Raw genomic sequence first — 57,347 nt, forward strand, 5'->3', positions numbered from 1 at the left:
CCGCCCGCGCTCTGGGCTGCACTGGCGGTTGTGGTCGAGATCGGCGGCTCGCTGTGCGTGGTGTTTCGCCGCTTCACGTGGCTCGGCGCCGGCAGCCTCGGCATGCTGACGCTCGTCGCGATGGTCGTGGCGAACGATTTCTGGAACCGTTCGGGCACCGAACATTTCATGGCGCTCAACAGTTTTTTCGAACACCTGGGCTTGATCTCGGCGCTCGTGCTCGCGACCGTGCATCGACGATGCGCGGCAACCGGCCGGCGACGGCCGCGGGTGACCGGGATTGCCCGAACCGGTGCACCATCTGATGTAACAACAAGGATATCCGTTATGAAAGCCCTTCGTTCCGCGTTGCTGGCGCTGACGATTGCCGGCGGCCTCGTCGCCGTGCCTGCCGCATTCGCGAAACCCCCGGTGCCGCCCGCGGTCACGCCGACGCTGGCCGTCGGTCCGCAGTACGACACCACGCACGTGTGCGTAGCGCCCGACGACTTCGACCGCTTCACCGACAGTTTCGTCGCGACGTTCGGTGGCAGCAAGTCGAAGCAGGGCGTGTTCCAGGTCACGCCGACACCGAGCCAGACGATGTCGCAGCTCGTGCTCACGCCGGTCGGCACGATTTCGGTGTTCGGCTTCAAGACGCCGATCCCGTATCCGTTCTGCGCGGAGCGTACCGGCTATCTGGTTACGGACATGGACCTCGCGGTCAAGACGGCGCGCGAGCACGGCGCCGACGTGATCGTCGACACGTTCCCCGATCCGATCGGCCGCGATGCGGTCATTGCGTGGACGGGCGGCGTGAAGATGCAGCTCTACTGGCATACCCAGGCGCCGAGCTACGGCGCGCTGCAGACCATTCCCGAGAATCGCGTCTACGTGTCGCCGCAAAGCGTACGCAAGTTCGTGCACGATTTCGTCAAGTTCTCGAAGGGCAAGGTGGTGTCCGACAACCTGAAGGCGCCGGGCATCGAGATCGGCCGGCCGAACGACACCTACCGCCGGATCCGCATCGAATCGGGCTTCGGCAAGATGACCGTGCTCGTGACGGACCGCCATCTGCCGTATCCGTTCGGGCGCGAGATGACGGGCTACGAAGTGCCCGATCTTGCCGCGACGCTGAAGCAGGCCGAAGCCGCGGGCGTGACCGTGCTCGTGCCGCCGTTCGCAGCGGACGGGCGCGACGCGGCGCTCGTGCAGTTCCCGGGCGGCTACGTCGCCGAGATCCACGCGAGCGCGGCGCGATGAATTACGAGGACACGATCTTGGCCGCGGTGGCCGGTTTCGTCGACACACTGAGCTTCGTCGCGCTGTTCGGGTTGTTCACCGCACACGTGACGGGCAACTTCGTGCTGATCGGCGCGGGCATCGCGGGCTTCGGCCAGGGTGTCGTGCTGAAGCTCAGCGTGTTTCCCGCGTTCGTGTGCGGCGTGATCGCGGCGAGCCTGATCGCGCGGTCGATGTCCGGGCGGCCCGCGTGGCAGGGCACGCGCGTGCTGCACACGGTGCAGGCCGTGCTGCTGCTCGGCTTCTGCGCGGCCGGCGTGTGGGCGACGCCCGTCACGCAGCCCGACAGCCTGCCGGCGCTGGTGGCCGGCATCGTCGGCACGTTCGCGATGGGCGTGCAGAACGCGCATCCGCGCGTGATTCCGCGTGCGGGTGGCGTGCCGAACACGGTGATGACGGGCAACGTGACGCAGGCGATCCTCGATGTCGTCGACATGCTGTCGGCCGGCACGGCCGACAGCGTGCGTGCGGCGGCGCGGGCACGCTTCGGCAAGATGCTGCCCGCGATCGTCGCGTTCGCGCTCGGCGCGGCGTGCGGTGCGCTCGGGTTCCGCTACGTCGGATTCCTGGCGCTGCTCGTGCCGGTCGGCGCGCTCGCGACGCTTGCACTGTGTGCGGCGCAAGCGGCCGGACCCGCGATGCAGGAGCGCGCATGATCGGGCGGAGGCAGGGGAGACAAGTGAGACGCCACGGCCGCCGCTTCGAGCGGGCCGCGCGCCTGTCGATCGTCGCGGGGCTGTTTTTCGCGGGCGCCGACGCGGCGTTCGCGGAAACGGCGGCATCGACTTCGACACCCGGCGACGCTACCGCAGCGACATGCTCGGCCAAGCGGCCGGCGGTGCTGTTCAACCGCTGGCAGGAAGACTGGTCGGTGCTCGCGAATCCGTGCGTGCCGCGTGCGCCGCTCGACGGGCTGAAATACATGCCGCTCGGCAACGATCCGTCATCCTATCTGTCGCTCGGCGTGAACCTGCGCGAGCGGCTGGAGGCCAACGACGCGCCGCGGTTCGGGATCGGCTCCACGCAATCGGATACGTACCTGATCCAGCGCGTCGAAGTGCATGCCGATGCGCATCTCGGCCGGCACTGGCAGTTCTTCGTGCAGTTGCAGGACGCGCGCGCGTTCGGCAAGAACACGGTGTCGCCGGTGGACAAGAACCCGATCGATCTCGAGCAGGCGTTCGCGACCTATACGGGCGCGCTCGGCGGCGGCACGTTCAAGTTCCGCGTCGGCCGGCAGGAGATGGCATTCGACCTGCAGCGCTTCATCGCCGCGCGCGACGGCCCGAACGTGCGGCAGGCGTTCGATGCGGTCTGGGCCGATTACGAATACGGGAAGTGGCGCTTCATCGCCTATGCGACGCAACCGGTGCAGAACCGCAACGCGTCCGATTTCGATGACGTGTCGAATCGCGATCTCACGTTCAGCGGCGTGCGCGTCGAGCGGCAGTCGGTCGGGCCGGGCGATCTGTCCGGCTACTGGTCGCGCTACAACCGCGGCAACGCGCGCTTTCTCGATGCGAGCGGCCCCGAGCACCGCGACGTGTGGGACCTGCGCTACTCGGGCACGCAGGGCCGTTTCGACTGGGATCTCGAGACGATGCTGCAGACCGGGACGGTCGGCAACAACACGATCGGTGCATGGGCCGTCGGCTCGATCGCCGGCTACCGGCTCGATGCGCGTTGGTCGCCGCGTATCGCGCTGCAGGTCGATGCGGCATCGGGCGACCGGCATCCGCACGACGGCCGCGTCGGCACCTTCAACCCGCTGTTTCCGAACGGTTATTACTTCACGCTGGCCGGCTTCACGGGCTACTCGAACCTGATCCACGTGAAGCCGTCCGTGACGCTGAAGCCGTCGCCGAACCTGTCGCTGCTCGGCGCGCTCGGCTTCCAGTGGCGCGAGACGACCGGCGATGCCGTCTATCAGCAGGCGAACGTCGTGGTGCCGGGCACCGCGGGCAAGGGCGGCCTGTGGACGGGGATGTACGTGCAGCTGCGCGCGGACTGGACGATCGCCGCGAACCTGATCGGCGCGGTCGAGGCCGTGCACTTCCAGGTCGGCGACGCGATCCGGCAGGCGGGCGGGCACAACGCGGACTATGTCGGCGTCGAGCTGAAGTACGGCTGGTGAGGACGCGGCACGGCAACGTGCGAGCATGAAAAAGGGCGGCCCGCGGGCCACCCTCCGTTCGTCCGGGCCGGCAGCGCGGCCGGCCCGGTCGCGGTGATGCCGTTACAGGTTCGGCGACAGCACGAGCGCGTTCGTCAGGTCGCCCATCGGCTGCGCGCCATTCGTCTTCAGCGCGTCGTCGCGCTGCTGCAGGCCCGCGAGGCGCGGCAGCGAGAAGCGGCGCGTGATGAAGCGCAGGATCGAACCCGTGTCGTACTGCGTGTGGTCCACGAAGCCCTTCTTCGCGTACGGCGACACGATCAGCGCCGGAATGCGGGTGCCGGGGCCCCAGCGGTCGGCGGTCGGCGGCGCGGCATGATCCCAGAAGCCGCCGTTTTCGTCATACGTGACGACCACGATCATGTTCTTCCACTGCGGGCTCGCCTGCAGGTGCGCGATCACGTCGGCGATGTGCTGGTCGCCGGAGGTGACGTCCGTGTAGCCCGGGTGCTCGTTCAGGTTGCCCTGCGGCTTGTAGAACGCGACTTGCGGCAGCGTGCCCGCATCGATCGCCTTGATGAACTCGGCGCCGTTCGCGCCGCCGTCGAGCAGATGCTGCGCGCGGCTCGCGGTGCCCGGCGCCTGGTTCGCGTAGTAGTTGAACGGCTGGTGGTGCGGCTGGAAGTTCGGCGTCGACAGGTCGGCGCCGTAGATCACGTTCGACGTGCCGTTCTGGCTCGCCTGCAGCGCCTGGCCCCACGCGCCGCCATACCATGCCCACGATACGCCCGCGTTGGTCATCAGGTCGCCGATGTTGGTCGCCGTTTGCGGCGGCATCGTCGACGGACTGGCCGGGTCGGCGAGCAGCGGGTCGCCGCCCGTGGCCGCCTTGTTGCCGCTCGGCTGATACGCCGGCTGCATCGTGTTGACGCCGTAGAAGTCCGGCGTCAACGCACCGTCGTTGACGAATTTCGGCGCGCCACTCAGCGCCGAGGCCGGCGAGTTCGTGGCGACCTTCAGCGACTTGCCGTCGGCGTTCAGGACTGCGATCTTGCCCGCCGCCTGGCTCTTGTCGGCGTTCGCATAGAACGGCGCGCACGCGCAGATCAGGTACTGGTGGTTCAGGAACGAGCCGCCGAACGCGCCCATGAAGAAGTTGTCGGCGAGCACGTACTGCTGCGCGATCTTCCACAGCGGCAGCTTCGACGGGTCGGCGGTGTAGTGGCCCATCGTCAGGCCGCCCGCATCGGTCCATGCGGCGTACATGTCGTTCTTGCCGCCGTTGATCTGCATCTGGTCCTGGTAGAAGCGGTGCACGATGTCGCGCGTCGCGATGCTCATCGACTGGTTGAAGCCATTCGGATCGTCGATCGCGAACGGCGCGTTCGGCAGGTTCGCCGTCATCGCCTCGGTGACCGCCGGCGTGATGCCGGTCGCGGTCAGGCCGCCCCAGATCTTCGGCAGCGTCGCCATCGTCGAGCCGTCGCGATCCTTCTGCACCGAGTTCGCGGCGGTCGCGTTCTGCAGGCCGTTCGCGCCCGGGAAGTTGCCGTACAGGTTGTCGAAGCTGCGGTTTTCCGCGTAGATCACGACGACGTTCTTGACGGCCGACAGGCCTTGCTGCGTAACATCGTCGCCGCCGCATGCGGTCAGGCTGAGCGCGGCCGCGAGGGCGATCGGTGTATGGCGAATCCAGGCGTGCTTCTTCATGCGATGTTCTCTCTTTCGTCGTTTGTCGCGTGTGGGAACCGCGGTGGCGTCGGGCCGGCGCAGGCACTTCGGGCACCGACCGGATGCGCGCATTATCTGGAGCCGATTTGACAGGCGGGTGTAGGGGCGCTTTCAATTCACTGTCGGTGGAACGTCATGCAACGGTCATGGAACTGACATAAGCTCCGGCCGATTGCCCACCGCTACAAGAAGAACGACGATGCACAGCCTCCTGAAATCCTTCGCGTCCGCGCGATCGTTGGTCCCTGCCGCGGCGACGCTGGCGCTGGTCGGGGGACTCGCGGCACTCACCGGCTGCGATGCGCGGCCCGGCGCGAATGCGCCGGCCGCCTCCGTCGTGCCGGCGGCACAGGCAGCCCCGGCAGCCCCGGCCGCTCCGGCGGTCGCGCCGGCCAGCCAGCCGCAGACGCGCGCGCAGGTGTTCGAGGGCGTGAAGCAGATGACGGCGCTGGGCAAGCAGTTGTTCTTCGACCCGTCGCTGTCGGGGTCCGGCAAGCTCGCATGCGCGTCGTGCCATAGCGCCGAGCATGCGTTCGGGCCGCCGAACGCGCTGTCGGTGCAGCTCGGCGGCGACGACATGCATCGCACGGGTTTTCGCGCGGTGCCGTCGCTGAAGTACCTGCGCGGCATCCCCCCGTTCAGCGAGCACTTTCACGATTCGCCGGACGAAGGTGACGAAAGCATCGACGCCGGTCCGACCGGCGGGCTGACCTGGGACGGCCGCGTCGACACGCGCGACGCGCAGGCGCGCATTCCGCTCACGTCGCCATTCGAGATGAGCAGCTCGCCGGCGCGGGTGGCGAAGGCGGTTCGCGCCGCACCCTATGCCGACGCGTTCCGCAAGGCGTTCGGCGACCAGGTCCTCGGCGACGACCAGGCAACGTTCGGCGCGGTGCTGCGCGCGCTCGACGCATTCCAGCAGCAGCCGGCGCTGTTCGATCCGTACACGAGCAAGTACGACGCGTATCTGGCCGGCCACGCACGGCTCACGCCTGCGGAGCTGCGCGGGCTGCAACTGTTCAACGACGAGAAGAAGGGCAACTGCGCGAGCTGCCACGTGAGCCAGCGCACGCTCGAAGGCGGCCCGCCGCAATTCAGCGATTTCGGCCTGATCGCGATCGCGGTGCCGCGCAACCGCGCGCTGGCGGTCAATCGCGATCCGCACTTTTACGATCTCGGCGCGTGCGGCCCGCAGCGCACCGACCTGAAGGGCCGGGACGAATTCTGCGGATTGTTCCGCACGCCGTCGCTGCGCAACGTCGCGCTGCGCAAGACGTTCTTCCACAACGGCGTGTACCACTCGCTCGAGGACGTGATGCGCTTCTACGTCGAGCGCGACATCCATCCGGAGAAGTTCTATCCGGTCGTGCACGGCAAGGTGCAGGCGTACGACGATCTGCCGAAGCGCTACTGGCCGAACATCAACCGCGAGCCGCCGTTCGACCGCAAGCCGGGCGACCAGCCGGCCTTGAACGCGGCCGAGATCAAGGACGTGATCGCGTTCCTGAACACGCTGACTGACGGATATCAGCCAGCGGCCACGCAGGCGGCCCGCCAGTAGGGCCCGGTTGCAGCACGCATGCTATGCTCGCTCGCTGACGGGCGTGGCGCACGCCGGTTTCCGGTTCGCGCCGCGCCGTTCGATCGAACATCCAAGGAGAACAACATGTCGATGCGTGCATCCCTTTCCCTCGTCACGCGCGTGCTGGCCGGCGCTGCGTGTGCCGCCGCGATGCTGCCCGCCCATGCGCAGAACAACCTGAACTTCCTGAGCGACACGCCGCTCAGCTACTTCAGCAAGACCGACCGCGCATCGCTGTCGAAGGCCGTGGCGCAAGTGCGCGACGAAGGCAAGGACGGCGAGGTCACGACGTGGCAGAGCAGCGGCCGCGGCACGCAGATCGATGCGAAGCTCACGCCGAGCACGTCGGAGACCGACGGCAAGACCTGCCGCGAAATCGCCGCCGAGATTTCCGCGAAGGGCCAGACGATGACGCTCAAGCCCGTCTACTGCAAGACGTCCGCGGGCACGTGGCAGCTGCAGAAGCGCTGAGCACGCGGACGATGAAGCGGGGCGCCGCGCCGCGCACGGTCTCGTGCGGCGTCGTGATCCTCGACGGAGCCGGGCAAGTGTTCCTCGCGCACGCGACGGACACCACGCACTGGGACATCCCGAAGGGGCAGGGCGAGCCCGGCGAGTCGCCGGCCGAGGCGGCGCTGCGCGAACTGCGCGAGGAAACGGGCATCGTGTTCGCGCTCGAGCGGCTGCTCGATCTCGGCCGCTTCGCGTACCGGCACGACAAGGAGCTGCACCTGTTCGCGGTGCGCGTCGCAGACGACGAAGTCGATCTCGCGCACTGTACGTGCACGTCGCTGTTCCCGAGCCGTCGCGACGGCTCGCTGATTCCCGAAATGGACGCGTATCGCTGGACCGCGCCCGCCGACATCGACGCGTATGCGAGCCGCAGCCTCGCGCGGGTGTTTCGCACGACGCTGCCGCTGGCGGACCTGCATCGGCGGCTGCCGCCACCACGATCGTGACGCGATCCGCCCAATAAAAAACCGGCCCGATGGCCGGTTTTTTACGTCGCGTGAAGCCGATCGTCAGGCCGGCTTGCCCCAGCTGTCGCGCAGCCCGACGATCCGGTTGAACACGGGCTTGCCCGGTTTCGAATCGACGCGGTCGGCGACGAAATAGCCGTGACGCTCGAACTGCAGGCGCGTTTCCGGCGCGACGTCGCCGGCGCCCGGTTCGACGTAGGCCTGCGTGATCTTCTTCGAATCCGGGTTCAGCGCCTCGAGGAAGTTCGCGCCGCCCGCGTCCGGGTGCGGCGCCTTGAACAGCCGGTCGTAGATCCGCACTTCGGCCGCCTGCGCATGCTTCGCGCTGACCCAGTGGATGTTGCCCTTGACCTTGTAGGTGTTCGCGCCTTCGGTGCCCGACTTGCTGTCCGGGAAGTAGTTGCAGTGCACGGCCGTCACGTTGCCGTCGGCATCCTTGTCGAAGCCCGTGCACTCGATCACGTAGCCGTAGCGCAGGCGCACCTTGTTGCCCGGGAACAGGCGGAAATAGCCCTTCGGCGGGTTTTCGACGAAGTCCTCGCGTTCGATCCACAGCTCGCGCGAGATCGGGAACGTGCGCACGCCGCGCTCCGGATGATGCGGATGCACGGGAGCCGTGCATGCTTCCTCGAGGTCTGCCGGATAGTTGTCGATCACGAGCTTCAGCGGATCGAGCACGGCGACCGAGCGCGGCGCCTTGTCGTCGAGGTCGTCGCGCAGCGCGCCTTCGAACACGCTCATGTCGATCCACGAATCGACCTTGGTTACGCCGATCCGCTCGCAGAACAGGTGGATGCTCTCCGGCGTGAAGCCGCGGCGGCGGATCCCGACGATCGTCGGCATGCGCGGGTCGTCCCAGTCTTCGACGTGACCTTCGGTGACGAGCTGCAGCAGCTTGCGCTTGCTGGTGATCGCGTACGTGAGGTTCAGGCGCGAGAACTCGATCTGTTGCGGCAGCGGACGCGTGAACCTGCCGGCTTCCGCAAGTTCGTTCAGCACCCAGTCGTACAGTGGGCGGTGATCCTCGAACTCGAGCGTGCACAGCGAGTGCGTGATGCCCTCGAGCGCATCCGAGATGCAGTGCGTGTAGTCGTACATCGGATACACGCACCATGCGTCGCCGGTGCGGTAGTGGTGCGCGTAGCGGATCCGGTAGATCACCGGGTCGCGCATGTTCATGTTCGGCGAGGCCATGTCGATCTTCGCGCGCAGCACGTGCTCGCCTTCCTTGAACTCGCCGGCCTTCATCCGGCGGAACAGGTCGAGGTTTTCCTCGGGCGAACGGTCGCGATACGGCGACGGCTTGCCGCCTTCGGTCAGCGAGCCGCGGCTCGCGCGCATTTCCTCGGCGCTCTGGCTGTCGACGTACGCCTTGCCGCGCTGGATCAGCAGCTCGGCGAATTCGTACAGCTTGTCGTAGTAGTCGCTCGCGAAATACTGGTGGTCGACGGCATCCTTGCGCCAGTCGAAACCGAGCCAGCGCACCGCGTCGACGATCGAGTCGACGTACTCGACGCTTTCCTTTTCCGGGTTCGTGTCGTCGAAGCGCAGGTGGCACACGCCGCCGAAGTCGCGCGCGACGCTGAAGTTCAGGCAGATGCTCTTCGCGTGGCCGATGTGCAGATAGCCGTTCGGCTCGGGCGGGAAGCGCGTCTCGACACGGCCGCCCCATTTGCCGGTGCGGTTGTCGTCGTCGATGATGTTGCGGATGAAATTGGAAGCCGCGGGGGCGTCGTTACGTTCGGTGCTCATGCGGTTGGCGTCAGGTTGTGTCGGCGCGTCGCGCCGGTTTAATCCTGTAATTCTACCTGACCGGGGTCCGTCCCGCGCGGGTTGCGGGGCCGCACGCGCCGGTTCGCGATGCGGATCGCAATATCTCGACAGTGTGACCGCTGTAACACGACGTAAATCGGATTGCCCGGCGCGTTCGGCTTTTCCTATGATGGCTTTACCGATTCAATGCCGCCATTCGTATTTTTTGCCTGGCGGGAGGACACCAACAATCATGATGAAGACGACCACTTTTCTCGTTCGTACCGCGGTCATCGTCGCGGTCCTGTCGCAACTCGGCGCATGCGCGATGACGACGACGCAACGTAACGCCGGCATCGGCGCGGCCGCAGGCGGCGCGCTCGGCTACCTGATCACCGGCGGCCCGGTCGGCACGGTTGCCGGCGCGGCGGCAGGCGGCCTGGTCGGCGCCGGCGTGCGCTGATCGAAGCCGGCGCGCGTGAGCGCCGGCCGGTCGTGACGCGTCCGCAACGCGCCACGGCCGGCCCCGGCCGGCCCCCATACGCAGCACATCCATTCCGCGATTCGACAGGCAGCCTCAGGGAGGAGCGGGTGTGCGACACTTCGTCGACCTCACATAACGACTTCATTCGTCGACGAACCTTCCATGAGCGATTCTTCCGTTTTCGTGCTGCCAGGCTACGGCAACTCCGGCCCGTTGCACTGGCAAAGCCGCTGGGAGCGCGCCGACGCGCGTTTCGCGCGCGTCGCGATGCCCGACTGGGATCGGGCGTTCCGCAACGGCTGGTGTCTCGCGCTCGATCGCGCGGTCGAAGCCGCACCGGGCCCCGTGACGATCGCCGCGCATAGCCTCGGCACGTTGACCGCCGCGTGGTGGGCGACCCGCTACGCGCGGCCGGCCGCGCTCGCGAAGGTGCGCGGCGCGCTGCTCGTCGCGCTGCCCGATCCGGCCGGGCCCGCATTTCCGGCCGACGCGCACGGCTTCGGGCCGGTGCCGCACGAACGGCTGCCGTTTCCGACCTGCGTGGTCGCGAGCAGCGACGATCCGTACGGGTCGCTCGCGTTCGCGCGCGGCTGCGCACGCGCGTGGGGCAGCACGTTCCATGACCTCGGTCCGCGCGGCCACATCAACGCGGACAGCGGGCTCGGCGACTGGCCCGACGCACGCGGCTGGCTCGACGCGCTCGCGCGTTAGCCGCCAGCCATCGGTCCATTGACCGGCTCGTCGTCAGCCGTCATCCGCACCGGCCGCCGCGCGTGCCCGAAGGCACCGCGGCGTGCCCGTCCGGGCCCGCTCAGATCGCCTGCTTCGCCTTCAGCGCCGCGATGCGCGCGTCGTCGTAGCCGAGCATGTCGCGCAGCACGTCTTCGGTCTGCGCGCCGAGCAGCGGCGGGGCGGTGCGCGCGTCGGGCGGCGTCGCGCTCATCCGGATCGGATTGCGCACGAGCTTCACGTCCGCGCCGCACGGGTGCGGCAGCGACACCTGCATCCCGCGCGCGACCACCTGTTCGTCGTCGAACACCTCGTCGAGCGCGTTGATCGGCCCGCACGGCACGCCGGCCGCTTCCAGCGCGCCGATCCAGTCGGCCTTGCCGCGCGTCCTCACCATCTCCGCGAGGATCGGCACCAGCGTGTCGCGATGGCGCACGCGCGACGGGTTGGTCGCGAACCGTTCGTCGTCGGCCAGCTCGGGCCGGCCGCCGGTCTCGACGAACTTGCGGAACTGCCCGTCGTTGCCGACCGCGACGATGATCCAGCCGTCGCTCGTCTGGAACGTCTGGTACGGCACGATGTTCGGGTGCGCGTTGCCCCAGCGCACCGGCGGCTTGCCGCTCGCGAGGAAGTTGGTGTTCATGTTCGCGAGCAGCGCGACCTGCACGTCGAGCAGCGCCATGTCGATGTACTGGCCAACGCCGGTGCGGTCGCGGTGCGCGAGCGCGGCGAGCACGGCGATCGTCGCATAGAGGCCCGTCGCGAGATCGGCGATCGCGACGCCGGCCTTCTGCGGGCCGCCGCCCGGCTCGCTGTCGCGCTCGCCGGTGATGCTCATGAAGCCGCCGATGCCCTGGATGATGAAGTCGTAGCCCGCGCGATGCGCGTACGGGCCCGTCTGGCCGAAACCCGTGACCGAGCAGTAGACGAGATCGGGCTTCACCGCGCGCAGCGATTCATAGTCGAGCCCGTATTTCTTCAGCTGCCCGACCTTGTAGTTCTCGAGCACGACGTCGCTCTGCGCGGCGAGCTCGCGCACGATCTGCTGGCCTTCCGGCGTCGCGATGTCGACCGTCACCGAGCGCTTGTTGCGGTTCGCCGCGAGGTAGTACGCGGCCTCGGCCGTATCGGCGCCGGCCGCGTCCTTCAGGTATGGCGGCCCCCAGTGGCGCGTGTCGTCGCCGGCGCCGGGGCGCTCGATCTTGATCACGTCCGCACCGAAGTCGGCAAGCGTCTGCGCGCACCACGGGCCCGCGAGCACGCGGGTGAGGTCCAGCACGCGGATATGGCTCAGGGCACCCATCGTCGAATCGTCTCCTTTCGTGGCCCGCCCGGCCGGGGCAAGGCGGATTGGCATGCCGAGCATCTTAAGGCGAATCGGCCGCGCGGGTGGCCCAGGATCGTCCGGCGCGGCGGGCCGCTGCGGTCCGGGCCGCCGGTCTGTAGCCGGTCTCTATCGTATAATCGACCGTTTACGATATTTGCCCGCCGTGCGTCCGCGAGGACGGCCGGCGTTTGAAGCCGTCTCAGCCAGACATTCCCCGCACGCCATGAAAGCTGCCGAAATCCGCGAGAAATTCCTCAAATTCTTCGAATCGAAGGGCCACACGATTGTCCGCTCGTCGAGCCTCGTGCCCGGTAACGACCCCACGCTGATGTTCACGAACTCGGGCATGGTCCAGTTCAAGGACGTGTTCCTCGGCACGGACCCGCGTCCGTACTCGCGCGCCACCACGGCGCAGCGCAGCGTGCGCGCGGGCGGCAAGCACAACGACCTCGAGAACGTCGGCTACACGGCGCGCCACCACACGTTCTTCGAGATGCTCGGCAACTTCTCGTTCGGCGACTACTTCAAGCACGACGCGATCCGCTTCGCGTGGGAGCTGCTGACCACGGTCTACCAGTTGCCGAAGGACAAGCTGTGGGTCACCGTCTACCAGGAAGACGACGAAGCGTACGACATCTGGGCGAAGGAAGTCGGCGTGCCGGCCGAGCGGATCATCCGGATCGGCGACAACAAGGGCGCGCGCTACGCGTCGGACAACTTCTGGACGATGGGCGACACCGGCCCGTGCGGCCCGTGCACCGAGATCTTCTACGACCACGGCCCGGACGTGTGGGGCGGCCCGCCGGGGTCGCCCGAAGAAGACGGCGACCGCTACATCGAGATCTGGAACCTCGTGTTCATGCAGTTCAACCGCGACGCGCAGGGCAACATGACGCGCCTGCCGAAGCAGTCGGTCGACACGGGCATGGGCCTCGAGCGCCTCGCCGCGGTGCTGCAGCACGTGCACAGCAACTACGAGATCGACCTGTTCCAGAACCTGATCAAGGCCGCCGCGCGCGTGACCGAGATCAGCGACCTCGCCAACAACTCGCTGAAGGTGATCGCCGATCACATCCGCGCGTGCTCGTTCCTGATCGTCGACGGCGTGATTCCGGGCAACGAAGGCCGCGGCTACGTGCTGCGCCGCATCGTGCGCCGCGCGATCCGCCACGGCTACAAGCTCGGCCGCAAGGGTTCGTTCTTCCACAAGCTGGTGGCCGACCTCGTCGCCGAGATGGGCGCCGCCTATCCGGAGCTGAAGGAAGCCGAGCAGCGCGTGACCGACGTGCTGCGCCAGGAAGAAGAGCGCTTCTTCGAGACGATCGAGCACGGCATGTCGATCCTCGAGGCCGCGCTGGCCGACGTCGACGCGAAGGGCGGCAAGGTGCTCGACGGCGAACTCGCGTTCAAGCTGCACGACACCTACGGCTTCCCGCTGGACCTCACGGCCGACGTGTGCCGCGAGCGCGGGATGACGGTCGACGAGCCGGCGTTCGACGACGCGATGGCGCGCCAGCGCGAGCAGGCGCGCGCGGCCGGCAAGTTCAAGGCCGCGCAGGGCCTCGAATACACGGGCGCGAAGACCGCGTTCCACGGTTACGAGGAAATCGCGTTCGACGACGCGAAGGTCGTCGCGCTGTACGTCGACGGCTCGTCGGTCAATGAAGTGAAGGGCGGCCAGGATGCGGTCGTCGTGCTCGACCACACGCCGTTCTACGCGGAATCGGGCGGCCAGGTCGGCGACCAGGGCGTGCTCGCGAACGCCTCGACGCGCTTCGCGGTGGCCGACACGCTGAAGGTGCAGGCCGACGTGATCGGCCATCACGGCAAGCTCGAACAGGGCATGCTGAAGATCGGCGACGTGCTGCGCGCGGAAATCGACGCGCACCGCCGCGCGCGCACGCAGCGCAACCACTCGGCGACCCACCTGATGCACAAGGCGCTGCGTGAGGTGCTCGGCGCGCACGTGCAGCAGAAGGGTTCGCTGGTCGACGCGGAAAAGACCCGTTTCGACTTCGCGCACAACGCGCCGATGACCGACGACGAAATCCGTCGCGTCGAGCAGATCGTCAACGACGAAATCCTCGCGAACGCGCCGGGCATCGTGCGCGTGATGCCGTATGACGAAGCGGTGAAGGGCGGTGCGATGGCGCTGTTCGGCGAGAAGTACGGCGACGAAGTGCGCGTGCTCGACCTCGGTTTCTCGCGCGAACTGTGCGGCGGCACGCACGTGAGCCGCAGCGGCGACATCGGCTTCTTCAAGATCGTCGTCGAAGGCGGCGTCGCGGCCGGCATCCGCCGTGTCGAGGCGATCACCGGCGACAACGCGGTGCGCTACGTGCAGGAACTCGACGCCCGCGTGAACGAAGCCGCGGCCGCGCTGAAGGCGCAGCCGTCGGAGCTCACGCAGCGTATCGCGCAGGTGCAGGACCAGGTGAAGTCGCTCGAGAAGGAACTGGGCGCGCTGAAGTCGAAGCTCGCATCGAGCCAGGGCGACGAGCTTGCGCAGCAGGCCATCGAAATCGGCGGCGTATACGTGCTGGCCGCGACGCTCGACGGCGCGGACGCGAAGACGCTGCGCGAGACGGTCGACAAGCTGAAGGACAAGCTGAAGAGCGCGGCGATCGTGCTGGCGGCCGTCGAAGGCGGCAAGGTCAGCCTGATCGCGGGCGTCACGCCGGATGCGAGCAAGAAGGTCAAGGCCGGCGAGCTCGTGAACTTCGTCGCGCAGCAGGTCGGCGGCAAGGGCGGCGGCCGTCCGGACATGGCGCAGGCAGGCGGCACGGAACCGGCGAACCTGCCGGGCGCGCTCGCGGGTGTCAAGGGCTGGGTCGAAGCGCGTCTTTGATCGTCACGGCTGATGCGATGCGGTCTTGCTGACTTCGTCGCATCTCATGAAAAAACGACCCGATCGGCAAGTGTGCCGGTCGGGTCGTTTTGTTTTTTGCCGGTGCGCCGAATGCACGCGCACCGGCTGCCTGCGCCGCCGGTTCAGGCCGGCATCGCCACCGGCGACCTGGCCGCATCGCCCGGCGGCCGCCCGGCGTCGCCCAACGCCTCGCGCAGCGCGGCGAGCGCCGCCGACGCGTAACCCTGCCGCCACGCGAGCACCGTGTCGATGCCTTCGAGTTCGGCGATCGTGTGGGCCGTGACGTTGCCGGTCTCGGGCTGCAGGTCGAGCACCGAGCGCGGCGCGACCGCGACGCCCGCGCCGGCCGCGACGCATGCGACGATCGCGTGATACGAACCGAGTTCGAGCACGCGCGCGGGTTTCATTCCGTGCGCCGCATACCATTGCTCGACGTACTTCCGGTACGTGCAGCCGCGCTCGAACGCGATCAGCGTCGGCAGGATCACGTCGCGCGGCGTGCGCACCGGCGGATGGCCGCGCGGCGTCAGCAGCACCAGGTCCTCGCGGTAGATCGGCACCGTCTCGAACGTGTCGGGCAGCGTGTCCGGCGCGGGCGGACGCGCGAACAGCGCCGCGTCGATCTCGAAGTCGCGCACCTTGTCGATCAGCCAGCCGGTCGTGCCCGTCACGAGCTCCAGCGACACGTCGGGCCACGCATGGTGATAGCGCGCGAGCACGGTCGGCAGCCGGCTCGCGGCCGTGCTTTCCATCGTGCCGAGCCGCAGGCGCCCGCGCGGCGTGTCCTCGCGCACTGCGTCGCGTGCCTCGTCGGCGAGCGCGAGCAGCCGCTCCGCGTACGGCAGCAGCGTCTGCCCGGCCGGCGTCAGCACGAGCCGGCGGCCATCGCGCACGAACAGCGCCGCGCCGAGTTCCTCCTCGAGCTGCTTGATGCGCGTCGTCACGTTCGACTGCACGCGATGGAGCTTCGCCGCCGCGCGCGTCACGCCGTTCTCGCGCACGACGGCCCGGAAAATCGCCAGCGCCGCCAGGTCCATGATTCTCTCCGGGAGATATGTGGATTCTCGATTATTCATTTTTCGAGAATGTTTGGTCAAGCTACGATACAGGCATTCCGATTTCCGTTCCGGCCGGCGCGCAGCGCGCGCGGCCCATGCCGCCATGTCTCGTTTCGATGCTCCGGGTGCCGCCGCCGCGCACCTGTCCGATGACGCCGACCGCCGCGCCCGCGCGGCCGCGCTCGCCTGCATGATCGGGCTCGCGGTCGCGCTCGGCGTCGGCCGCTTCGCGTTCACGCCGCTGCTGCCGCTGATGCTCGCCGACGGCTCGATCGGCCTGAAGGCCGGCAGCTGGCTTGCGTCGGCGAACTACGCAGGCTATTTCGTCGGCGCGGTCAGCTGCGCGGCGGTGCGCATCGCGCCCGCGCGGATGGTGCGATTCGGGCTTGTCGCCACCGTGTTGCTGACCGCCGCGATGGGCGTCGGCCACCTGCTGCCCGTGTGGCTCGTGGTGCGCTTCGTCGCGGGTGTCGTCAGTGCATGGACCTTCGTGTTCGTGTCGCAATGGGGGCTGCGGCGGCTCGCCGAGCTGCACGCGCCCGAGTGGAGCGGGGTGATCTACGCGGGGCCGGGCGTCGGCATCGTGCTGACGGGGCTGATCGGCAGCGCGCTGGCCGGCCATCGCGCGGCGCCGGGGTGGCTCGGCTTCGCGGTGTTGTCGGCGGTGTTGTCGGTCGCGATCTGGCGCACGTTCGGTACGGCGCCGGCGCCCGCAGTTGCGTCGCCGGCCGCGCCCGCCCGGCATGCGGCGACAGCCGCGGCGGCATCGCACGATGCGCGGCGCCATCGGGCCGATGCCGCGTGGCTCGTCGTGCTGTACGGGATGCCGGGCTTCGGCTACATCATCACCGCGACGTTCCTGCCGGTGATCGCGCGCGCCGCGCTGCCGGCCGGCTCGCCGTGGCCGGACCTGTTCTGGCCGATGTTCGGCGCGGCGCTGATCGTCGGCGCTGTCGCCGCCGCGCGGCTGCCCGGCCACTGGGACAACCGGCTGCTGCTCGCCGCCGGCTGCGCGACGCAGGCGCTCGGGATCGCGGCGGGCATCGTGTGGCCGGACGCGGCCGGCTTCTCGGTCGGCAGCGCGCTGCTCGGCCTGCCGTTCACCGCGATCACGCTGTTCGCGATGCGCGAGGCGCGGCGCCTGCACGGCGAACGCGCGGCCGGGCTGATGGGCTATGCGACGGCGTCGTACGGGGTCGGGCAGATTCTCGGCCCGCTCGTCGCGGCGCCGCTGACCGCGCGTTTCGGGTCGTTCTCGCCGGCCCTGTGGGTCGCGGCGGGCGCCTTGCTCGCCGGTGCCGCCGGTTTTGCGGCGACCGCCGCACGCGGGCGCGCACAACCCTGAGGGCATCGGGGCCGGATCGTCTGCGGCGCGGGCAAACTCGCTAGAATGAAGCCTTTCCCGCGCCGAGCGGGCGCGCGCAGCAGCCTGGGGGCCGCCGCCGGGCGTCTGCCAGATTCTCATCGATGACCACCGCCGACTACCGTTTCTGCCCGCGCTGCGCGCGCCCGCTGACCGATCGGGCCGATCCCGAACACGAGGGCGGCCGCGTGCGCCAGGCCTGCCCGGACGATGCGTGCGGCTACGTGCACTGGAACAACCCGCTGCCGGTGGTGGCCGCGATCGTCGAGCTGGACGGCAAGATCCTGCTCGCGCGCAACGCGGCCTGGCCGGAAGGGATGTTCGCGTTGATCACCGGCTTCCTCGAGAACGGCGAGACGCCCGAGGACGGCATCGCGCGCGAGGTGTTCGAGGAAACCGCGCTGAAGGCCGAGCAGGTGACGCTCGTCGGCGTCTACGAATTCATCCGCAAGAACGAGCTGATCATCGCGTACCACGTGCGCGCGTCGGGCACCGTCGCGCTGTCGCCGGAGCTGCTCGAATACCGGCTCGTCGAGCCGCCGCGGCTGCGCCCGTGGCGCGCCGGCACGGGCGTCGCGCTCGCCGACTGGATGCGCGCGCGCGGCCTCGATTTCGAGTTCGTCGACCGGCCGGGGCAGTGACGGGCCGGCCTGCCCGCAGGGTTTCAGCCGCTGCGCCGCGCGCGATCGCGGCGCGGCGCTCTGCCCGTTGCCGGCGCGCCGTATCATGCGGCCGTCGCGTGTGTTCCTCGTCGCTTCCTTCGTCCTGACCGCCATCGCCATGTCCGACAAGCCGCAGCCGCGTCCGCGCGACGCCTATCGCCACTTCCTGCCGATCACGACCCGCTGGATGGACAACGACGTCTACGGGCACGTGAACAACGTCGTCTATTACAGCTACTTCGACACCGTCGTGAACGCGTACCTGATCCGCGCGGGCGTGCTCGACGTCGAGCACGGGCAGACGATCGGGCTCGTGGTCGAGACGCAGTGCAACTACTTCGCGCCGCTCGTGTTTCCGCAGTCGGTCGACGCGGGGCTGCGCGTCGCGAAGCTCGGCACGTCGAGCGTGCGCTACGAGATCGGGCTGTTCGCGGCAGGGGCGTCCGCGCCCGCCGCGCAGGGGCATTTCGTGCACGTGTACGTCGATCGCGGCACGCGCCGCCCGGTCGCGCTGCCGGACGTGCTGCGCGCGGCGCTCGAACCGCTCGCCGGCTGACGGGCGCGCGGCGGTGCACGCGTTCGCGCTCCAGGCGTTCAACGGCCTCAGCTACGGGTTGCTGCTGTTCATGCTGTCGGCCGGCCTGACGCTGATCTTCAGCGTGCAGGGCGTGCTCAACTTCGCGCATGCGAGCTTCTACATGCTCGGCGCGTACGTCGGCTACAGCATCGCGGCGCGCGCGGGCTTCTGGCCCGCGCTCGTGCTCGCGCCGCTCGCGCTCGGGCTGCTCGGCGCCGGCTGCGAGCGCTGGCTGCTGCGCCGCGTGCAGGCGCGCGGCGGTCACACGAGCGAACTGCTGCTGACCTTCGGCCTCGCCTATCTGATCGGCGAGGGCGCGAAACTGCTGTGGGGCCTCGCGCCGCTGCCGGCCCCGGTGCCGCCGCTGTTCGACGGGGCGCCGGTGGCCGTGTTCGGCCTCGCGCTGCCGCGCTACCGGCTTTTCATGATGGCGATGTCCGCCGCGATGCTGGTCGCGCTCGGTGCGCTGCTGCGCGCGTCGCGCATCGGGCTCGTCGTGCGCGCCGCGCTCACGCACCGCGCGGCCGTCGAGGCGCTCGGCTACGACGTGCCGCGCGTGATGACGGGCCTGTTCGGCGCGGGCACCGCGCTCGCGGCGCTGGCCGGCGTGATCGGCGCGCCGCTCGCGGTGATCGAGCCGGCGCTGGCCGAGACCGTCGGGTCCGTGGTGTTCGCGGTCGTCGTGATCGGCGGGCTCGGTTCGCTCGGCGGCGCGTTCGTCGCGTCGCTCGCGGTCGGCTTCGCGCAGACCTTCGCGGCGTCCAGCGATACGTCGCTGCGCGATCTCGCGCACTGGGCCGGCGTCGCGCTGCCCGACAGCGTCGCTGCCGTGTCGATCGCGCAGCTCGCACCGCTGGTCCCGTACCTGCTGCTCGTCGCGGTGCTGGTCGCCCGCCCGCGCGGGCTGTTCGGCGAGCGTGCCGATGCGTAGCCGCGCGCCGGCCGGCGCGTTGCGCTGGGTGCTGTTCGCCGCGTGCGTCGCGCTGCCTGCGTGGCTGTGGCCGCAGGGCGCGGTGCTCGGCTATCTCGCGCAGACGGCCGCGCTCGTCGTGCTCGCGCTGTCGTACAACCTGCAGCTCGGCACGACGGGGCTGCTGTCGTTCGGCCATGCGGCCTTCGCGGGCCTCGGCGCGTTCGCCGCGGCGCACTGGTTCAATCATGTCGGCGGCCCGCTGCCGCTGTTGCCACTCGTCGGCGGCGTGGCCGGCGCGGGCCTCGGGTTCATGGCCGGGCTGCTCGCGACACGCCGCGCGGGCACCGTGTTCGCGATGATCACGCTCGGTCTCGGCGAATGCGTCGCGGCGGCCGCGTGGAGCGTGCCCGCGTGGTTCGGCGGTCTCGGCGGCGTGCCGATCGACCGCGCGCGCGGCACGCCATGGGGCGGCTGGCAGTTCGGCGCGCCGGCGCAGGCTTACGCGGTGATCGCCGCATGGTGCATCGTGTCGGCGCTGGCGATGCACGCGCTGACGCGCACGCCGCTCGCGCGGCTCGCGAACGCGGTGCGCGACAACCCCGCGCGCGTCGCCGCGCTCGGCACCGAGCCGCGCCGCGTGCGGCTCGCGATGGTCACCTGCGCGTCGTTCTTCGCGGGCATCGCGGGCACGCTGACGCTGATCGACGTCGAGATCGCGACGCCCGACAGCGTGTCGATGGCGCGTTCGGCGACCGTGCTGATCGCCGCGGTGATCGGCGGCACCGGCACGTTCTTCGGGCCGGCGGCCGGTGCGGTGGTGCTGACCGCGCTGAGCGTGGTCGTCGCGGGCGTGTCGCGTGCGTGGGCGCTGTATCTCGGCGTGCTGTTCGTCGCGGTCGTCGTCGCCGCGCCGCGCGGGATCGCCGGCATCGCGCAGACGCTCGCGCATGCGTTGCGCCGCGACGCGCCGGCTGCCGAGCGCTGGCGCATGCTGTGCGGCGTTGGCGCATGCGTGTTCTGGGGCGTCGCGATCGTCTGCGCGGCCGAGCTCGGCTATGCGTGGCGCTTCGCGCAGGACGACGGCGCCGGCCTCGCGTTCGGCGCGTGGGGCATCGACGCCGATGCGCCGGCCGGCTGGGCCGTCGCCTGCTCGGCGGCCGGCATCGGCACGCTGCTGTGGGGCTGGCGCGCGCGGCTGATGAACCACGGGCACGGCAAGCGGGAGGACGGGCGATGAACGGCAACGCGATCGCGCTCCACGGGATCGTGCAGCGCTTCGGCGCGCAAACCGTGCTCGACGGTATCGAGCTGAGCGTCCCGGCCGGCGAGCGTCACGCGCTGATCGGGCCGAACGGCGCGGGCAAGTCGACGCTGTTCGGCGTGATTGCCGGCGCGACGCGGCCGACGCGCGGGCGCGTCGTGCTGCACGGCGTCGAGCTGCGCGGGCGCGGGCCGGTCGTCGCGAGCCGGCTCGGCATCGGCCGCAGTTTCCAGCAGACGAGCGCGTTCGCGCGGCTCTCCGTGTTCGACAACCTTCGCTGCGCGGCGCTGCACGCGCCGGCCGAGCGGCGGCGCTGGTGGAACCGGCTGCGCGAATCGGCGTCGGTCGATCGCGCGGCTGCGCGCGTGCTGCACGACATCGGCCTCGATGCGCGGCGCGACACGCCGGCCGGCGAGCTCGGCTATGCGGAGCAGCGCGCGCTCGATCTCGGCATTGCGCTCGCGAGCGGCGCGCGCACGCTGCTGCTCGACGAACCGACGGCCGGCATGAGCCTTGACCAGGCGGCGCGGATGATCGCGCTGATCCGCGCAACGACGCAGGGCCGCACGGTGCTGATGATCGAGCACGACATGGATGCGGTGTTCGGCTTCGCCGAGCGCATCACGGTGCTCGTGCGCGGCGCCGTGGTCGCAACCGGGGCGCCCGACGCGATCCGCGCGGACCCGGCCGTGCGCGCGGCCTATCTCGGCGAGGGGGCATGAGCGCGCTGCTCGATATTCGCGGCCTGCGCGCGTGGTACGGGATGCAGCCCGTGCTCGACGGTGTCGATCTCGCGCTCGCGGCGGGCGAGACGCTCGCGCTGCTCGGCCGCAACGGCTCGGGCCGCTCGACGCTCGCGAAGGCCGTGATGGGGCTGGTGCGCACCGCGGGCTCGGTGCGCATCGCCGGTGCCGAATGCGCGGGTGCACGCACGTTCGAGATCGCGCGGCGCGGCGTGGCTTACGTCGCCGAAAGCCGCGACGTGTTTCCGCTGCTGAGCGTGCGCGACAACCTGCGGCTCGGGCTGCGCGGCGCGCGCGGCGCGGCCGAGCGCCCGGCGCTCGACCGGCTGCTCGCGCGCTTTCCGCTGCTGGCCGCGCGGGCCGACGTGAAGGCCGGCCGGCTGTCGGGCGGCGAGCAGCAGGTGCTCGCGCTGGTGCGCGCGCTGGCCGGCCGCCCGCGCGTGCTGATCGTCGACGAGCCGGCCGAAGGGCTCGCGCCGCTCGCGGTCGACGAAGTCGGCGCCTGCCTGGCCGCGCTGCAGGCCGACGGCGTCGCGATCCTGCTGATCGAGCAGCGGCTGCAGCTTGCGCCGCGGCTCGCGCGGCGCGTCGCGGTGATGGGGCGCGGTCGGATCGTCCATGACGGCGCGCTTGAAGGGCTCGGCGCCGACGTCGTCAGCGCATGGCTGAGTGCCGGCTGATCGCCTGCCCGCCGATTGTTCGGCAAACCCCGCCAGTCAATTCGTGTCGAGCCGCTTTATCGCCGTCGCGCGAACCGCCAAGATTGCCATCAAGGCCGGTGCGACGCGACAGGCGCGACCGGTACCCATCCATCGAAGGTCTTCCGACCGAGGAATGAAATCATGAGCAAGCTGGCAGGCAAGGTGGCAATCGTCACGGGCGGTTCCAAGGGGATCGGCGCCGCGATCGCGAAGGCGCTGGCCGTCGAAGGCGCGTCGGTCGTCGTCAACTATGCGAGCAGCAAGGCAGGCGCCGACGCCGTCGTGAGCGCGATCGTCGAGGCGGGCGGCCGCGCGGTCGCGGTCGGCGGCGACGTGTCGAAGGCAGCGGATGCGCAACGCATCGTCGACACCGCGATCGAGACCTATGGCCGTCTCGACGTGCTGGTCAACAATTCCGGCGTGTACGAATTCGCGCCGATCGAGGCGATCACCGAGGAGCACTATCGCCGGCAGTTCGATACGAACGTGTTCGGCGTGCTGCTGACGACGCAGGCGGCCGTCAAGCATCTCGGCGAAGGCGCGAGCATCATCAACATCAGCTCGGTGGTGACGAGCATCACGCCACCCGCGAGCGCGGTGTACAGCGGCACCAAGGGCGCCGTCGACGCGATCACCGGCGTGCTCGCGCTCGAACTCGGCCCGCGCAAGATTCGCGTGAACGCAATCAACCCGGGGATGGTCGTGACCGAAGGCACGCACAGCGCGGGCATCATCGGTTCGGATCTCGACCGGCAGGTGCGCAGCGAGACGCCGCTCGGCCGCCTCGGCGAGCCGGACGACATCGCGTCGGTCGCCGTGTTCCTCGCATCCGACGATGCGCGCTGGCTGACCGGCGAGCGCCTCGTCGCGAGCGGCGGGCTGCACTGACCGAGCGAGTCGGCGCGCGCCGCTACGCGATCATCGCGAGCGCGCTCGCGCCCACATGCCAGCGCAGGCTCTCGACGACGAGCGCGTGATCGCGTTCGTCGTCGAGCCCCGCGATCGTCATCGCGCCGACGATTGCACCGCCGGCAAGCCGCAACGGCACGCCACCGCCGTCGAGCGCATAGTCGGCGTCCGACAAGCCCTGCGACTGCAACGACCAGCCGGCGCGGCGAAAGCGCGCGCCGACCTCGAGCGAACTGACGCCGAACCGGAACACCGTGTTCTGCCGGCGGCGGATCGCGTCGCTGTCGTCCGCGCGGCTGCCGTCGAGCGCGCAATAGAACAGCGGCGCGGCTTCACCGACGATGCCGACCGCGATCGGCAGCCCGCGGCGCGACGCGAGATTGACCGCGATGTCGCCGAGCCGGCGCGCGACGTCGGCATCGAAGTGCGGCAGCATCGGGGCCGACGCGGTATCGCCGAAGGGCGTGGGTGCAAAGCGCGGGAAGGGGATCGCCATGGCAGCTCCGGGTCGTCGCAAGTCCGGCTCGGGCGCGCGCGTGCCGCGTCGCGCGCCGGCCGTCGATCGTTCAGCGCATCAACATGTCAGCGCTTGGGCGCCGCGTCGAGCATCCACTCGTGCGCGGGATCGTTCCTGAACGCCCATGCGCGGCTTGGCCCGGCCATCACGTTCAGGTAGTACAGGTTGTAGCCGTGCGGCGCGACCACCGGGTGATAGCCGCGCGGCACCATCACGACGTCGTGGTTCTCGACCGCGCACGCTTCGTCGAGACTGCGATCGTCTGTATACACGCGCTGGAACGCGAAGCCCTGCGGCGGATCGATCCGGTGGTAATAGGTTTCCTCGAGCGACGTTTCGTCGGGCGCCGCGTCGCGATCGTGCTTGTGCGGCGGATAGCTGCTCGAATGGCTCGCGGGCGTGATGACTTCGACGACCAGCAGCCGGTCCGCGGCCGGGTTGTCGCCCATCAGGATGTCGCACACGTAGCGCGTGTTGGTGCCTTGCCCGCGCACCGCGCGGCGCATCCGTTCGCCGTCGAGGCGCTGCACGCGCTTGTCGCCGCTCGCGTAGGGCGCGGTGCACAGCGCGACTTCCGCGTCGCGCGTCGCGACCAGCGTGACGGTCTTGCCGCCGGGCACGTACAGCGCGTCCGGCGACACCTCCTCGAACACGCTGTCGCGCTTGCCGAGCGCATCGTAGGTTTCGCCGTCGACTTGCGCGCGCAGCGTGCCCGTGAGCACGACGACGCACAGTTCGCGCGCGCCCGTGTCGAGCGTTTCGGTGTCGCCGGCCTTCAGGCGCAGCGCGCGAAAGCCGACGTGTTTCCAGCCGGCCGACTCGGGCGTCACGTTGCAGATCTCGCGGTCGGCCGATGCCTTGACCAGCAGGGGAGAAATCGTCATGGAGTGGGGCTCCGCAATGGGGTGACAGCGGGGGTGACAGGGCTCACGCGCTCAACCGGTCGACGATCGCGCGCAGCGACTCGTAGCCCTTCTTCGCATACTGATAGCTCGGCGCGACGGCCGGATCCTGCTCGGCCTCGACGACGAGCCAGCCTTCGTAGCCGGCGTCCTTCAGCGTGCGCAGCGTCGCTTCGTAATCGAGCGCACCGTCGCCCGGTACCGTGAAGGTGCCGTTGATCACGCCGTTCAGGAAGCTCCAGCCGCCGTTGCGCGCCTGCGTGACGACCTGCGGGCGCACGTCCTTGCAGTGCACGTGCACGACGCGCGCCACATGCTTCCTCAGCAGTGCGACCGGATCGGCCGCGCCGCCGAAATACGCGTGGCCCGTGTCGAACAGCAGGAACACCTTCGCGGGATCGGTCAGCGCCATCAGCCGGTCGACGTCGTCCGGCGATTCGACGTACGCGCCCATGTGGTGATGGTAGGCGAGCTTGATCCCGTAGGTCTCGAGCAGGTGCGCGCCGAACGCGTCGAGGCGTGCCGCGTAGCGCCGCCAGGATTCATCGTCGACGAAGCGCGGCCGCTTCGCGACCGGCGTGTCGATGCTGCCCTGGATCGTGCCCGCGCATTCGCCGTACACCACGACCTTGACGTCGTTGACCTGCAGCTTCGTCATGTGCGCGCGGCAGCGCTCGATTTCGGCGGCGACCGCGTCGGCATCGCTCAGGCCCGGCTCGACTTCCGCGAGGAAACCCGAATACCAGCCCGACACGCACACGAGCCCGAACTCGGCGAGCTTCGCCTTCAGCTCGGGGCCCGTCTTCGGGAACTTGTTGCCGAGCTCGAAGCCCGCATAGCCGATCTCGGCGCCTTCCTTCAGCGCCGTCTCGAGCGGCGTCTCGCCGCCGAGCGACGGCAGGTCGTCGTTCATCCACGACAGGGGATTGATACCGATGCGAACGTTCCAGCTCATGACGTGTTTCCTTGGTTCGAATGTTGTACTCGCGGGGGCGGGGCGGGGAAACGACTCAGCGCCGCTGCCGGGTTTTCTCGTCGAGATACGCCTGGTGCGCGCGTTCGACACCGGCGCGCGCGGATACCTGCGGCACCGCGACTTCCCACCACGCGCCGCCGTCCGCGGTCGTGCGTTCGTGCGTCGTGTCGATCACGAGCACCTGGCTCGTCTTCGCCGCGCGCGCACGCTTCATTTCGCTGCGCAACTCGCTCACGTCGCGCACGTGCACGGCTTCGGCGCCCATCGCGCGCGCATGCATCGCGAAGTCGATCGTCGAGCGCTCGCCGCCTTCCGGCACGCAGTCGTCGAGCATGTTGTTGAAGCTCGCGCCGCCGCAATTGAGCTGCAGCCGCTCGATGCAGCCGTAGCCGCGGTTGTCGAGGATCACGACGATGATCTTGCGGCCGAGCATCACGGACGTCGCGAGCTCCGCGTTGAGCATCATGTACGAGCCGTCGCCGACGATCACGATCACTTCGCGCTCGGGCCGCGCGAGCTTCGCGCCGAGGCCGCCCGCGACCTCGTAGCCCATGCACGAGTACGCATAGTCCATGTGATAGTTGCCCGGCACGCCGCTGCGCCACAGCTTGTGCAGCTCGGCGGGCAGCGTGCCGGCCGCGCACACGACGAGATCGTCGTGCGCGCTGTCGCGCCCCGCATCCGCCGCCGAGTCGCGCACCGCACCGATCACTTCCGCGTCGTACGGCAGCGTGTCCTTCGGGATGCGCGTGGTCAGCTCGGTCACGCGCGCATTCCACGCGGCGGCGTGGTCGCGGTTCGCGGCGGTCCACGCCGCATCCGCTTGCCAGCCCGCGAGCGCGGCCGACAACTGGCCGAGGCCCGTGCGCGCATCGGCGATCAGTTGCCGGCCGCGTTTCTTGCCCGCGTCGAACGGCTGCACGTTCAGGCTCAGCAGCGTCGCATTGCCGAACAGCGCATGCGAGCCGGTCGTGAAGTCCTGCAGGCGCGTGCCGACCGCGAACACCACGTCGGCCTGCGCGGCCGCGCGATTCGCGGCGGGCGAGCCCGTCACGCCGATCGAGCCGAGGTTCAGCGGGTGGTCCCACGCGAGGCTGCCCTTGCCGGCCTGCGATTCGGCGACCGGCACGCCGTGCGTGTCGGCGAACGCGCGCAGCGCGTCCCACGCCTGGCTGTACAGCACGCCGCCGCCGGCGACGATCAGCGGTTTTTTGGCGGCCTTCAGCACGTCGAGTGCATCGGCGAGTTCGAGCGCGTCGGCCGGCGGCCGGCGCATCCGGATCACCGGCGGCGCGAAGAAATCCTCGGGCCAGTCGTACGCGAAGGTCTGCACGTCCTGCGGCAGCGCGAGGCACACGGGGCCGCACTGCGCGGGGTCGGTCATCACCTGGATCGCGCGCGGCAGCGCGACGAGCAGCTGCTCGGGCGACGTGATCCGGTCGAAGTAGCGCGTCACCGGCCGGAAGCAGTCGTTCGCGCTGACGTCGCCCTGTTCGAAATCCTCGACCTGCTGCAGCACCGGGTCGGGCAGCCTCGATACGAACACGTCGCCGGGCAACAGCAACAACGGCAGCCGGCCGACGTGCGCGAGCGCGGCGGAGGTCAGCATGTTGGTCGCGCCGGGGCCGATGCTCGACGTCGCGGCCATCATCCGCTGGCGGAAATTCGCTTTCGCGAACGCGACGGCCGCATTGGCCATCCCTTGCTCGTTGTGCGCGCGCAGCGTCGGCAGCCGGTCTCGTTCGGCGTGCAGCGCCTCGCCGAGCCCGGCCACGTTGCCGTGGCCGAAGATCGCGAACACGCCGCCGCAGTACGGCAGGATCTCGGTGCGGCCGTCCGGCTGGACGACTTCGGCGCGCAGGGCGGCCAGGTAGCGCACGAGCGCCTGGCTGACGGTCAGTCTCACGGTGGTGGTCATCGTCTGTCGATCATGAAGAGTCGGGTGGTCATCACAGGCGCGGGCATCAGGCCGCGGCGGCGGCGCGCGCGGCGGCACGGCGGCCGAGCCATGCGTCGACCAGCTGCGCGAAATTGCCGGCGACTTCGTCGATCAGCGCCTGGTCGTCGATCCGGCCGGCGAGCCAGTTCAGCGACGCGTCGGCCCACAGCGTGCGCCCGACCATGAAGCCCTTGACGATCGGGTTGGTCGCCGAGCGGAAGCTGTCGACCAGGTACTGCAACGGCTGGTTCAGCCCGAGGATCACCGCGCCGCGGCAATGACGATCGCGCTCGGCCACGAGCGTCTCGAGCCGCGCCCAGCCGTCGGCGCTCATCGGCGCGAGCTTCCACCATTCGGGCATCACGCCGAGGTTGTAGAAGCGCGCGACCGTGCGCAGCACCGCGTCGTCCTCGGTGCCGGCCGGCGTGACCGCGCGCGGCGGAATGATTTCCAGCAGCAGCTCGTTGCCGCTCTCGCGCGTGGCTTCCCACAGCTCCAGCACGCGCTGCTCCTGCGCGACGCGCAGGTCGACGTCGTCGTCGGGGTGGTAGTGGACCAGGCACTTCACGACCTGTTCGGTCGGCCAGTGCGTGAGCGACGAGCCGACCGAGCGCGTGTCGTCGAAGCACAGCGGCCGCGAGCCGGGCAGCTCGACCGGGCGGCCGACCCACCAGCCGCGGCCGGTGGCCGACGCGAGCGCGTCGCTGCCGTATGCGCCGCCGTCGATCAGCACGCCGACATGGCCTTCGATCCGGCGATCGCGCTCGACCTGTTCGGCCGCGCGCACGAGCAGGCGCTTCAGCGTCTTGATCCGCGCTTCATCCGCGCCGGCCTGCACCGCGAGTTCGTAGAACTGGCTGCGATGGTCGAACGCCATCACGCACAGGTCGTCCCATTCGCGGCGCGGCACCGTCACGCGATGCAGGTGGGCGAGCGTGCGATCGGCGTCCACCTGCGGGTTGCGGCTGCCGCCGAACCAGTGCGCGAGTTCGGCCGGCGTCGGCATCGCGGCCGAACACGCGTGGCGCGACACGACGATCGCGCCGCACGCATTCGCGATGCGTGTCGCTTCCGCCCAATCGCGTCCGCGCAGCAGCCCGGACAGCAGGCCCGACAGGAACGCGTCGCCCGCGCCGAGCACGTTCAGCACGTCGACGCGTTCGCCGTGGAAGGTCGGCGCATCGTCGATGCGCGCGGGGATGTCGCCCTCGATCACGCAGCAGCCGAGCGCGCCGCGCTTGACCACCAGCACCGCGCCGCTCGCGCGGCGCACGGCCTGCAGCGACGCGATCAGGTCGTGCGGCACGCCGCCCGCGATCAGGAACTCCTCCTCGGTGCCGACCAGCAGGTCGAATTCGCCGAGCACCTGCTGCAGCTGCCGCGTGACGTGCGCGTCCGGCACGTAGCGGTTCTCGCCCGCGCCGCGCGCGGTGAGCCCCCACAGCACCGGCCGGTAGTCGATGTCGAGGACGCGCACGACGCCGTGGCGGCGCGCGTAGCCGAGCGCGGTCAGCGACGCTTCGCGGGTGGCTGGCGTCGAAAGATGGGTGCCGGTGATCGCGAGCGCGCGGCAGCCGGCGATGAAGTCCTCGCGGATCTCGTCGGCGCGCACGGCCATGTCCGCGCAGTTCTCGCGCACGAACAGGAGCGGGAACGTGTCGCGATCCTTCAATCCGAGCAACACCAGCGCGGTGAGCCGCTCCGGATCGGTTTGCAGCTGGCTCGTGTCGCAGCCTTCGCGCTCGAGCGTCTCGCGCACGAAGCGGCCCATCTGCTCGTCGCCGACGCGCGAGATCATCGCGGTCTTCAGCCCGAGCCGGGCGACGCCGAACGCGACGTTGCCCGACGAGCCGCCGAGATACATCTGGAAGGTGCGCGCGTCCTCCAGGCGGCTGCCGTACTGTTGCGCGTAAAGGTCCACGGCGACGCGGCCGAGGCAGGCGAGATCGATGGGGCGGTCAGTCGGAAAGTTCAACGGGCTCATATCACGTATCACGCTCGCGGCCGGCGTTCGACCCTGCCGGCGGATTGGGGGACCGATCCTGCGACGAGGGTTCGTCGCGTCCGCGGCACGACACGAGAGCGCCTGCCGCAAGGAATCGGGCTACGGAACGGAGTCTAGACTTTTTGGAAATCCAGTTCCCTAGGTGAAATCACGTAGAAATAAATTTCCAAATTTTCGAGGAAGTGATCTACAGTTTCATCCGGATGCTTCAGTCCGTATCGGACTCGGCCCGGCGGCGCGCAACGCGCCGTTTTCCGCCCCCGGAGATGAGGAGACAAAGTGATCATGAAGACCAAGCTGATGGCCGCCGCGGCCGCCGCGATCCTGGCCATGCCGCTCGCGCATGCCGAGAAGATCGGCGTGACGATGGCATCGTTCGACGACACGTTCCTGACGATCCTGCGCAACAGTATCGGCGAAGCGGCGAAGAAGGACGGCGCGACCGTGCAGATCGAGGATGGCGGCAACGACGTCGGCAAGCAGTTGAGCCAGGTCCAGAACATGATCGCGCAGAAGGTCGACGCGATCATCGTGAATGCGGTCGACACCGACGCGACGCCGAAGATCACGAAGATGGTGACCGCCGCGAAGATCCCGCTCGTGTACGTGAACCGCAAGCCGGTCGATTTCGACAAGCTGCCGGCAGGCGTCGCGGTCGTCGCGTCCGACGAGAAGCAGTCGGGCACGCTGCAGGCGCGCCAGGTGTGCAAGCTGCTCGGCGGCAAGGGCGACATCCTCGTGCTGATGGGCGAGCTGTCCAACGAGTCGGCGCGCGCGCGCACCAAGGACATCGAGGACGTGATCGCGACCAAGGACTGTGCCGGCATGAAGATCGTCGACAAGCGCGAAGGCAAGTGGAGCCGCACGCAGGGCCAGGACATCACGATGAACTGGCTGAGCTCCGGGACGAAGTTCGACGCGATCGTGTCGAACAACGACGAAATGGCGATCGGCGCGATCAACGCGCTGAAGGCCGCGCGCAAGCTGACGCCGAAGACGGTCGTCGCCGGCATCGACGCGACGCCGGACGGGCTCGCGGCGATGAAGAGCGGCGACCTGAAGGTGTCCGTGTACCAGAACGCGGCCGGGCAGGGCGCGCAGGCGGTTGCGGCCGCGCTCAAGCTGGCGAAGAAGCAGCCCGTCGACCGCTTCGTGAACGTGCCGTTCGAGCTTGTCACGCCGGAGAACATGAACCAGTACGCGAAGCACTGACCGGTTTTTCCGCTGAATTGCGCGGGCCCGGCGTGTCCGGGTTCGCGTGTGACTTTCGAGGAACGTCCATGTTTACAGCCAGGATGGCGCGCTCGATGGCCAGCGAAAGCGCGCCGGCCGCCTCGTCCGCCGCACCGGGTTCGTCCGGTGCGCCCATGGCCGATTGCGTGCTCGAGGTGCGCGGCGTCGGCAAGTCGTTTCCCGGCGTCGTCGCGCTCGACGGCGTGCAGTTCCGCGTGCGCCGCGGCACCGTGCATGCGCTGATGGGCGAGAACGGCGCCGGCAAGTCGACGCTGATGAAGATCATCGCCGGCGTCTATACGCCCGACCAGGGCGAGATCCTGATCAACGGCGAGCCCGTCGTGCTGAACGGCCCGCTCGACGCGCTCGATCGCGGCATCGCGATGATCCACCAGGAACTCAACCTGATGCCGTACATGACGGTCGCGGAGAACATCTGGATCCGCCGCGAACCGAAGAACCGCTTCGGCCTGATCGATCACGCCGAGCTGCGCCGCCGCACCGCCGCGCTGTTCGAGCGGCTGTCGATCGACATCGATCCGGAAGCCGACGTGCGCACGCTGACGGTCGCGAGCCGCCAGATGGTCGAGATCGCGAAGGCCGTGTCGTTCGACTCCGACGTGCTGATCATGGACGAGCCGACCTCCGCGCTGACCGAGAAGGAGGTCACGCACCTGTTCCGGATCATTCGCCAGCTGCGCGAGCAGGGCAAGGGCATCGTCTACATCACGCACAAGATGAACGAGCTGTTCGAGATCGCCGACGAGTTCTCGGTGTTTCGCGACGGCAAGTACATCGGCACGCACGCGTCGACCGACGTCACGCGCGACGACATCATCCGGATGATGGTCGGCCGCGAGATCACGCAGATGTTCCCGAAGGAGGCGGTGCCGATCGGCGACGTCGTGCTGGCCGTGAAGAACCTCGGCGTCGACGGCGTGTTCCGCGACGTCAGCTTCGAGCTGCGCGCGGGCGAGATCCTCGGCGTCGCGGGCCTCGTCGGCTCGGGGCGCTCGAACGTCGCGGAGGCGCTGTTCGGCGTCGTGCCGGCCACCTCGGGCGAGATCCTGATCGACGGCAAGCCGGTGCGCATTGCCACGCCCGCGCAGGCGATGAAGCACGGGATGGCGTTCCTCACCGAGGACCGCAAGGACACCGGCTGCTTCCTGAGTCTCGACCTGCTCGCGAACATGGAAGCGGCCGTGCTCAGCAACCGCTACGTGAAGTTCAACTTCGTGCGGCAGGCGCAGCTCAGGCGCGACTGCGAGGAAATGAGCCGGATGCTGCGCGTGAAGGCGCCCGGGCTGCACGAGGAAATCCAGAACCTGTCGGGCGGCAACCAGCAGAAGGTGCTGATCGGCCGCTGGCTGCTGACGCAGCCGCGCATCCTGATCCTCGACGAGCCGACGCGCGGGATCGACGTCGGCGCGAAGGCCGAGATCCACCGGCTCGTCAGCGCGCTCGCCGGCAAGGGCGTCGCGGTGCTGATGATCTCGTCGGAGATGCCGGAAGTGCTGGGAATGAGCGATCGCGTGATGGTGATGCACGAAGGGCGCATGACCGGCATCGTCGATCGCAAGGACGCCGACCAGGTCCGCATCATGGATCTCGCGTCGCGCTGAGCCGAAACAAGAGTGGAGACAACTGAAATGGGCAACCTGAATCCGGTCGCGGACGCGCAGTCCCTGACGATCAAGACGCGGCACGCGAAGTGGCCGCCCGAACTGAGCATCTTCCTGGTGCTGGTGGGCATCAGCCTGTTCTTCGAGGTGATCGGCTGGCTCGTCGTCGGCCAGAGCTTCCTGTTCAACGTGGAGCGGCTCGAGATCATCGTGCTGCAGATGGCCGTGATCGGCATCATCGCGGTCGGCGTGAACCTCGTGATCATCACCAGCGGGATCGACCTGTCGTCGGGCTCGGTCGTCGCCGCGGCGGCCGTCGTGTCGGCCAGCCTCGCGCAGGTGTCCGATTTTCCGCGTGCGGTGTTCCCGCACCTGACCGACCTGCCGATCATCTGGCCGGTGCTGGCAGGCGTGTGCGTGGGGCTGCTGGTCGGCCTCCTGAACGGCTCGCTGATCGCGCTGACGGGCATCCCGCCGTTCATCGCGACGCTCGGCACGATGGTCGCCGCGCGCGGCTTCGCGAAGTGGTTCACGAACGGGATGCCGGTGTCGATGCTGACCGATCAGTTCGCGGCGATCGGCGCCGGTGCGAACCCGGTGATCATCTTCGTCGTGGTGGCCGCGATCTTCCACGTCGTGCTGCGCTACACGCGTTTCGGCAAGTACACGTATGCGATCGGCGCGAACCGCCACGCGGCCGTCGTGTCGGGCATCAACGTGACGCGCCACCTGGTGTTCGTGTATGCGATCGCGGGCCTCCTGAGCGGGATCGCCGGCACCGTGACGGCCGCGCGTGCGATCTCCGGCCAGTCGGGCATGGGCGTGATGTACGAGCTCGACGCGATCGCGGCGGTCGTGATCGGCGGTACGTCGCTGTCGGGCGGCCTCGGGCGCGTGACGGGCACTGTGATCGGCGTGCTGATCCTCGGCGTGATGACGTCGGGCTTCACGTTCATCCGGATCGACGCGTACTACCAGGAGATGGTCAAGGGCGCGATCATCGTCGCGGCCGTGATCGCCGACCAGTACCGCAACAAGAAGTCGCGCCGCTGAGCGGCCGCGACCGATTTCCAGATTGCCCGGGAAGAAGATGAAGATCGCTCTGGATCCCTACATGATTCGCCACGTGCCGCTCGACCGTCTGCCGCACGCGGTTGCCGAGCTTGGCTACGACCAGATCGAGCTGTCGCCGCGCAGCGACTTTCTCGACTGGTGGGTGATGCCGCGCGCGACGCGCGAGCGCATGGCCGCGTTCCGGCACGCGCTGCGTGCAAGCGGCGTGGGCCTCGCGTCGCTGCAGCCGATGTACCGCTGGGCCAGCCCGTTCGAGGACGAGCGGCAATGGGCGGTGCGCTGCTGGAAGAAGGCGATCGAGGTCGCGCTCGAGATGGAGTGCACGCTGATGGTGTCCGAGTTCGGGCGCGGCGCGTCGCCGGAGCGCTCGGTCGGCGAGCGGCCGGGCGCGAACCCGAAGGAGCTGTGCGAAGCCGCATGGTTTCGTTCGATGGACGAGTTGCTGCCGATCCTCGAGCGCGAGCGCATCGTGCTGTCGGTCGAGCCGCATCCGGAGGACTGGATGGAGCAGCTGCAGCCGGCGATCGACATCGTCACCAATATCGGCTCGCCGTCGCTGAAGCTGTCGTACATCGCGCCGCACACGTTCTACTACGGCGACGACATGGCCGCGATGATCGCGCGGGCCGCGCCGATTCTCGCGCACGTGCGCGTGGCCGACACCTTCGACCACCGCAAGAGCAGCCAGCTGCGCTACATCGTGAACCCGCCCGGCTCGAACCAGGTCCGCGTGCACCAGCATCTCGACATCGGGCAGGGCGAGATCGACTGGGACCTGTTTTTCCGCGCGCTCGGCGAGGCCGGCTTCGACGGCGTGATGTCGTCGTGCGTGTTCGCGTGGGAGGACCGCGCGGAAGCGTCGTCGCGCTACATGCGCGAGACGATCCAGCGCTACGTCGAGCGCCATTTCGAGCGCGCGGCGCGCTGACGGATTGCTGACCGGTGCGGCGAATGCCGCGCCGCAAATGAACGACTGGAGACTTTTAGATGACCTTGCAAATCGGCGTGATCGGCTGCGGCGCGATCGGCCAGGACCATATTCGCAGATTGACCCGCACGCTGTCCGGCGCGCGTGTCGTGGCCGTCAACGACATCGATCCGCAGCAGGCGCGCGACGCGGTGACGAAGTACGGGCTCGACGCGGAAATCTACGGCGACGGCCACGAAGTGGTCGCGGCCGCCGACGTGCAGGCCGTGCTCGTCACGTCGTGGGGGCCGACGCACGAAGCGTTCGTGCTCGACGCGATCGCGCACGGCAAGCCGGTGTTCTGCGAGAAGCCGCTCGCGGTGACGGCCGAAGGCTGCATGCGCATCGTCGAGGCCGAGGTCGCGCATGGCCGCCGACTCGTGCAGGTCGGCTTCATGCGGCCGTACGACGAAGGCTATCGTGCGCTCAAGCGCGTGATCGACAGCGGCGAAATCGGCGCGCCGCTGATGCTGCATTGCGCGCACCGCAACCAGTCCGTCGGCGAGCGTTACACCACCGACATGGCGATCACCGACACGCTGATCCACGAGCTCGACGTGCTGCGCTGGCTGCTCGGCGAGGACTACGCGAGCACGCAGGTCGTCTATCCGAAGAAGACGCGCCACGCGAGCGCGCATCTCGCCGATCCGCAGATCGTGCTGCTCGAAACCGCGAGCGGCGTGCGCATCGACGTCGAGATCTTCGTCAACTGCCAGTACGGCTATGACATCCAGTGCGAGGTGGTCGGCGAGAACGGCATCGCGAAGCTGCCCGATCCGCCGGCCGTCGGGCTCAAGCACGCGGCGCGGCAATCGGTCGAGATCATGACCGACTGGAAGGAGCGCTTCATCGCGTCGTACGACGTCGAGCTGCAGGCATTCATCGACGGCGTGCGGCAGGGCGCGCTGACCGGCCCGTCCGCGTGGGACGGCTACGCGGCGGCGGTCGCGGCCGACGCATGCGTGCGCGCGCAAAAGAGCGGGGCGGTCGAGCCGATCGCGATGGCCGAACGCCCGGCGTTCTATCGCGGCTGACCCGTGGCCGCGTCGCCACGCACGCGGCTGCGCGCCGCTTTCCTGCCGGACTGACCGACATGACGATGAAGATTGGCTGCGCGCCCTGCTGCTGGGGCGTCGACGACGTGAACAACCCGCACCTGCCGCCGTGGCGGCAGGTGCTCGCCGAGGCCGCGCAGGCCGGCTACTCGGGCATCGAGCTCGGGCCCTACGGCTATATCCCGCTCGACCTCGACGTGGTGAGCGCCGAACTCGACCGGCAGCGCCTGAGCATCACCGCCGGCACGATCTTCGACGACCTGGTGGCGCCGGAGAACCTGCCGAACCTGCTGCGCCAGACGCGCGAGATCTGCGCGTTGATCACGCGGCTGCCGAAGCTGCCGACCCAGCACGGCCAGCGCTACGCGGCGCCGTACCTGGTCGTGATGGACTGGGGACACGAGGAGCGCGACTACGCGGCCGGCCATGCCGAGCGCGCGCCGCGCCTGTCCGCCGAACGCTGGGCGCGGATGGTCGACCATATCCGCCAGATCGCGACCATCGCGCGTGACGAATTCGGCGTGCGCGCGGTGATCCATCCGCATGCGGGCGGCTACATCGAGTTCGCGGACGAGATCGACCGGATCGTCGCCGACATCGCGGCCGACACGGCGGGCCTGTGTCTCGACACCGGCCACCTGTACTACTCGGGGATGGATCCCGAAACGTGGCTGCGCCGCCATGCGGCGCGGCTCGACTACGTGCATTTCAAGGACATCGATGCGGCCGTGTACGGCGCGGTGATGGGCGAGCACATCGCGTTCTTCGCGGCCTGCGCGCGCGGCGTGATGTGCCCGATCGGCAACGGCGTGCTCGATTACCGCGCGATTCGCCGCGCGCTCGACGACATCGGCTATGCCGGCTATATCACGATCGAACAGGAGCGCGATCCGCGCAATGCCGGCACGAGCCTGCGCGACGTCGCGGCGAGCCGCGCGTTTCTCGCGTCGGCCGGGTTCGCATGAACGATCGACTATCTGAACCTCTGAACACCTGAATACGGACAGGAACACGACAATCATGATCGACGGACAGATTCTGCTGGGACATTCGATTCCCTGGGGCATGGTCGGCGGCGGGCTCGGCAGCCAGATCGGCTACAGCCACCGGTCGGCCGCATCGCGCGACGGCAGCTTCCGGCTGGTCGCCGGCGCGTTCGACATCGATGCCGAGCGCGGCAGGCAGTTCGGCGTGAAGCTCGGCGTCGACGCCGAGCGCTGCTATCCCGATTACCGGACGATGTTCGAGGCCGAGGCCGGCCGCGCCGACGGCATCCGCGCGGTGTCGATCGCGACACCGAACAACACGCACTTCGAGATCTGCCGCGCGGCGCTGAACGCGGGGCTGCACGTGGTTTGCGAGAAGCCGCTGTGCTTCACGACCGAGGAGGCCGAGGCGCTGCAGCGGCTGTCGGTCGAGAAGAACCGCGTCGTGGGCGTCGCGTACGGCTATTCAGGCCACCAGATGATCGAGCAGGCGCGCGAGATGATCGCGCGCGGCGATCTCGGCGAGATCCGCATCGTGCAGATGCAGTTCGCGCACGGCTTCCACAGCGAGGGCGTCGAGGCCGCGAGCGCGGCCGCGCGCTGGCGCGTCGATCCGAAGTTCGCGGGGCCGAGCTACGTGCTCGGCGACATCGGCACGCACCCGCTGTACATCTCGGAAGTGATGGTGCCCGAGCTGAAGATCCGCCGGCTGATGTGCTCGCGGCAGAGCTTCGTGAAGAGCCGCGCGCCGCTGGAAGACAACGCGTTCACGATCATGGAATACGACACGGGCGCGGTCGGCTACGTGTGGTCGAGCGCGGTGAACGCAGGCTCGATGCACGGGCAGAAGGTGCGCGTGATCGGCTCGAAGGCGAGCGTCGAATGGTGGGACGAGCATCCGAACCAGTTGCGCTACGAGGTGCAGGGGCAGCCCGCGCAGGTGCTCGATCGCGGAATGGGGTACCTGCATCCGCACGCATTGCGCGAGGACCGCATCGGCGCCGGGCATCCGGAAGGGCTGTTCGAAGCGTGGTCGAACCTGTATGCGCGCTTCGCGCTCGCGATGGACGCGGCCGATCGCGGCGACGCCGAAGCATTGAAGAACATCCGCTTTCCGGACGTTCGTGCGGGCGTCGAAGGCGTGCGGTGGGTCGAGAACTGCGTGCGGTCCGCCGATGCGGGCGGCGTGTGGGTCGACTATCGTTGAGCCATGGAGGGCCGCTGCGCGGCATCGGCCGGAGGCTGCCGGGGTCGGTAAACGCCCTAATCTTTACGGCACGGCGAGAGCGTTGGAAAATCGTTTCCAGTATCGCCGTGGAGCGTGTGCAGGTGATGATCGAGCGCGTGGGAGCGAGCGTGCGGCACGGGCCGTGCCGCAAACGTGATTAAATTCGCCCTTCATGCATGTATCCAGGGGAGCCCCGGGCCGCGCCCGTCAGCTGCGCGCGCATCGGGGCCGTCAACTTCGCGCTATCCGATGAGTTCATCCGAGAAACCTCCCGCCACCGTCGAGCAGTTCCTGCAGCACCTGACGCAGGAGTACGACGGCCTCAGCAATCGCCTGAAGGTGATTGCGCGCCACGTGGAAACGCATCGGGACCAGCTTGGCCTGGAAGGCATCCAGTCGCTCGCGGAGGCGTGCGGTGTCCAGCCGTCGGCCGTCGTGCGGTTCGCGAAGCATTTCGGCTTCTCCGGCTTCTCCGAGATGCAGCGGCTGTTCCGCGAGGGGCTGGCCCAGCAGATCGCGCCGGGCCGCGCGTACAACCTGCGATTGCGCGACGTGATCGAAGCGGGCTCGTCGAGCCTGCAGCCCGAGCAGATCGCCGACGAATTCATCAAGGGCAGCATTGCCGGGATGCAGCAGCTGCGGCAGACGCTCGATCCGCAGGCGCTCGCGCAGGCCGTCGACCTGCTCGCCGACACGCAGGCGATCTGGATCGCCGGCTCGCGCCGCGCGTTTCCGATCGCCGTGTATCTCGACTATGCGCTGCAGCACACCGACAAGCGCATCGGCCTGTTCAGCGCGCTCGGCAGCATGCATCTCGGGCAGATCCGCTCGGTGCGCGAGGGCGACGTGATGATCGTGATCTCGTTCATGCCGTATGCGGAAGAGACGGTGCAGGTCGCGCAGCAGGCCGTGCAGCGCGGCGCGCGCCTGATCGCGATCACCGACAGCCGGATGAGCCCGCTCGCGCGGGAGGCCGAGGTGACGCTGATGGTGCAGGACAGCGCGACGTTCGGGTTCCGCGCGCTGACGGCGACGATGGGTCTCGCGCAGAGCCTGTTCGTCGCGCTCGCGTACCGGCTCGAGCTGTCGTACCTGCCGACCGCCGACGGCGCACCCGGCACGAAGGCCGGCTGACGCCGGCCTTTCATTCGCCCGCCGCCCGCGGAATCAACCGGCGGGCGGCGCGTCGGCGACGCTTACTTCGCGGTCGGCATCGCGAACTCGGCGCCCTTGCCGATGCTCGACGACCAGCGCTGCATCACCGACTTCTGGCGCGTGTAGAACCGCACGCCTTCCTCGCCGTACGCGTGCATGTCGCCGAACAGGCTCTTCTTCCAGCCGCCGAAGCCGTGCCATGCCATCGGCACCGGAATCGGCACGTTGATGCCGACCATGCCGACCTGGATGCGCCGCGCGAATTCGCGCGCGATGCCGCCGTCGCTCGTGAAGCACGCGACACCGTTGCCGAACTCGTGCGCGTTGATCAGGTCGACCGCTTCGCCGAAGTCCTTCACGCGCACGCAGCCGAGCACCGGCCCGAAGATCTCTTCCTTGTAGATGCGCATGTCGGGCGTCACGTGATCGAACAGCGTGCCGCCGGTGAAGAAGCCTTCCTCGCGGCCCGGCACGCGCAGCCCGCGGCCGTCGACCACCAGTTGCGCGCCTTCGCTGACGCCTTGCTCGATGTAGCCCTCGATGCGCTTGAGCGCTTCGCCGGTGACGATCGGACCCATCTCGACTTCCGGCGACATCCCGTCGCCGATCACCAGCTGGCGCGCGCGCTCGGCGACCGCCGGCACGATCCGGTCGGCCACGTCGCCGACCAGCACCGCGATGCTGATCGCCATGCAGCGTTCGCCGGCCGAGCCGTACGCGGCGCCGATCAGCGCGTCGACCGCCTGCTCGATGTTCGCGTCGGGCATCACGACGAGGTGGTTCTTCGCGCCGCCGAGCGCCTGCACGCGCTTGCCCGACTGCACCGCGCGCTGCTGCACGTAGGCCGCGATCGGCGTCGAGCCGACGAAGCTGACGGCCTGCACGTCCGGGTGGTCGAGCAGCGCGTCGACCGCATCCTTGCCGCCCTGCACGACGTTGAACACGCCGGCGGGGAGGCCGGCCTGCGTGAGCAGGTCGGCGATGAACAGCGCCGCCGACGGGTCGCGCTCGCTCGGCTTCAGCACGAACGTGTTGCCCGTCGCGAGCGCGACCGGGAACATCCAGCACGGCACCATGCACGGGAAGTTGAACGGCGTGATGCCCGCGACGACGCCGAGCGGCTGGCGCATCGTCCAGTTGTCGATGCCGGTGCTGACCTGGTCGGTGAAGTCGCCCTTCAGGAGCTGCGGCACGCCGCATGCGAACTCGATGATGTCGATGCCGCGCGCGACTTCGCCCTGCGCGTCGGAGAACACCTTGCCGTGCTCGGCCGTGATGATTGCCGCGAGCGTGTCGCGGTGCTCGTTCATCAGCTGCAGGAAGCGGTGCAGCACGCGTGCGCGGCGGATCGGCGGCGTCGCGGCCCAGGCCGGGAACGCGGCGTGGGCGGACGCGACGGCCTGCTGCACTTCGTCGCCGTCGGCGAGCGCGACGCGGCGCACCGCGCGGCCGAGCGCCGGGTTGAGGACGTCCTGGAAGCGGCCGCTGCGGCCGGCGACGGGCGCGCCGTCGATGTAGTGGCCGACGTCGGCGTCGGACGTGTACGCGGGAACCGGATTCATCGTGTCTCCTGGGGATGTGGGGTGGACGGAACCTAGTCTAGGCAAAGCGGCGGGGCGGGAGAAGGCCGCGCCGCTTGATTCACTGTTCAGAATTCTGAATAATCAGTGGATGAATCAGCAAAATGTCCAGGCGCTCTGGCCGCATATCCATTCGCTGACGGTGCTGGCCGCGGCCGGCAGTTTCACGGCCGCGGCCCAGCGGCTCGGCATCAGCAAGGCCGCGATGAGCCAGCGCATCGCCGATCTCGAGAAGGCGGCCGGCGTGCCGCTCGTGCGGCGCACGACGCGCAGCGTGCGGCTCACCGACGCGGGGCAGACGCTGGTCGACAGCACGCGCGACGCGTTCGAGTCGATCGGCCAGCACTTCGCGCGCGTGAAGGATCTGGCCGGCGAGCCGCGCGGGCTGCTGCGCGTGACCGTGCCCGTCGCGCTCGGGCGCCAGCAGGTCGTGCCGCACCTGCCCGATTTCCTGCGGCAGCATCCGGGCGTGCACATCGAGCTCGACCTGTCGGACCGGCTGCATTCGCTGACGCAGGAGGGTTTCGACCTCGCGATCCGCCATACGACGACCGCGCCTCAGACCCACGTCGCGTGGAAGCTGTGCGACACGCGTTCGCTGCTGGTCGCGAGCCGCGACTACCTCGACGCGCGCGGTGCGCCGCGCCACCCGAGCGAACTCGTCGACCACAGCTGCCTGTGCTACCTGCGCGACAACGAGCCCGCCGCGTGGAGCTTCGAGCCGGACGGCCGGCGCCGCCAGCGCGTGAGCGTGCCGGTGCGCGGCAGCTTCGCGGCCAACAACAGCGAGGCGATGCGCGAGGCCGCGCTCGGCGGGCTCGGCATCGCGCTGCTGCCGGATTTCAGCGCGCAGCGCGATCTCGACGCCGGCCGGCTCGTCGCGCTGCTCGACGGCTGGCGGCCGTCGGGCGCGTTCGGCGACCACATCTTCGCGATCCGGCCGTACAGCCCGGTCGTGCCGAGCGCGGTGCGCGCGCTCGTGCGGCACCTGCGCGAGCGGCTCGCAGGCGGTTTCTCGGGCGCCTGACCGGCGAGCGCGGGCGGGCCGCGTCGCACGGCCCGGTCGTGGCCGCGCGGGCAGGCCCGCCCGCGCTGCGGTAAAATCGCCGCTTCCTCCCGCGCCCGTGTGGCGCGTCATTCGAAGGTCGACAGCCGATGCAGATTCACAAGGAAGTGGACGCGCGCGGGCTCAATTGCCCGTTGCCGATCCTGCGCGCCAAGAAAGCGCTCGCCGATATGGAGAGCGGGCAGATCCTCAAGGTGCTCGCGACCGATCCGGGCTCGCAGCGCGATTTCGCCGCGTTCGCGAAGCAGACGGGCAACGAGATCGTCGAAGTGACGACCCAGGACAAGACATTCGTGTTCCTGATGCGCCGCCGCTGACGGCCCGCATCACGCGCCTCTCGCGGCATCCGGACGGGCAGCGCCCGTTGCGGCCCGGCCGCGCCGCCTCCTCAGCACTTTCCAAAACAGAAAACGCCTCTGACAATTCTTAAACCTCGTCGCACGGCCGGCTGCGTATACTGACCCGGCCGGTCGTCCGTCTCGGATGGATGCGCCGGCCACGGTACGTCATACGAGGCGGGCTCGGGGGCCATGCCTGACGCTGCCGTCGTACAACGGGGAGAGGACATGTCCTTCAGACCAGGGACCATTCGAAGTCCGTCCGCAGCGGAATGCATCGCGCCCGCCCGCGCGGCGGGGTTGAGCCGGATCGAGCTCGACCCGCAACAGGATCGCCACGCGCGTGCCGCGCTGGAGGCGTATGCCGATTCGGCGGCGGCCGAGATGCCGTGGCTGGCCGAATCGCTCGACGAACGGCTGCGCGACGCCGCGCGGGACGACGGCGCAGGCCTCACGTATTGCGGTGCGACGATCGAGCGCGTGCTCGATCTCGCGCAGGCGTGGGCGGCGAGCCAGCCGGACTATGCGGCGCCGGCGTGGGAACGCGTGCGCGGCCAGCTGGAGCGGGTGCTGGGGCAGCCCCCGGCCGCGCGGCTGCTGCGCGTGCCGACCGGCGATTTTGCCGAGCCGGTGGCCGGCACGGCGGGCGCCGACTAGGCGCGCGATCGCGCGACGGGAAGGATTATTCGAATAAAGGACCGTAGTCCGCGCAATTTCTTGGCGAATTTCATACTACTATGATGAAATCGCCGGTTCGTCCGTGCCCCGTTTTTGAGATATTTGGCCGGGGCGCCGTATCGCGCAGGTTGCGCGCTCGGCAAACGGCGGTTCGCCGGCCGGTGTCGAAAGCCGAGCGCGTATGCGGCGCGGCGGGGTGAGCGCGGGGAGCTGAACTGGACGAATCGATTTCGATTTGCGGGGTGCTATGAGAATTGCTGTACTGGATGACGATCCGGCCCAGACGGATTTCGTCAGTCAAACGCTGACGGCCGCCGGCCACACGTGCTATGCGTTCAAGGAAGGCAAGGCTCTGAAGAAGCGTCTGCAGCGCGAGACGTTCGATCTGCTCGTGCTCGACTGGAACGTGCCTGACATGTCCGGCGAGGAAGTGCTCAAGTGGGTGCGTGCGAACCAGACGGAGCACAGCCTGCCGATCATCTTCATGACGAGCCGCGACGACGAGGCGGGGATCACGCAGATCCTCAACGCCGGCGCCGACGATTACGTGGTCAAGCCCGTGTCGGGCCCGATCCTGCGCGCGCGCATCGGCTCGCTGCTGCGCCGCGCGTATCCGGTCAACGCCGAGGCGACCGTTCGCGAGTTCGACCAGTTCCGCTTCGACGTGAACCTGAAGCAGGCCTATGTCGGCGACAAGGCCGTGAGCCTCACGCAGAAGGAGTTCGAGCTCGCGCTGCTGCTGTTCCAGCACCTCGACCGGCCGCTGTCGCGCGCGCATATTCTCGATCTCGTGTGGAAGCAGGCGACCGACATTCCGTCGCGCACGATGGACACCCACATCTCGATGCTGCGCACGAAGCTCGGCCTGCGCCCTGAAAACGGCTATCGCCTCGCGCCGATCTACGGCTATGGCTACCGGCTCGAGCGGGTCGGCCAGGGGGAACCGGAGTGACCACGCGAATCACGCAGCGCACGGCGGGCTTGCACACGGCGGCACTGCGCGCGGCGTGCGCGGTCGCGTTTGCGTTCGCGGCACAGCAGGCCGCCGCGCAGCCGCCGGCTGCCGCGGGCAAGATGGTCGTCTACCGCACGCATGCCGGCGACACGCTGTACGACGTCGCCGCGCGCTACCTGCAGGGCCCGGACGACTGGCAGCTGCTGCAGCAGATCAACGGCGTGCCCGCCCCGAGGCACCTGCAGCCCGGCATCGCGCTGAAGCTGCCGGTCGCGCGGCTGCGCAAGGAAAAGCTGACCGCACGCGTCGTCGCGGTGCAGGGCACGGCCGAGCGCGCGTCCGGCGACGCCTACGCGCCGCTCGCGAACGATGCGACGCTCGGCGAGGGCGACCGCGTGCGCACCGGCGCGAACGGCTTCGTGACGCTCGAACTCGCCGACGGCACGCACATGAGCCTGCCGCCCGACAGCCAGCTCGACCTGAAGACGCTGCGCCGCACCGTGCTGACCGGCACGCTCGATCGCGAGTTCGAGCTCACGCGCGGCTCGGTCGACAGCGATGTCACGCATCTGAAGAAACGCGACGACCGCTTCCAGATCCGCTCGCCGTCGGTTGTGGCCGGCGTGCGCGGCACGCGGTTTCGCGTGAACTACGACGCGGCCGGCAACGCGGCGACGCGCGTCGAAGTGCTCGACGGCACCGTCGGCGTCGCGGGCAAGCAGCAGACGGTCGACCCGACGCTCGTGCATGCGAACTTCGGCAGCGTCTCGACGTCGTCGGGCGCGGTCGGCGCACCCGTGCAACTGCTGCCGGCGCCCGCGCTCACGCATCCCGACAAGGTGCAGGACGAGCCCGACCTCACGTTCGACATCGCGCCGCTCGAGCACGCGCACGCCTATCATCTGCAACTCGCGCGCGATGCGGGCATGCTCGAGCTGTTCAGCGAAACGCGCACGGTCTCGTCGCGCGCGGTGTTCCGCGAGGTGCCGAACGGTACGTATTTCGTCCGGATTGCCGCGATCGACGACAACGGCCTCGAAGGCATGCCGCACATTTACGCGTTCGAGCGGCGCCTGATGGGGCTCGACGCGACCGCGTCGCCCGGCCCGAACGGCTATGAGTTCCGCTGGTCGCCGAATGGCGCGGGCAAGGACACGCATTACCGGTTCGTGCTGTCGCGCTCGAAGGACCTGAGCGCGCCGGTCGTCGACCAGGTCGGCCTGCAGGCGCGCAAGATCACCGTCTCGCACCTGCCGCCCGGCGACTACTACTGGGCGGTGACGGTCGAGGAGTTCGAGGGCGGCAAGTTCTATCAGAAGACGAGTCCGGTCAGCGCGTTCACGTTGTCGCGCTGACCCGCGGCGCATGAAAACCGACTCCGTTTCCCCGCGGCGGCGCCTCGGCCGCCGCTTCCTGATCGAGTGGATCGCGATCGGCTGCCTCGGGATCGCGGTGATCCTCGCGTGCGCGCTTGGCCGGCTGTCGTCGAGCGTCGACGGGCTGATCTACGACCGCCTGCTGATGCTGCGCAGCCTGCCGCTGTCGCCCGACGTCGTCGTCGTCGACATCGACAACCAGAGCGTGTCCGCACTCGGCCGCTGGCCGTGGCCGCGCAGCGTGCATGCGCGGCTGCTCGACGCGCTGGCGCGTGCGCAGCCGGCCGCGGTCGTCTACGACGTGCTGTTTACCGAGCAGTCGCCCGAGGATCGCGCGTTCGCGGACGCAATGGCCCATGTGCCGACCTTCCTGCCCGTCCTGCTGAGCCCCGAGCAGGCGGACGGCACGCGCACCGTCGATCCGCCGGTGGCCGAGCTGTCGGCACGCGCGATGGGGCTCGGCCACATCAATCTCGAAGTCGATCCCGACGGCATCGTGCGCAGCGTCGCCCTGCTCGAAAGCGACGGGCGCGTGCGCTGGCCGCAGTTGATGGTGCCCGTCTACCGCGCGATCCAGGCCGGCCGGCTGCGTCCGGCCGGCGGTGCGCCCGGCGCGAATGCGCATGACCTGTCGCGCGACGCGACCGGCGAGGGCCGCTACCTGATTCCGTTCAGCCGCAACACGCCCGCCTATCCGACGCTGTCGTTCGACGACGTGCTCGAGGGGCGCGTGAAGCCAGACGCGCTGCGCGGCAAGATCGTCGTCGTCGGCGTGACCGCTTCAGGCCTCTACGACCGCTTCGCGACGCCGGTGTCGGGCGATTTCGGCCCGCTCGCCGGCGTCTACATCCACGCGAACGTGCTCGACATGCTGACGACCGGCAGCGCGATCCTGCCCGTGTCGCGCGCCGGGCTCTTCGCCGCGTCGCTGCTGCCGCTCGCGGTGCTGCTGGGCGGTTTCCTGATGCTGTCGCCGTGGCGCGCGCTGCTGCTGACGCTGAGCCTGGCCGCGCTGGCCGTCGTCGCGAGCCTGGCGCTGCTGTTCGAGGCGCGCGTTTGGCTGTCGCCCGCGCCCGCGATCTTCGGGTTGATCGCCGTGTACCCGATCTGGAACTGGCGGCGCCTCGAAATGACGATGTCGTACCTGCGTCGCGAGCTGCAGCGGCTGGCCGACGAGCCGCACCTGCTGCCCGAGGCGCCGCGCACGCGCAGCGTCGGCGGCGACGTGCTCGAACGGCAGATGGCGCTGATGGCGCAGGCCGCGCAGCGCGTGCAGGACATGAAGCGCTTCGTGTGGGACAGCCTCGACAGCATGCCGGAGCCGATCTTCGTCACCGACCTGGCCGGGACCGTGCTGATCGCGAACCATGCGGCGAAGCGCTACGGGTCGCGGCTCGCGCTGCCGCTGCCGGAAGGGCGGCCGCTGCGCGCCGCGCTCGGCGAGCTGACCTTCATGAAGACCGTCGACGGCAACGCCGAACACGACGTCGCGATCCGCGAACACTGGCCGGCCGCGCTCGACCCGACGCTCGAGGCCGAACACGACGCGATGGCGCGCGGCATCGAGGTGCGCGACCGCGACGGGCTCGACCATCTGTTACGCTACGCTGCGTGCAAGAACGCGCAGGGCCGCGTGACGGGCTGGATCGCCGGCCTCGTCGACGTGACCGAGCTGCACGCGGCCGAACGGCATCGCGAGGAGGCGCTGCACCTGCTGTCGCATGACATGCGCTCGCCGCAGTCGTCGATCCTCGCGCTCGTCGAGATCGAGCGCGAACGCGTCGAAACCGACGCGATGCGTGGCCTGCTTGCGCGGATCGAGCGGTATGCGCACCGTGCGCTGTCGCTTGCCGACGAGTTCGTGCAACTGGCGCGCGCGGAGTCGCAGGCGTACCAGCTCGAACCGACGAGCCTCGTCGACGTGCTGATCGACGCGAGCGACGAAGTCTGGCCGCAGGCGCAGGCGAAGCGCATCCGCATCGATACCGACGTCGGCACCGGCATGGGCTGGATGCGCGCCGACCGCTCGCTGATCACGCGTGCGTTCGTCAACCTGTTGAACAATGCGGTCAAATACAGTCCGTCCGACACGGTGATCGCGTGTACGCTGACGGTCGAGCATGCATCGAAGCGGATGTTCTGTACGATTCGCGATCAGGGGTACGGCATCGCGCCGGAAGATCAGCGGCATCTGTTCGAGCGTTTCAAGCGGTTCCATGCCGGCGAGCGGCCCGAAATCTCGGGGTCCGGGCTCGGCATGGCATTCGTGAAGACGGTCGTCACGCGCCACGGCGGCAGCGTGACGGTCGACAGCGAAGTGGGTGTCGGCACCGCGGTGACGGTGTCGCTGCCCGCGATCGACGAGCCGTCCGCCTGACAGGGCCGGGCACGACGGCAGGCATTTGGGGGAAGTCATGAGAAAGGAATGGGCAGCGGCCGCGCTGGCGGCGTCGCTGTTGACGGGTTGCGCCGGCGTCACGACCGGCGTGAGCGCGCTCGGGCAGCCGAAAGCGTTCGCATCCGGTGCGCACGGCTACGATTTCGTCAGCACGGCCGCTCAGGCCGACGATGCCGAATACCGGCGGATCGAGACGCTCGTGCGCGACGAGCTCGCGCATCGCGGCTTCGACGCGCAGCCCGGGAAGGCCGCGCGCTATCGGCTGTCGATCGCGTATGCGACGCAGCCGGCGTCCGTCGCGGCGACGGCCGACCAGTGCGGCGCCGCGAGCAGCGCGTGCGTGACCGTCGACGGGCCGGCGCCGTTCGCGCTGCCGTTCGCGGGCACCGTGTATCGTCACGTGCTGACGCTGCGTTTCGTCGATGCGAACTCGGGCGCCGACGTCTATCGCGTGTCGGCGTCGCTGCGCGATCGCGATCCCGGCACGCAGCAGGCCGCGCCGACGCTCGTGAGGAGCGCGCTCGCGAAGCTGCCGTTCGAGCAGGGCGACGGCTGGCTCGTGAAGACGAAAAAAGACGACGCGGGCGCAATGCCGGGCGTCGTCTCGGTGAAGCCGGCCGCTGCGCGCTGACGCGTCGGCCGTGAGGTGAGGGCAGGCCAGCCGCGCAGGCGAGGCCGGCTCCCGTGCCGCGTTCAGGCGGCCGGTTACGCGTTGCCGCGCGCGCGCAGGTACGCGTCGAACTCGGCGCCGACTTCCGGATGGCGCAGTGCGAATTCGACCGTCGCCTTCAGGTAGCCGAGCTTGCTGCCGCAGTCGTAGCGCGTGCCCTGGTACTTGTAGGCCAGCACCTGTTCGTCGGCGAGCAGCGCCTGGATCGCGTCGGTGAGCTGCAGCTCGCCGCCGGCGCCCGGCTTCAGCGCGCGCAGGTGCTCGAAGATCCGCGGCTTCAGGATGTAGCGGCCGACCACGCCGAGGTTCGACGGCGCGACTTCCGGCTCGGGTTTCTCGACGATCGCGGACATCTTGACGATCGACTCTTCCCACTCCTTGCCGTCGACGATCCCGTACGACTTCGTCTCCGACGGCGGAATCTCTTCCACGCCGATCACCGAGCTGTGATAGTGGTCGAACACGTCGACCATCTGCTTCATCACGGGCGGGTTGCCGTCGAGCAGGTCGTCGGCGAGGATCACCGCGAACGGGTTGTCGGCCACGAGCTTTTCCGCGCACAGCACCGCATGGCCGAGGCCGAGCGCTTCCGGCTGGCGCACGTAGAAGCAGTCGACATGGCTCGGCTTGATGCTGCGCACGAGCTCGAGCAGCTTTTCCTTGCCGCGCGCCTCGAGTTCGGCCTCGACCTCGTACGACTTGTCGAAGTGATCCTCAATCGCGCGCTTGCTGCGCCCGGTCACGAAGATCATCTCGGTGATGCCCGCGGCGATCGCTTCCTCGACCGCGTACTGGATCAGCGGCTTGTCGACGACCGGCAGCATTTCCTTCGGGCTCGCCTTCGTTGCCGGCAGGAACCGCGTGCCGAGACCGGCAACGGGGAATACCGCCTTGGTGACTTTCAACATGATCGAACCTTTATTCCTGTAATCGACTTGTCAGACAGTCTATGTTCACGTCCCCATTATAGTGAACGCAAACGACCTTACCGTTTGTTACGCAGGCAACCGATCGAGCTGGGCGCGCAGTTTTTCCAGCGTGCTCTGGAATTCGGCGACGCGCTTCTGCTCCTGTTCGACCACGGCCGGCGGCGCTTTCGCGACGAACGCCTCGTTGCCGAGCTTCGCGTTGCACTTCGCGATCTCGCCCGTCAGGCGCGCGATTTCCTTCGACAGGCGCTCGCGTTCGGCCGCGACGTCGATCTCCACCTTCAGCACCAGCTTGTTCGGGCCCACGATCGCGATCGGCGCGCCGTGCGCTTCCTTGTCGAGCGTCGCTTCGTCCGCGAGGATCTGCACGTCCGACAGGCGGGCGAGGGCCTGCACGTACGGCGCGAACGAGCGCAGGCGCTCGGCGTCGCCGGCCGCGAGCAGCGGCACCTTGGTCGCCGGCGACAGGTTCATCTCGCCGCGCAGGTTGCGGCACGCGTCGACGATCGCCTTCAGGTCGGCCGCCCATTGCTCGGATGCCTCGTCGATCTTCTGCAGGTTCGCGACCGGATATGCCTGCGTCATCAGCGATGCATCGCCTTCGGCCTTGCCTTGCGGATAACGGCCGGCGAGCGGCGCGACCTTCTGCCAGAGCGCCTCGGTGATGAACGGAATGACCGGGTGCGCGAGGCGCAGCACCGTTTCGAGCACGCGCAGCAGCGTGCGGCGCGTCGCGCGCTGCTGTTCCGGCGTGCCGTTCTGGATCTGCACCTTCGCGAGTTCGAGATACCAGTCGCAGTACTCGTCCCACACGAACTTGTAGATGCTGGTCGCGATGTTGTCGAAGCGGTAATCGGCGAAACCCTTCGCGATGTCGGCCTCGGTGCGCTGCAGCAGCGATACGATCCAGCGGTCGGCCGCGGAGAAGTCGAGGTAGCCGCCGGGGCCGCAGTCGCCCGCGCCGCACACTTCCGGCTTGTCGGTGCCGCAGTCGTGGCCTTCGCAGTTCATCAGCACGAAGCGCGTCGCGTTCCACAGCTTGTTGCAGAAGTTGCGATAGCCTTCGCAGCGCGCGAGGTCGAAGTTCACGTTGCGGCCGAGCGTCGCCATCGACGCCATCGTGAAGCGCAGCGCGTCGGCACCGAACGCGGGAATGCCGTCCGGGAATTCCTTGCGCGTCTTCTTCTCGATCGTCGCGGCCTGCTTCGGGTTCATCAGGCCCGTCGTGCGTTTCGCGACCAGCGTTTCGAGGTCGATGCCGTCGACGATGTCGATCGGGTCGAGCGTGTTGCCCTTGCTCTTCGACATCTTCTGGCCTTCGGCATCGCGCACGAGGCCGTGCATGTATACGGTGTGGAACGGCACCTTGCCGGTGAAGTGCGTGGTCATCATCACCATCCGGGCGACCCAGAAGAAGATGATGTCGAAGCCCGTGACGAGCACCGACGACGGCAGGAAGTGCTGCAGTTCAGGGGATTCGTTCGGCCAGCCGAGCGACGAGAACGGCACGAGCGCCGACGAGAACCAGGTGTCGAGCACGTCTTCGTCGCGTTTCAGCGCGCCCGTGTAGCCTTGCGCGGCGGCCTTCGCACGCGCGTCTTCCTCGCTGCGCGCGACGAATACCTCGCCGTTCTCGCCGTACCACGCGGGGATCTGGTGACCCCACCACAGCTGGCGCGAGATGCACCAGTCCTGGATGTTCTCGAGCCACTGGTAGTAGGTGGTCGTCCAGTTTTCCGGCACGAACTTGATCTGGCCGTCGCGCACGACGTCGAGCGATACCTCGGTGATCGATTTGCCCGGATGGAACGTGCCTTCCGGCGCCGGCTTCGTCATCGCGACGAACCACTGGTCCGTCAGGAGCGGCTCGATCACGACGCCCGTGCGGTCGCCGCGCGGCACCATCAGCTTGTGCGGCTTCACGGAGTCGAGGAAGCCTTCCGCATCGAGGTCGGCCACGATCGCCTTGCGCGCGTCGAAGCGGTCGAGGCCGCGATACTGCTCGGGGCCGTTGTCGTTGATCTTCGCGTCGAGCGTCAGGATCTCGATCGGCGCGAGCTTGTGGCGCAGGCCGACCTGGTAGTCGTTGAAGTCGTGCGCGGGCGTGACCTTCACGACGCCCGTGCCGAACGCGCGGTCGACGTAGTCGTCGGCGATCACCGGGATCTCGCGGCCCGTCAGCGGCAGCGTGACGAGCTTGCCGATCAGGTGCGCGTAGCGCTCGTCCTCCGGGTGAACCATCACCGCGACGTCGCCGAGCATCGTCTCGGGACGGGTGGTGGCGACCGTCAGCGAACCCGACCCGTCGACGAGCGGATAGCGGATGTGCCACAGGTGGCCGTTTTCCTCTTCGCTGACGACCTCGAGATCCGACACCGCGGTGAGCAGCACCGGATCCCAGTTGACGAGGCGCTTGCCGCGGTAGATCAGGCCCTGTTCATGGAGCGTGACGAACACGTCGCGCACGGCGGCCGACATCTTGTCGTCCATCGTGAAATATTCGCGCGACCAGTCGGTCGACGCGCCGAGACGGCGCACCTGGCCCGTGATCGTCGAGCCGGACTGCTGCTTCCACTCCCACACGCGCTCGACGAACTTCTCGCGGCCGAGGTCATGGCGCGACACGCCCTGCGCATCGAGCTGGCGCTCGACGACGATCTGGGTCGCGATCCCCGCGTGGTCGGTGCCGGGCACCCACAGCGTGTTCTCGCCGAGCATCCGGTGATAGCGCGCGAGGCCGTCCATGATCGTCTGGTTGAACGCGTGGCCCATGTGCAGCGTACCGGTGACGTTCGGCGGCGGCAGCTGGATCGCGAAATCGGCGCGCGCCGGGTCGAATGCCGGGGCGGCATAGCCGCGTTTTTCCCACTCCGGCCCCCATTGGGACTCGATGGTGTGGGGCTCGAAACTCTTCGCAAGCGTGCTGTCGCTCATGGTTGGAAATTTGCCGAAAAATGCGTGAATTGGATGCCGAATCCGACAATTATAAATGGATGCACATCGGCCAGCCATCGCCTTGCCCGCGCAGGCCCGCTGCGACGCGCTCGCGGCGCGGCGGCGGCCCCTGGCCGAACGGATCGGAAACGGCATCGCGCGGCCGACTTATAATGGCGGGTCCGCATTTTTCTCGCCCGTCCGCTGCCGCTCCATGCCCGATCTGCTCGCCAATCTGAACCCTGAACAATACGCCGCCGTCACGTTGCCGAATGAACCGGCGCTGATCCTCGCGGGGGCGGGCAGCGGCAAGACCCGCGTGCTGATCACGCGCATCGCATGGCTGATCCAGCAGGGCTATGCGTCGCCGCCCACCGTGCTCGCCGTCACCTTCACGAACAAGGCCGCGCGCGAGATGATGGCGCGGCTGTCGGCGATGATGCCGATCGACACGCGCGGGATGTGGATCGGCACGTTCCACGGGCTGTGCAACCGGATGCTGCGCACGCACTGGCGCGACGCCGGCCTGCCGCAGACCTTCCAGATCCTCGACACGGCCGACCAGCTGTCGGCGATCAAGCGGCTGATGAAGGCGGCGAACGTCGACGACGAGAAATACCCGCCGAAGAACGTCCAGTACTTCATCAACAACGCGAAGGAGCAGGGGCTGCGTCCCGACAAGGTCGACGCGTCCGACAACTTCAACCGCAAGTTCGTCGAGCTGTACCAGGCGTACGACCAGCAGTGCCAGCGCGAGGGCGTCGTCGACTTCCCCGAGCTGCTGCTGCGCTGCTACGAGCTGCTCGCGTACAACGCGCCGCTGCGCGCGCACTACCAGGCCCGCTTCCGGCACATCCTCGTCGACGAGTTCCAGGACACCAACAAGCTGCAGTACGCGTGGCTCAAGATGCTCGCGGGCGGCGAGAACGCGATCTTCGCGGTCGGCGACGACGACCAGTCGATCTACGCGTTCCGCGGCGCGAACGTCGGCAACATGCGCGACTTCGAGGACGAATTCCGCGTGCGCAACCTGATCAAGCTCGAGCAGAACTACCGGTCGCACGGCAACATCCTCGACGCGGCGAACCAGCTGATCTCGAACAATGCGCACCGCCTCGGCAAGAACCTGCGCACCGATGCCGGCCACGGCGAGCCCGTGCGCGTGTACGAGGCGAGCACCGATGCGCAGGAAGCCGGCTGGATCGTCGAGGAGATCCGCTCGCTGATCAATACCGGGATGTCGCGCAGCGAGGTCGCCGTCCTGTATCGCAGCAACGCGCAGTCGCGCGCGATCGAGCACACGCTGATGACGTCGGGCATCCCGTATCGCGTGTACGGCGGCCTGCGCTTCTTCGAGCGCCAGGAAGTGAAGCACGCGCTCGCGTACCTGCGCCTGATCGACAACCCGAACGACGACACCGCGTTCGCGCGCGTCGTGAACTTCCCGACGCGCGGGATCGGCGCGCGCTCGATCGAGCAACTGGCCGACGCCGCGCGCCTGTACGACTGCTCGATGGCCGCCGCGATTCCGTACGTGACCGGCAAGGCCGGCACGAGCCTCGGCGCGTTCGCGACGCTGATCGCGAAGATGCGTGCCGAGACCCAGCAGATGAGCCTGCCGGAGACGGTCGAGTACGTCGTGCGGGCGAGCGGCCTCGCCGATTTCTACCAGGGCGAGCGCGAAGGCCAGGACCGCCTCGAGAACTTGCAGGAACTCGTGAACGCGGCCACCGCGTTCGTCAGCGAGGAGGGCTACGGGCTCGACGCGCCGGCCCGCTCGATTCCGTTGCGCGCGGGCGCGATCGCGGCACCCGAGCTCGGCACGGCGACGGACGATCCGGCGGTCGACGTGCTCGACCCGGCGCCGCTCGATGACCCCGCGCAGAACCCCGACACGATGACGCCGCTCGCCGGCTTCCTGTCGCATGCATCGCTGGAAGCGGGCGACAACCAGGCGCAGGCCGGCCAGGACGCCGTGCAGCTGATGACGGTGCATGCGGCGAAGGGCCTCGAATTCTCGGCCGTGTTCATCACCGGCCTCGAGGAAGGGCTGTTCCCGCACGAGAACAGCGTGCTCGAATCGGACGGCCTCGAGGAAGAGCGCCGGCTGATGTACGTCGCGATCACGCGCGCGAAGGAGCGGCTCTACCTGTCGTTCGCGCAGAGCCGGATGCTGCACGGCCAGACGCGCTACAACGTGCGCTCGCGCTTCTTCGACGAATTGCCGGAGCACGTGCTGAAGTGGCTGACGCCGAAGGTCGAGGCCGGCTCGCGCTGGGGCGGCCGCTCGGACAACGCCGGCTGGGGGCGCGACTGGTTCTCGCGGCCGGGCGGCGGCAGCCGCGAGCAGTTCGTCGACGCGGCGGTCTCCGCGCCGCTGCCGGCATTCGCGAACCAGCAGCGCGCGGCCGACACCGGCTTCCGGGTCGGCCAGCAGGTGTTCCACACCAAGTTCGGCGAAGGCACGGTCACCGCGCTCGAAGGCAACGGCGCCGACGCGAAGGCGCAGGTGAAATTCAAGCGGCACGGCGAGAAATGGCTCGCGCTGGCGGTCGCGAAACTGCAGGCGGTGGAATGATGAGCATCGACATGGTTGAAACGGTTTCGACGCGCCCGCTGGGCATTCTGGCCGCGCTGCCGGAGGAACTCGGCGACCTGATCGCCGCGATGCGTGCCGAGGGCGCGATGAAGACGGTCACGTTCGGCCGCCGCGACTACCACCTCGGCACCGTGCACGGCGCGGCCTGCGTCGTCACGCTTGCGCGGGTCGGCAAGGTCGCGGCCGCCGCGACGGTCAGCGCGCTGATCCACGTGTTCGGCGTGTCCGGCGTCGTGTTTACCGGGGTCGCCGGCGGCGTGTCGCGCACGGTGCGCGTCGGCGACGTTGTCGTCGCCGATACGCTGCTGCAGCACGATCTCGATGCGTCGCCGCTGTTTCCGCGCTACGAGGTGCCGCTGCTCGGCATCACGCGGTTCGCGACCGACGCGGAACTGACCGCCCGCCTGAAGGCCGCGTGCACGCTGTTCGTCGCCGAGGAGGGCGCGCACTTCACCGAGCGCTTCGGGCTGGCCGGTGCGGCGCTGCACGGCGGGCTGATCGTCAGCGGCGATCGCTTCGTGTCGAGCGAGCACGAGGTCGTCGCGTTGCGCGATGCGCTGCCCGACGCGCTCGCGGTCGAGATGGAAGGCGCGGCGATCGCGCAGGTGTGCGCCGAACACGACGTGCCGTTCGCGCTCGTGCGCACGATTTCCGATACGGCCGACGATCACGCGACGCAGTCGTTCTCGCACTTCCTGTCGGCGATCGCGAGCAGCTATTCGTCCGGCATCCTCAAGCGTTTCCTGACGCTGCATGCGACGACGGCGGCCTGAAGCCGCCGTCGTCCCTTCCCTTCAAGCCTGTCGACCGGCCGCGACACGCCTGCCGCGGCCGTCTCGTCACGCCTTCTTGCGCCGGCTGCTTTCGAGGTTCGGCAGGAACACCGTCAGCACGCCGATCAGCGGCAGGAACGAGCACACCTTGTAGACGAACGTGATGCTCGTCGCGTCCGCGAGCTGGCCGAGCACGGCGGCGCCGACGCCGCCCAGGCCGAACGCGAAGCCGAAGAACAGGCCCGCGACCATGCCGACCTTGCCGGGCATCAGCTCCGTCGCATAGACGAGGATCGCGGCGAACGCCGACGCCAGCACGACGCCGATGATCACGGAGAGCACGCTCGTCCAGAACAGGTTCGCATACGGCAGCAGCAGCGTGAATGGCGCGACGCCGAGGATCGACACCCAGATCACGTACTTGCGGCCGATCCGGTCGCCGACCGGTCCGCCGATCAGCGTGCCGGCCGCCACGGCCGCGAGGAACACGAACAGGTGGATCTGCGCGGCCTGCACCGACAGGTGGAACCTGTCGATCAGGTAGAACGTGAAATAGCTGTTGATGCTCGCGAGGTAGAAGTACTTCGAGAACACCAGCAGCACCAGCACGCCGATCGCGGCGAGCACGCGGCCCTGCGACAGGGTCGGATGGCCGGCCGCCGCCGCTTTTTTCTTCATCGACGGATGCTTCTTGTACCAGTGGCCGATCTGCGTGAGCACGACCATCGCGACGAGCGCGGCCGCCGAGAACCACGCGATGCTGTGCTGCCCGTGCGGGATGATCACCAGCGCGGCGAGCAGCGGCCCGAGTGCCGAGCCGGCGTTGCCGCCGACCTGGAACAGCGACTGCGCGAGCCCGTGCTGGCCGCCCGACGCCATCCGCGCGACGCGCGACGATTCCGGATGGAACACCGACGAGCCGCAGCCGACCAGCGCCGCCGCCGCCAGCAGCGTCGGGAAGTTCTGCGCGGCCGACATCAGCAGCAGCCCCGCGAGTGTGAAGCCCATCCCGACCGGCAGCGAATACGGCTTCGGCCGCTTGTCCGTATACAGGCCGACGAGCGGCTGCAGCAGCGACGCGGTGATCTGGTAGGTCAGCGTGATCAGGCCGATCTGCGCGAACGACAGCGCGAACTGGCTCTTGAGCATCGGATAGATCGCGAGGATCAACGACTGGATCATGTCGTTGAGCAGGTGCGAGAAGCTGATCGCGCCGAGCACCGGGTAGACGGTGCGCGGGGCGGGTGGAGCGGACGGCTGGGATGCGGCGGCTGTGCCGGCGCCCGTATCGAGGCTGGTTTCCATGCGAGCTGAGCGAGTTGAGGTGGCGGGACGCGCTCTGATGGGGATCGGCGCGTTCGAATCGTTGTTGCGTCAAAGAAGTCTAATGTGGCGTATCGAGAATGTCAGGCCAAGTTTTATCGCGATTCGGACAATGATGTGACGATTCGGCCATAGCGCCCTTTTTTGGCCGGGTATAACGCTGCGACGCGTCCGCCTGTCGACCGGGTCGCGCGGGGCCGGATCGGTGTAAGTCCGGACTCAAGGAATGCCGCTGGCGGCCGTAGAACGACGCAACGACAACACAGGCGCGCCGCACCCGGCACCGGTCACGAGCCGGGCGGGGCAGGACGCGCGGCATGACGGGCCATCGTGGGAATGCCGGCCGCCGGAACCGACCTTTCCGGCGGCGTGATCAATACGGGGATATATCGATGAAAGCAGCATCATTGCATCCGCAACCGGGTGCGGCCATTGGCGCCTCAGGCGCAGCCGCCGGGCCCGCCGCACGACGTCCGCGCGCAACCCGGCGCGAACGCCGGCCGTGGACCGTGAAGGCGACGCTGCGCGCCGCGTTTGCGATCCTGCTGGCCGGCACGCTCGCGATCGGCGTGTTTTCGCTGTGGCAGATCAGCCGGCTGAACGCGTCGATCGCGTCGGTCTACGAGCAGGGGCATGTCGCGAGCCGGGCGGCGGAGGAAGTGCGCGCCGAGGTGCTGCGCGCGAGCCGTGCGCAGAAGATGCTGCTGACCGCGACCACCGCGAAGGAGCGCGACGACCTGGGCGCTGAGGTCGGCGCGGGGCTCGCGTCGATCGGCCAGGCGCTCGCGACGCTGCAGCGTTACGCGGATCCGGCCGATGCGGACGATTCCGCGCGACTGCGCGCGTTCTCGATGGCGGTCGGCACGTGGAGCGGCCATCTGCGCGATTTCGTCGCGCTCGTGCGGGCGCAGCCGCTCGACCTGTCGCAGATGAACTGGCAGGTCGGCACGCAGGACGTGTCGCTGCTGGTCGAGACCGGCAAGCTCGAGAAGCTCGTCGCCATGCTCGTGAAGACGCGCGGCGCGAAGTCGAAG

The 57,347-nt window shown here is 68.9% G+C and carries 48 protein-coding genes (1 of these 48 running past the window's edge); 35 read left to right on the forward strand and 13 right to left on the reverse strand.

All coding sequences use genetic code 11. The features are described from left to right. Positions 1-327: 327 nt before the first annotated feature. Genes DIE22_RS29975 through DIE22_RS29985 form a run of 3 tightly spaced genes read left to right on the forward strand, consistent with a single transcriptional unit; the run spans position 328 to position 3,415 of the window. Complete coding sequence (locus tag DIE22_RS29975; RefSeq protein ID WP_124606716.1) at positions 328-1,242, forward strand: VOC family protein; 915 nt, start codon at positions 328-330, stop codon at positions 1,240-1,242. After that, entirely contained in the window at positions 1,239-1,937 is a 699-nt protein-coding gene (locus DIE22_RS29980; RefSeq protein ID WP_124606689.1) for a YoaK family protein, read from the forward strand. The genes DIE22_RS29975 and DIE22_RS29980 overlap by 4 nt, the downstream gene beginning before the upstream one ends. Next, positions 1,934-3,415, forward strand: coding sequence for an alginate export family protein (locus DIE22_RS29985; RefSeq protein WP_124606690.1), 1,482 nt, complete (start codon positions 1,934-1,936; stop codon positions 3,413-3,415). Before DIE22_RS29980 ends, DIE22_RS29985 begins: the two co-directional genes overlap by 4 nt. A 102-nt stretch (positions 3,416-3,517) precedes the next feature. On the opposite strand, the gene DIE22_RS29990 is transcribed toward DIE22_RS29985, so the two are convergent. Further along, a complete protein-coding gene (locus tag DIE22_RS29990) occupies positions 3,518-5,104 on the reverse strand; it encodes an acid phosphatase (RefSeq protein ID WP_185640713.1) in 1,587 nt (528 codons plus the stop codon). Positions 5,105-5,324: 220 nt separating this feature from the next. Between DIE22_RS29990 and DIE22_RS29995 the strand changes: the two genes are divergently transcribed. The 3 genes from DIE22_RS29995 to DIE22_RS30005 all read left to right on the forward strand — a co-directional run bounded on the left by DIE22_RS29995 (position 5,325) and on the right by DIE22_RS30005 (position 7,666). Then, positions 5,325-6,686: a cytochrome-c peroxidase gene (locus DIE22_RS29995; protein ID WP_124606692.1), complete on the forward strand. Its 1,362-nt coding sequence runs from the start codon at positions 5,325-5,327 to the stop codon at positions 6,684-6,686. A gap of 105 nt (positions 6,687-6,791) precedes the next feature. Next, positions 6,792-7,178 carry a hypothetical protein gene (locus tag DIE22_RS30000; RefSeq protein ID WP_124501066.1) on the forward strand — a complete coding sequence of 129 codons (387 nt, stop codon included), beginning with the start codon at positions 6,792-6,794 and terminating at the stop codon, positions 7,176-7,178. 11 nt (positions 7,179-7,189) lie between these two features. Further along, positions 7,190-7,666 carry an NUDIX hydrolase gene (locus DIE22_RS30005; RefSeq protein ID WP_124606717.1) on the forward strand — a complete coding sequence of 159 codons (477 nt, stop codon included), beginning with the start codon at positions 7,190-7,192 and terminating at the stop codon, positions 7,664-7,666. A gap of 63 nt (positions 7,667-7,729) precedes the next feature. On the opposite strand, the gene DIE22_RS30010 is transcribed toward DIE22_RS30005, so the two are convergent. Beyond that, positions 7,730-9,439: a glutamine--tRNA ligase/YqeY domain fusion protein gene (locus DIE22_RS30010; RefSeq protein ID WP_124501064.1), complete on the reverse strand. Its 1,710-nt coding sequence runs from the start codon at positions 9,437-9,439 to the stop codon at positions 7,730-7,732. 253 nt (positions 9,440-9,692) lie between these two features. Here DIE22_RS30010 and DIE22_RS30015 point away from each other — a divergent pair, with 253 nt between their 5' ends. Then, a complete protein-coding gene (locus DIE22_RS30015; protein ID WP_124501063.1) occupies positions 9,693-9,902 on the forward strand; it encodes an ornithine acetyltransferase in 210 nt (69 codons plus the stop codon). Positions 9,903-10,085: 183 nt separating this feature from the next. After that, a complete protein-coding gene (locus DIE22_RS30020; RefSeq protein ID WP_124606693.1) occupies positions 10,086-10,634 on the forward strand; it encodes an alpha/beta hydrolase in 549 nt (182 codons plus the stop codon). Between the two features lie 100 nt (positions 10,635-10,734). On the opposite strand, the gene DIE22_RS30025 is transcribed toward DIE22_RS30020, so the two are convergent. Continuing rightward, positions 10,735-11,955 carry a CaiB/BaiF CoA-transferase family protein gene (locus DIE22_RS30025; RefSeq protein ID WP_124606694.1) on the reverse strand — a complete coding sequence of 407 codons (1,221 nt, stop codon included), beginning with the start codon at positions 11,953-11,955 and terminating at the stop codon, positions 10,735-10,737. 247 nt (positions 11,956-12,202) lie between these two features. Between DIE22_RS30025 and alaS the strand changes: the two genes are divergently transcribed. Continuing rightward, entirely contained in the window at positions 12,203-14,827 is a 2,625-nt protein-coding gene (gene alaS, locus DIE22_RS30035) for an alanine--tRNA ligase (protein ID WP_124606695.1), read from the forward strand. Positions 14,828-14,970: 143 nt separating this feature from the next. On the opposite strand, the gene DIE22_RS30040 is transcribed toward alaS, so the two are convergent. Next, the gene (locus DIE22_RS30040) at positions 14,971-15,885 is read right to left on the reverse strand and encodes a LysR family transcriptional regulator (protein WP_124501059.1); all 915 of its coding nucleotides are present in this window, start codon (positions 15,883-15,885) and stop codon (positions 14,971-14,973) included. Positions 15,886-16,009: 124 nt separating this feature from the next. On the opposite strand from DIE22_RS30040, the gene DIE22_RS30045 reads away from it, so the two are divergent. The 8 genes from DIE22_RS30045 to DIE22_RS30080 all read left to right on the forward strand — a co-directional run bounded on the left by DIE22_RS30045 (position 16,010) and on the right by DIE22_RS30080 (position 23,014). Beyond that, the gene (locus DIE22_RS30045) at positions 16,010-17,251 is read left to right on the forward strand and encodes a YbfB/YjiJ family MFS transporter (protein WP_124606696.1); all 1,242 of its coding nucleotides are present in this window, start codon (positions 16,010-16,012) and stop codon (positions 17,249-17,251) included. 122 nt (positions 17,252-17,373) lie between these two features. Next, positions 17,374-17,910, forward strand: coding sequence for an NUDIX domain-containing protein (locus DIE22_RS30050; RefSeq protein WP_124501057.1), 537 nt, complete (start codon positions 17,374-17,376; stop codon positions 17,908-17,910). Positions 17,911-18,049: 139 nt separating this feature from the next. Then, the gene (locus DIE22_RS30055) at positions 18,050-18,487 is read left to right on the forward strand and encodes a thioesterase family protein (protein ID WP_124501076.1); all 438 of its coding nucleotides are present in this window, start codon (positions 18,050-18,052) and stop codon (positions 18,485-18,487) included. 13 nt (positions 18,488-18,500) lie between these two features. After that, complete coding sequence (locus DIE22_RS30060) at positions 18,501-19,439, forward strand: branched-chain amino acid ABC transporter permease (protein ID WP_124606697.1); 939 nt, start codon at positions 18,501-18,503, stop codon at positions 19,437-19,439. After that, entirely contained in the window at positions 19,432-20,658 is a 1,227-nt protein-coding gene (locus tag DIE22_RS30065) for a branched-chain amino acid ABC transporter permease (protein WP_124606698.1), read from the forward strand. Before DIE22_RS30060 ends, DIE22_RS30065 begins: the two co-directional genes overlap by 8 nt. Continuing rightward, positions 20,655-21,404 carry an ABC transporter ATP-binding protein gene (locus DIE22_RS30070; RefSeq protein ID WP_124606699.1) on the forward strand — a complete coding sequence of 250 codons (750 nt, stop codon included), beginning with the start codon at positions 20,655-20,657 and terminating at the stop codon, positions 21,402-21,404. The genes DIE22_RS30065 and DIE22_RS30070 overlap by 4 nt, the downstream gene beginning before the upstream one ends. After that, complete coding sequence (locus DIE22_RS30075) at positions 21,401-22,105, forward strand: ABC transporter ATP-binding protein (RefSeq protein ID WP_124606700.1); 705 nt, start codon at positions 21,401-21,403, stop codon at positions 22,103-22,105. The genes DIE22_RS30070 and DIE22_RS30075 overlap by 4 nt, the downstream gene beginning before the upstream one ends. Before the next feature lie 162 nt (positions 22,106-22,267). Next, entirely contained in the window at positions 22,268-23,014 is a 747-nt protein-coding gene (locus DIE22_RS30080; RefSeq protein ID WP_124501052.1) for a glucose 1-dehydrogenase, read from the forward strand. A 22-nt stretch (positions 23,015-23,036) separates the two neighbouring features. Here the strand turns inward: DIE22_RS30080 and DIE22_RS30085 are convergent, their stop codons facing one another. The 5 genes from DIE22_RS30085 to iolC all read right to left on the reverse strand — a co-directional run bounded on the left by DIE22_RS30085 (position 23,037) and on the right by iolC (position 29,353). Continuing rightward, positions 23,037-23,531, reverse strand: a complete 495-nt coding sequence (locus DIE22_RS30085; RefSeq protein ID WP_124501051.1) for a heme-degrading domain-containing protein — start codon at positions 23,529-23,531, stop codon at positions 23,037-23,039. A gap of 86 nt (positions 23,532-23,617) precedes the next feature. Next, positions 23,618-24,436: a 5-deoxy-glucuronate isomerase gene (gene iolB, locus DIE22_RS30090; protein WP_124606701.1), complete on the reverse strand. Its 819-nt coding sequence runs from the start codon at positions 24,434-24,436 to the stop codon at positions 23,618-23,620. Positions 24,437-24,479: 43 nt separating this feature from the next. Next, positions 24,480-25,409, reverse strand: a complete 930-nt coding sequence (gene iolE / locus DIE22_RS30095) for a myo-inosose-2 dehydratase (protein ID WP_124606702.1) — start codon at positions 25,407-25,409, stop codon at positions 24,480-24,482. A gap of 55 nt (positions 25,410-25,464) precedes the next feature. Further along, positions 25,465-27,348: a 3D-(3,5/4)-trihydroxycyclohexane-1,2-dione acylhydrolase (decyclizing) gene (gene iolD / locus DIE22_RS30100; protein ID WP_124501048.1), complete on the reverse strand. Its 1,884-nt coding sequence runs from the start codon at positions 27,346-27,348 to the stop codon at positions 25,465-25,467. Positions 27,349-27,394: 46 nt separating this feature from the next. Further along, positions 27,395-29,353: a bifunctional 5-dehydro-2-deoxygluconokinase/5-dehydro-2-deoxyphosphogluconate aldolase gene (gene iolC / locus DIE22_RS30105; RefSeq protein WP_124501047.1), complete on the reverse strand. Its 1,959-nt coding sequence runs from the start codon at positions 29,351-29,353 to the stop codon at positions 27,395-27,397. Between the two features lie 306 nt (positions 29,354-29,659). Between iolC and DIE22_RS30110 the strand changes: the two genes are divergently transcribed. The 8 genes from DIE22_RS30110 to DIE22_RS30145 all read left to right on the forward strand — a co-directional run bounded on the left by DIE22_RS30110 (position 29,660) and on the right by DIE22_RS30145 (position 38,673). Beyond that, on the forward strand, positions 29,660-30,586 hold the full coding sequence (locus DIE22_RS30110) for a sugar ABC transporter substrate-binding protein (RefSeq protein ID WP_124501046.1): 927 nt from the start codon (positions 29,660-29,662) through the stop codon (positions 30,584-30,586). A 68-nt stretch (positions 30,587-30,654) separates the two neighbouring features. Continuing rightward, the gene (locus DIE22_RS30115) at positions 30,655-32,229 is read left to right on the forward strand and encodes a sugar ABC transporter ATP-binding protein (RefSeq protein WP_124501045.1); all 1,575 of its coding nucleotides are present in this window, start codon (positions 30,655-30,657) and stop codon (positions 32,227-32,229) included. A 27-nt stretch (positions 32,230-32,256) separates the two neighbouring features. Then, positions 32,257-33,282, forward strand: coding sequence for an ABC transporter permease (locus DIE22_RS30120; protein WP_124606718.1), 1,026 nt, complete (start codon positions 32,257-32,259; stop codon positions 33,280-33,282). A gap of 37 nt (positions 33,283-33,319) precedes the next feature. Continuing rightward, positions 33,320-34,231 carry a sugar phosphate isomerase/epimerase family protein gene (locus tag DIE22_RS30125; protein WP_124606703.1) on the forward strand — a complete coding sequence of 304 codons (912 nt, stop codon included), beginning with the start codon at positions 33,320-33,322 and terminating at the stop codon, positions 34,229-34,231. 59 nt (positions 34,232-34,290) lie between these two features. Next, positions 34,291-35,304 (forward strand): Gfo/Idh/MocA family protein, encoded by a 1,014-nt coding sequence (locus DIE22_RS30130; RefSeq protein WP_124606704.1) that lies wholly within the window; start codon positions 34,291-34,293, stop codon positions 35,302-35,304. A gap of 59 nt (positions 35,305-35,363) precedes the next feature. Beyond that, the gene (locus DIE22_RS30135; RefSeq protein WP_124501042.1) at positions 35,364-36,290 is read left to right on the forward strand and encodes a TIM barrel protein; all 927 of its coding nucleotides are present in this window, start codon (positions 35,364-35,366) and stop codon (positions 36,288-36,290) included. 55 nt (positions 36,291-36,345) lie between these two features. Next, positions 36,346-37,518: a Gfo/Idh/MocA family protein gene (locus tag DIE22_RS30140; protein ID WP_124501041.1), complete on the forward strand. Its 1,173-nt coding sequence runs from the start codon at positions 36,346-36,348 to the stop codon at positions 37,516-37,518. 270 nt (positions 37,519-37,788) lie between these two features. Then, complete coding sequence (locus tag DIE22_RS30145; protein WP_124501040.1) at positions 37,789-38,673, forward strand: MurR/RpiR family transcriptional regulator; 885 nt, start codon at positions 37,789-37,791, stop codon at positions 38,671-38,673. Between the two features lie 62 nt (positions 38,674-38,735). Here DIE22_RS30145 and DIE22_RS30150 read toward each other — a convergent pair whose 3' ends face one another. After that, positions 38,736-40,256 (reverse strand): CoA-acylating methylmalonate-semialdehyde dehydrogenase, encoded by a 1,521-nt coding sequence (locus DIE22_RS30150; protein ID WP_124501039.1) that lies wholly within the window; start codon positions 40,254-40,256, stop codon positions 38,736-38,738. A 109-nt stretch (positions 40,257-40,365) separates the two neighbouring features. Here DIE22_RS30150 and DIE22_RS30155 point away from each other — a divergent pair, with 109 nt between their 5' ends. From DIE22_RS30155 to DIE22_RS30185, 7 genes are all read left to right on the forward strand, one after another. Beyond that, positions 40,366-41,301: a LysR family transcriptional regulator gene (locus DIE22_RS30155; protein WP_124501038.1), complete on the forward strand. Its 936-nt coding sequence runs from the start codon at positions 40,366-40,368 to the stop codon at positions 41,299-41,301. A gap of 128 nt (positions 41,302-41,429) precedes the next feature. After that, a complete protein-coding gene (locus tag DIE22_RS30160; RefSeq protein ID WP_006753156.1) occupies positions 41,430-41,657 on the forward strand; it encodes a sulfurtransferase TusA family protein in 228 nt (75 codons plus the stop codon). A 249-nt stretch (positions 41,658-41,906) separates the two neighbouring features. Next, the gene (locus tag DIE22_RS30165) at positions 41,907-42,335 is read left to right on the forward strand and encodes a peptidase (RefSeq protein WP_124501037.1); all 429 of its coding nucleotides are present in this window, start codon (positions 41,907-41,909) and stop codon (positions 42,333-42,335) included. A 268-nt stretch (positions 42,336-42,603) separates the two neighbouring features. Further along, a complete protein-coding gene (locus DIE22_RS30170) occupies positions 42,604-43,308 on the forward strand; it encodes a response regulator transcription factor (RefSeq protein ID WP_006402120.1) in 705 nt (234 codons plus the stop codon). After that, entirely contained in the window at positions 43,305-44,666 is a 1,362-nt protein-coding gene (locus DIE22_RS30175) for a FecR domain-containing protein (protein ID WP_124501036.1), read from the forward strand. The genes DIE22_RS30170 and DIE22_RS30175 overlap by 4 nt, the downstream gene beginning before the upstream one ends. 10 nt (positions 44,667-44,676) lie before the next feature. Beyond that, positions 44,677-47,064, forward strand: coding sequence for a CHASE2 domain-containing protein (locus tag DIE22_RS30180; protein ID WP_124501035.1), 2,388 nt, complete (start codon positions 44,677-44,679; stop codon positions 47,062-47,064). 37 nt (positions 47,065-47,101) lie between these two features. Then, on the forward strand, positions 47,102-47,716 hold the full coding sequence (locus DIE22_RS30185) for a DUF4136 domain-containing protein (protein ID WP_124606705.1): 615 nt from the start codon (positions 47,102-47,104) through the stop codon (positions 47,714-47,716). A 74-nt stretch (positions 47,717-47,790) separates the two neighbouring features. Here DIE22_RS30185 and galU read toward each other — a convergent pair whose 3' ends face one another. Both galU and DIE22_RS30195 read right to left on the reverse strand, forming a co-directional pair. Next, positions 47,791-48,663: a UTP--glucose-1-phosphate uridylyltransferase GalU gene (gene galU, locus DIE22_RS30190; protein ID WP_124501033.1), complete on the reverse strand. Its 873-nt coding sequence runs from the start codon at positions 48,661-48,663 to the stop codon at positions 47,791-47,793. Between the two features lie 87 nt (positions 48,664-48,750). After that, a complete protein-coding gene (locus tag DIE22_RS30195; RefSeq protein ID WP_124606719.1) occupies positions 48,751-51,618 on the reverse strand; it encodes a valine--tRNA ligase in 2,868 nt (955 codons plus the stop codon). Between the two features lie 214 nt (positions 51,619-51,832). On the opposite strand from DIE22_RS30195, the gene DIE22_RS30205 reads away from it, so the two are divergent. Both DIE22_RS30205 and DIE22_RS30210 read left to right on the forward strand, forming a co-directional pair. After that, positions 51,833-54,196 (forward strand): UvrD-helicase domain-containing protein, encoded by a 2,364-nt coding sequence (locus DIE22_RS30205; protein WP_124501032.1) that lies wholly within the window; start codon positions 51,833-51,835, stop codon positions 54,194-54,196. Next, on the forward strand, positions 54,193-54,990 hold the full coding sequence (locus DIE22_RS30210; RefSeq protein ID WP_124606706.1) for a 5'-methylthioadenosine/adenosylhomocysteine nucleosidase: 798 nt from the start codon (positions 54,193-54,195) through the stop codon (positions 54,988-54,990). The genes DIE22_RS30205 and DIE22_RS30210 overlap by 4 nt, the downstream gene beginning before the upstream one ends. Before the next feature lie 66 nt (positions 54,991-55,056). On the opposite strand, the gene DIE22_RS30215 is transcribed toward DIE22_RS30210, so the two are convergent. Further along, the gene (locus tag DIE22_RS30215; protein WP_124606707.1) at positions 55,057-56,295 is read right to left on the reverse strand and encodes an MFS transporter; all 1,239 of its coding nucleotides are present in this window, start codon (positions 56,293-56,295) and stop codon (positions 55,057-55,059) included. 410 nt (positions 56,296-56,705) lie between these two features. Here DIE22_RS30215 and DIE22_RS30220 point away from each other — a divergent pair, with 410 nt between their 5' ends. Next, positions 56,706-57,347: the 5' portion of a methyl-accepting chemotaxis protein gene (locus DIE22_RS30220; protein WP_124606708.1), read on the forward strand. The gene runs 1,032 nt beyond the window's last position; 642 of the gene's 1,674 nt are visible here — the first part of the coding sequence; it begins with the start codon at positions 56,706-56,708; its stop codon lies off the right edge, out of view.

It is taken from the genome of Burkholderia sp. Bp9142 (assembly GCF_003853415.1).
Taxonomy (GTDB): domain Bacteria; phylum Pseudomonadota; class Gammaproteobacteria; order Burkholderiales; family Burkholderiaceae; genus Burkholderia.

Coding starts and splice junctions, on each gene's coding strand:
- DIE22_RS29975 (WP_124606716.1), top strand. CDS start 328: ATGAAAGCCCTTCGTTCCGCGTTGCTGGCGCTGACGATTGCCGGCGGC.
- DIE22_RS29980 (WP_124606689.1), top strand. CDS start 1,239: ATGAATTACGAGGACACGATCTTGGCCGCGGTGGCCGGTTTCGTCGAC.
- DIE22_RS29985 (WP_124606690.1), top strand. CDS start 1,934: ATGATCGGGCGGAGGCAGGGGAGACAAGTGAGACGCCACGGCCGCCGC.
- DIE22_RS29990 (WP_185640713.1), bottom strand. CDS start 5,104: ATGAAGAAGCACGCCTGGATTCGCCATACACCGATCGCCCTCGCGGCC.
- DIE22_RS29995 (WP_124606692.1), top strand. CDS start 5,325: ATGCACAGCCTCCTGAAATCCTTCGCGTCCGCGCGATCGTTGGTCCCT.
- DIE22_RS30000 (WP_124501066.1), top strand. CDS start 6,792: ATGTCGATGCGTGCATCCCTTTCCCTCGTCACGCGCGTGCTGGCCGGC.
- DIE22_RS30005 (WP_124606717.1), top strand. CDS start 7,190: ATGAAGCGGGGCGCCGCGCCGCGCACGGTCTCGTGCGGCGTCGTGATC.
- DIE22_RS30010 (WP_124501064.1), bottom strand. CDS start 9,439: ATGAGCACCGAACGTAACGACGCCCCCGCGGCTTCCAATTTCATCCGC.
- DIE22_RS30015 (WP_124501063.1), top strand. CDS start 9,693: ATGATGAAGACGACCACTTTTCTCGTTCGTACCGCGGTCATCGTCGCG.
- DIE22_RS30020 (WP_124606693.1), top strand. CDS start 10,086: ATGAGCGATTCTTCCGTTTTCGTGCTGCCAGGCTACGGCAACTCCGGC.
- DIE22_RS30025 (WP_124606694.1), bottom strand. CDS start 11,955: ATGGGTGCCCTGAGCCATATCCGCGTGCTGGACCTCACCCGCGTGCTC.
- alaS (WP_124606695.1), top strand. CDS start 12,203: ATGAAAGCTGCCGAAATCCGCGAGAAATTCCTCAAATTCTTCGAATCG.
- DIE22_RS30040 (WP_124501059.1), bottom strand. CDS start 15,885: ATGGACCTGGCGGCGCTGGCGATTTTCCGGGCCGTCGTGCGCGAGAAC.
- DIE22_RS30045 (WP_124606696.1), top strand. CDS start 16,010: ATGTCTCGTTTCGATGCTCCGGGTGCCGCCGCCGCGCACCTGTCCGAT.
- DIE22_RS30050 (WP_124501057.1), top strand. CDS start 17,374: ATGACCACCGCCGACTACCGTTTCTGCCCGCGCTGCGCGCGCCCGCTG.
- DIE22_RS30055 (WP_124501076.1), top strand. CDS start 18,050: ATGTCCGACAAGCCGCAGCCGCGTCCGCGCGACGCCTATCGCCACTTC.
- DIE22_RS30065 (WP_124606698.1), top strand. CDS start 19,432: ATGCGTAGCCGCGCGCCGGCCGGCGCGTTGCGCTGGGTGCTGTTCGCC.
- DIE22_RS30070 (WP_124606699.1), top strand. CDS start 20,655: ATGAACGGCAACGCGATCGCGCTCCACGGGATCGTGCAGCGCTTCGGC.
- DIE22_RS30075 (WP_124606700.1), top strand. CDS start 21,401: ATGAGCGCGCTGCTCGATATTCGCGGCCTGCGCGCGTGGTACGGGATG.
- DIE22_RS30080 (WP_124501052.1), top strand. CDS start 22,268: ATGAGCAAGCTGGCAGGCAAGGTGGCAATCGTCACGGGCGGTTCCAAG.
- DIE22_RS30085 (WP_124501051.1), bottom strand. CDS start 23,531: ATGGCGATCCCCTTCCCGCGCTTTGCACCCACGCCCTTCGGCGATACC.
- iolB (WP_124606701.1), bottom strand. CDS start 24,436: ATGACGATTTCTCCCCTGCTGGTCAAGGCATCGGCCGACCGCGAGATC.
- iolE (WP_124606702.1), bottom strand. CDS start 25,409: ATGAGCTGGAACGTTCGCATCGGTATCAATCCCCTGTCGTGGATGAAC.
- iolD (WP_124501048.1), bottom strand. CDS start 27,348: ATGACCACCACCGTGAGACTGACCGTCAGCCAGGCGCTCGTGCGCTAC.
- iolC (WP_124501047.1), bottom strand. CDS start 29,353: ATGAGCCCGTTGAACTTTCCGACTGACCGCCCCATCGATCTCGCCTGC.
- DIE22_RS30110 (WP_124501046.1), top strand. CDS start 29,660: ATGAAGACCAAGCTGATGGCCGCCGCGGCCGCCGCGATCCTGGCCATG.
- DIE22_RS30115 (WP_124501045.1), top strand. CDS start 30,655: ATGTTTACAGCCAGGATGGCGCGCTCGATGGCCAGCGAAAGCGCGCCG.
- DIE22_RS30120 (WP_124606718.1), top strand. CDS start 32,257: ATGGGCAACCTGAATCCGGTCGCGGACGCGCAGTCCCTGACGATCAAG.
- DIE22_RS30125 (WP_124606703.1), top strand. CDS start 33,320: ATGAAGATCGCTCTGGATCCCTACATGATTCGCCACGTGCCGCTCGAC.
- DIE22_RS30130 (WP_124606704.1), top strand. CDS start 34,291: ATGACCTTGCAAATCGGCGTGATCGGCTGCGGCGCGATCGGCCAGGAC.
- DIE22_RS30135 (WP_124501042.1), top strand. CDS start 35,364: ATGACGATGAAGATTGGCTGCGCGCCCTGCTGCTGGGGCGTCGACGAC.
- DIE22_RS30140 (WP_124501041.1), top strand. CDS start 36,346: ATGATCGACGGACAGATTCTGCTGGGACATTCGATTCCCTGGGGCATG.
- DIE22_RS30145 (WP_124501040.1), top strand. CDS start 37,789: ATGAGTTCATCCGAGAAACCTCCCGCCACCGTCGAGCAGTTCCTGCAG.
- DIE22_RS30150 (WP_124501039.1), bottom strand. CDS start 40,256: ATGAATCCGGTTCCCGCGTACACGTCCGACGCCGACGTCGGCCACTAC.
- DIE22_RS30155 (WP_124501038.1), top strand. CDS start 40,366: ATGAATCAGCAAAATGTCCAGGCGCTCTGGCCGCATATCCATTCGCTG.
- DIE22_RS30160 (WP_006753156.1), top strand. CDS start 41,430: ATGCAGATTCACAAGGAAGTGGACGCGCGCGGGCTCAATTGCCCGTTG.
- DIE22_RS30165 (WP_124501037.1), top strand. CDS start 41,907: ATGTCCTTCAGACCAGGGACCATTCGAAGTCCGTCCGCAGCGGAATGC.
- DIE22_RS30170 (WP_006402120.1), top strand. CDS start 42,604: ATGAGAATTGCTGTACTGGATGACGATCCGGCCCAGACGGATTTCGTC.
- DIE22_RS30180 (WP_124501035.1), top strand. CDS start 44,677: ATGAAAACCGACTCCGTTTCCCCGCGGCGGCGCCTCGGCCGCCGCTTC.
- DIE22_RS30185 (WP_124606705.1), top strand. CDS start 47,102: ATGAGAAAGGAATGGGCAGCGGCCGCGCTGGCGGCGTCGCTGTTGACG.
- galU (WP_124501033.1), bottom strand. CDS start 48,663: ATGTTGAAAGTCACCAAGGCGGTATTCCCCGTTGCCGGTCTCGGCACG.
- DIE22_RS30195 (WP_124606719.1), bottom strand. CDS start 51,618: ATGAGCGACAGCACGCTTGCGAAGAGTTTCGAGCCCCACACCATCGAG.
- DIE22_RS30205 (WP_124501032.1), top strand. CDS start 51,833: ATGCCCGATCTGCTCGCCAATCTGAACCCTGAACAATACGCCGCCGTC.
- DIE22_RS30210 (WP_124606706.1), top strand. CDS start 54,193: ATGATGAGCATCGACATGGTTGAAACGGTTTCGACGCGCCCGCTGGGC.
- DIE22_RS30215 (WP_124606707.1), bottom strand. CDS start 56,295: ATGGAAACCAGCCTCGATACGGGCGCCGGCACAGCCGCCGCATCCCAG.